Genomic DNA, 57671 nt, shown 5'->3' with positions numbered 1-57671 from the left:
AAACGCATATCACAAGGGCTGCAAATCGCTAGTTTGAACAGGCGAGAAGACGACTCTGGAGAGAACACAGAACTTGGTAGTTCGTTGCGTACTAACTGTAGCGCTTGGCGGATTGGACCAAACAACTGACGAGCACGTTGAGTCGGTTGAATACCACGACCTTGACGCATGAATAGTTCGTCGTTAAACATCACTTTTAGACGAGCAACAGCGTTACTTACAGCAGGCTGAGACATACCCAGATTGTGAGCTGCACGTGTAATGTTTTGCTCTTGCATAACTGCATCAAATACAGTCAAAAGATTTAAGTCGACTCCACGAAGTGTGCTTTCCATTCTGTAGCTTGCAATAGCACTCATTGCGTCTTTCTTATCTAACATTCAAGTTGCCTCTTGTCGGTTCGACAGCGTTAAATTGGTAATGGTATGAGAATAGATAACCACTAATTCTTATATTTATCAGACCGATGTTTTTCGGATTGACATTACTATTAACCAATGCATCTCGAGCTACCAACAAGATTGATAAAGAATAATTTTATTTTACCTTAATGATTAAACAACATCTAAAAATCAATTATTTATAGAGTTATAAAAAAACATAAAATGCGTCACTTATGAGTTTAATTTCGACTTATTTAGCTGTTCTATCGTTTGGTTACATTTGTTACAATTTATTGAACTCGTGAATTGTTCAACCGGTCAATTCAGAAATAGCACTTATGAGTTAGGTGAGCGATGCATAACTTGGAAAGTCGACCTTGTCCCAAAGTTGCTTTCTTAAATCATCTTGATTAGACCAATTCCCTGCTAATACCCACTCAACGAGTGCACTTGCCACGTCTGGATAGGTGACCACTTCGGCCTGTTTTTCACTGAGCCAAGCGCGCAAGATAGCCGCATCTAAAAAGGTCATGGTTTGAGCTAACCCAAGGGCCTCTAGCGTCGCCACATTGCTCTGTTGTTCGAACTGTCCTTCGAGTGGTTTGAGAAGCAATTTCTTCCCCAAAGTTAGGGCTTCAGATGGCAATTCAAAGCCGCCATTTGCGACCACACCAGAGCACTGATTGAGGTCGAATTGAAAGCCCGCATGACTCAGTGGTTTGAACTCAATATTTTCAACTCGGCTATGCTCAATCACATCCGGGTGGTAACAGACAAAGTTTTGCGAAATGAACTTCATCAGCAGCTCTGAGATCGACTCAAGATCCTCAAATGGCAAATAGACCAACGTAAAGTCTTGTGCTGTTTTGGTTTGTTGCTCACCAACCAGCGTGTGAACGATAGGCGGCAAAATCGGCTGTTCAAAGTGATACCAGTGCAAGCCAATAGAGTGCTCGGTTGGGGCGAAATGTTGAATCACTGAATGTTCAATCCAGTTGCCCCCTTCTTTGGGTACATCATAACGAAACGCATTCTGGTGGCTTATCCCAATGCATGGCACACCTTGTCTCTTAGCCGCCCATGCAGTGACAGGCTCAAAATCATTAATCACTAAGTCATAAGGCGTAAGATCGATCTGGTTAATCTCACGGAGAAATCGCCAGATGTTGTTCTTCATGAATGTTTTGCCGTATTTAACCTGCCCCTGCTCGCTGTAAAAAGTTAAGCCGCTGCGGGTCTGATAGTTGCCAAACGCTTCCATCGAAAAGTATTTGCTCTCATCTCGCCCAGAGAACAGAAAATCGACATCAATATTTTGCTGACGAAAAGCGACGGCCATTGCTCTCGCTCGAGCGATGTGCCCATTTCCTGTGCCTTGTACGCCATATAAAATTTTCATGCATGTTCCTTTAAATTTACCACTTAAGCTCGGCAGTGGTTGCCAACAAAATAATTACAGGATGAAGCTGATAGCTAGGCTGGTACAAGCGATGCCCAAGGCTGCGCCAATCAGTACGTCCGTTAAAAAGTGCACACCGAGCAGGATTCGAGAGCCTGCAATCGCAGTTGCCCACACCAAGCTAAAGAGGTACAAGCTCGGATAGAAATGCCCGATTAGGGTCGCCATAACAAAAGCAGCAGCGGAATGCCCTGAAGGCAGACTGTATTTATCGGATGGCACAATATGAGAGTGAAGTAGTGAAGAGAATTCAGCTGGTCGACGGCGCTTGAGGGTATTTTTAGCAAACCAGTAAATAGGCAGTTCGATTGCGAAGGCGGTTAAGCCCACCAAAAGAAAGTCTCGACCGGTGTTGCTATCGACCAGCAGTGCAATCAAGGCAATCAAAACATAAAGGTGTCCATCTCCAGTATGAGACACCGCTTTACTGAGCGTTGCATGTTGCCCGCCATAGCGGTTGTTTAAACAGAAAACAGAAAATGCCACATCCCAGCGGACAATAGGTTCGATAGTACGCATACGATCTCCTTAACAATCCTTATTCAGTTAAGGCTCAAGTTATGCTCCTGAAATGACAGTTAAGTGACGTTTTGAATGAACTAAAATGAAATTTCCCATGCTTGATAGACAGGTCAATGGATCAAGTCAGGATGGCGATAGATGCAACCGATAAAAATAAAGCGACCCAAGGCCGCTTTATTCTTCTATGTTTTTACTTCTTAGTATAAGTAAGCAAACGCTACTTCTATCGTGTTAATGGTTATAGCGTTCGCTAATGATAATAGTGCTCGCTAATGATAATAGCGCTAAAGGCTATAGCACTAAAAGTTATAGCGCTAATGGCTCGTGCTTTTTCACCAAACCGAAATCCGCCAATATCGCGTAGGCCGCTGGGATCATAAACAATACTAATAAGGTCGAGGCAAATATGCCGAATACGATCGAAATAACCAGTGGCTGGATAACCTGAGCCTGTAAGCTGGTTTCCGTCAACAGCGGTAGCAAACCTGCCGCAGTCGTCATTGAGGTCAAGAATACCGCTCGGAAACGCTCGCGACTGGCTTTCACCACCGAGTCATGCACGCTATCTCCCTCATCGACATGGTGACGAATGTACTGCACCAACAAGATGGAATCATTAACCACAATTCCGGCAAGCGACACAAAGCCCATCATGCTTGGCATACTCAAAGAATGGCCAAGTATCCAGTGACCAACGACCACCCCAATAAAAGCGAGTGGAATCGCTAACATCACGACCACAGGCTCTAAGTAGCTTCGGAATTGATAACTAAGAATCGCAAACACGCCGAATAAGCCGAGCAAGAATCCTTTGCCCATCGAAGCGCCCGTCTTGGCTGCATCCTTGGCCTCCCCTTCGAAATCAAAGCGTAAACCCGGGTACTTCTGAATAAGTTTGGCGGCTTCATCTTTTTGGAACTGAGCCAAAATCGCGGATGAACTCGCTTTCTTATTATCAATATCACCAAAAATACTGATGGTTCTCAGCCCATCAATACGCTGAATTCGCACGTAGTTACGCTGGAAATCTAATGTCGCCAACGTTGCTAGCGGGATCTGACTGCCATCTGCGGTAATGATTGGGAAGTTAGCTAGCTGCTGTATGTCGCCCGCTTGCTCCTTATCAAGACGCACCTCTATCGTGATATTTTCAACGCCGATTTGAATCTCATCCGCCGTTTGCCCAAAGAAAGCCGCTCGTAACTGAGACGCAATCATCTGCCCATTCACATTGTAGGTTTCGGCTCCAGGGCGCAGCTTAACCAAAATCTCTTCTTTACCCATGCGCATATCATCAAGCACGCCGTGCACCCCATCGAACTGATTAAGGTACTCCTGAATATCCAAAGAAGCGGATTTCAATGCGCTCAGGTCATCGTGTTTGGCGCGGATTTCAATAGCACGACCGCCCGGCCCCATAGTCGGTTGCTTGAACACCAATGAAATAGGATCCGCTAAATCGCCAATATCCTCTCGCCACGCATCAATGAAATCATCGATAACCGTATTACGACTCTCTGCTCCGCGTAAATCTAAGCGCACTGTGGCTAAGTGCGGGCCGGATTCATTGGCATCGGCGTTAGCATTGAATTGGCTAGTTATGTGCTCGACCAGTGTATTGCCTTCTTCAACCTCTTCGCTCCATTGCTTGTTCAAACGCTCAGCAGACGCGACAATTTTGTCGACCACTTTCTCGGTTTGAGACAGTGATGCGCCCGGCGGAAGAATGATACGCGCCTCGGCAATATCACCATCCAGCTCTGGGAAAGGTTGAAACTTAACAACACCACCAGCAATCAAGGCGACCGAAAGTAACAACAGCGTAATCACTCCGCCCATAAAGGCATAACGGAAGGTCACGACTTTCTCAACCATGTTCATCAAAGTGGTATTACGAAAGTTCTCGAATTTCTCAAGTAACACAACCTTAAAACGCAGCGCTGGCTTGTCATTCTTTTCTTTATGTAATGAATGAGATAGGTGATTAGGTAGAATCAAGAAGGCTTCAATCAAGCTCAACGACAGCACCAAAATCAAGACTTGAGGAACGGCCTTAAGCACCGCGCCCATCTCACCATCAAGAAACAGTAAGCTACCGAAAATACACACCGTGGTTAGGAAAGAAGACAACACTCCGGGAAGCACTTTCTTAACGCCGTTGTACACCGCATCATCGACGCTTTGTCCCCTATCTAAGTGGGAGGCTATCGATTCGGCTATCACGATGGCGTCATCCATCATAATACCGATTGCCATTAACAACCCGACCAGCGACATAATGTTGATCGACAAACCAAGGTTGGCCATTAAGAACAAGCCACCAAGGAAGGCCACTGGCAACCCTGCCGCCACCCAAAATGAATAACGTAAGCTGAAGAACAGCCACATGGTGGCGAACACCAGCACAATACCTTGCCAGCCATTGCTCACCATCATGGTTAGACGATCCCAAAGCACAGATGAGAGATCGTTGGTCATTTGTAGTGTCACGCCATCAGGAGCAATCGCGCTTTGATCTTCAACGAATCGTGTTACGTTCTCTTTGATTCGCAGCGCATCGTCTTCTTTGTTCTTACTGATCTTAAGCAGCGCTGAAGGCTTGCCATCAAATAGCACCTTTTGCTCATCAAGCTCAAAGCGGTCGGTTATTTTGGCTATGTCTCTCAAACGAATCACCGAGCCATTAGGCGCAGATCCAACCACGATGCTTTCCAGCTCAACAGGCGTAACTCGTCTCTCGTCGAAACGAATCAGAAAGTTTTTGTCTGGTGTTTCAACGTTACCACTCGGCAGTTTTACATTCTGTCGACCAATTTGATCCGCGATATCACCGACACTCAAACCCAACTGACGAATAGCTTGGGTATCCAGTTCCACTCGATATTGATGATCCGAGAAGCCGCTAACCTCGACCAAAGATACATCGTAATCAAGCTTCATGGTGCGCTTAAGATCTTCCGCGTAGGCCTTAAGTTCTGGCCACGACGTTTCGGCTGTTATAGCGATATCGACAACCGGTTCATTCCAATCTAGCTCTTGAACAACAGGCGATTCAATCTCAGTTGGGAAGTCATTGATCGAGTTGATCTGGGTTTGCACGTCCACCAGCATTCGGCCGATGTCCGCTTTTTCATTTAACTTGAGAATTAAACGGGCGCTGCCTTCGATCGCTTCACATTGAGTCTCTTCAATGTTGGCTAAGCCGTCTACTGCATCTTCCATTCGTACACACAAGCTCTCTTCCACTTCTTGTGGAGAGGCGCCGGGATAGACAATCGCAGCCATAATGTAAGGCGGATCGTAAGCGGGGAAGGTTTCACGTTTGATGGTTGATAGTGAGCTTAGACCCAAGATCAACAACCCAAGCATCAACAAGTTTGCTGCTGTTGGGTGCCGAGAGAAAAATTTGATCATGACGCACTCTCCTGAGTATCTGACTCAAGCTCGGCCTCTTCAGAGTTCGACTCTCTCAGTAACATGCCTTCGATTGCTGGCAGGACATCATTGAGAACCAGTTTATCTCCAGTTTGTAGCTCTCCACTTACAACCACTTGATTGTCTCTACGATAAAGCACTTCAACATTGACCACTTGCAAACGCTGATTGTCATCCATCAGGTAAACCTTATCACCATGCAGTGCTCGCTCTGGAACCACCCAACTTAGATTCGCGACACCCTCAATCTCAGCTTTGACAAACATACCGTTAACCAAAGGCGTTGCGCTGTCTGGTTGTAATTGTGAGTAGTCTTGAGCGATCTCGAGAATAATCCCCGCCGTCGCTTGGTTTTCATCAACTGTTTCGCTGATTCTTGCCACCTTCGCTGGCCAACTGAGGTTCAGGTTGCCGCTGTTAAGTTGAATGCTTGCTTTGATTGGCGCTTCATAAGGATTAGGGATTCCTGCAGCATCGCGAGGAAATTGGTTAAAGCTGGAGGCTAAAGTTTGCATATCGTGAATAGAAAGTTGCGCCTCTACTTCCATGACATTAATCCCGTGAGCAATAAACATCTCCTGCTGAAGGTTAACTACTTGATTTTGTTCGATATCAACCTGAGCAATTCGCATCGCTCTTGGCAAAGTGATCGTGGTCTTATCGAGAGAGCGCTGCGCCTCTTTTACCTTAGACACGTTGACCTTAATCACCGCTTCCGCAACACGCTTTTCATCTGGCATCAACGCGATTTGGTTCGCGATATCTAATACCAACTTCTGCTGAGACAATGCGCTTTGTTGTTGCAGGTCGACATCCGATTGAGAGGTGAGCCCTTTCTTACGCAGATCCTGTTTACGTTGTAGCTCTTTATTGCTGATCACCAAACGATTCTTTTCGATCTTAAGAGTCTGATTAAGGTTGTCTTCTTCTTGATTCAATTTCGCTAATGAGGTTTGGCTTGATTTTAGATCCGCCTCTGCTTGTATCAGTTTCAATTCGTAATCCAATGGATCAACCTTGAGCACGACCGTTCCTGCAGGGATCACCTGGCCTTTTTCAAGATCTGGATGTCGATACACGATCTGTCCTGTCACCTCAGCAATCGCTTTCCATTCAACTTTAGGCACCACTTTGCCAAAGCCGACCGCTAACGGCGCTATCAGTTGTTGTTCTAGGCTCACAGTATCAACTAAGCGAGCCCTATCACCCGCAGGTTTGGTTGGAAGATCCGGCTTCAAGTTAATCGCGGCGACAAGGCCAATCACACCAACCGCAAGTGCTGGAAAGAAGAGTAGTTTTTTATTTATTTTCATTATCTTTGGTCCTGCACGGAAGAAGGGCTCGGCGCGTTGATAAAGCCTTCAGTCATCAGTTGAATGTTGTGTTCGATTAAACGATTAAGAAATTCTTCATTAATTTCAATCCCATGGATTGCCAATAAAGGCGGCGGAGCGATGAAAGGAAACACCATCAAGCTTACATACGAAACACGGCACAATTTTGGATCCATGTTCTGTTTTAAGATGCCTTGTTCAACCAGCTTTTCAAAAATGACATCTTGGGCTGGCTTTGCAACATCGAGGAAAACCTTTTCGAGCAACTCTCTTTGCACTTCAGAGGGAGGCATATTCATCACTTGGGCTATCAAGCGAGGAAACTTCGGCACCTTGACCATCTCTTTGTAGTAAGTCCTCATTAAATCAAGAAAGTTCTCATGACTGCTTTCTTCAACCAACCTCTGCATCTGCAATTGCATCGGTCGTAGCGTTTCACGCAGCATCGCTTCAAACAGCCCGGCCTTACTACCAAAGTAATAGCGGATCATCGCTATATTCACACCCGCACGCTCAGCAATCAGGCGCGTCGAGACCTTGTCGTATGCTTGAACGACAAACAGATCACGAGCATGCTCAATCAATAACTGTCGAACATCTAAGTTTTTTTGAGGTCGCCCCGCTTTTCGTGCCGTCATGGCAAAAATCCATCTCTATAATTAATCATCTGATTAATTATAGAGATAAACAGGTGTAACAGTAGAAGATTAATTACTCACTATTTAATCAAGTGATTAATTAATTTGGTCACGCTTGTGATTTTTTTGGTGAATCGTTCCATCAAAAAGATTTACTACAAAGTTTTAACCTACACATAAGCCAAACGATAAACTAACCCCCCAATACAAAACCACCAATCAGATGATTTAGCCAATAACGCAACACAAAACAGCACAAGTCAAACCAAAACGTCGCCAATGCACGCTGATATTGGATTTTCTTGTTTGACGCTCAGAATAAATTGCGGTAAATATGGTGTTAACAGTTTATTTACGGATATTTGTGTAATGATTTTTTCTTCTTCTCGACTGCTGAAACTTCTCCTTATCGTGAACCAATCGCGCGGGTAAGTTGTGGGTCAAGAACTACACAAATATTAAAACCCGCGCTGAGCGGGTTTTTTTGTAACTGGCACTTTTAAAAGAACATCATTCTTAATAATAATTTGGATAGCAATCGATTCATTATCGATATAAGGAAGCACCCATGAACGATCAAGTGATAATTTTTGACACGACCTTACGTGATGGCGAGCAAGCGTTGGCAGCAAGCCTTACGGTAAAAGAGAAATTACAGATCGCTTATGCACTTGAACGACTGGGTGTAGATGTTATTGAAGCGGGTTTCCCTGTGTCATCGCCAGGCGATTTCGAATCAGTACAAACCATCGCAAAAAATATTAAAGATAGCCGTATCTGTGCGCTTTCTCGTGCAGTTGCAAAAGATATCGATGCCGCTGCAGAAGCGCTAAAAGTGGCTGAGCAGTTCCGTATTCATACCTTCATTTCTACATCGACGGTTCACGTTCAAGACAAATTACGCCGCAGCTACGACGATGTTGTCGAGATGGCAGTGAAAGCGGTAAAGCATGCGCGCAACTACACTGACGATGTTGAGTTCTCTTGTGAAGATGCCGGTCGTACACCTATCGACAACCTATGTCGCATGGTTGAAGCGGCAATCAACGCGGGCGCGAAAACCATCAACATTCCAGACACAGTGGGCTACACAGTACCTAACGAGTTTGGTGGCATTATCAAAACGCTATTTGATCGCGTTCCAAACATCGACCAAGCAATCATCTCTGTTCACTGTCACGATGACTTGGGTATGTCGGTTGCTAACTCAATTGCTGCGGTACAAGCCGGTGCTCGTCAAGTTGAAGGTACTATTAACGGTATCGGTGAGCGTGCGGGCAACTGTTCTTTAGAAGAAATCGCAATGATCATCAAAACTCGCCAAGAGTTACTAGGTGTTCATACTGGTTTGAATCATCAAGAGATTCACCGTACCAGTAAATTGGTTAGCCAGCTTTGCCATATGCCAATTCAAGACAACAAAGCAATCGTTGGTGCTAACGCGTTCAGCCACTCTTCAGGTATCCACCAAGATGGCATGCTTAAGAACAAGAACACTTACGAGATCATGACACCTGAGTCTATTGGCTTGAAAAACAAAGCATTGAACCTAACAAGCCGCAGTGGTCGTGCAGCCGTTAAGAGCCACATGGACGCAATGGGCTACAAAGACAATGAGTACAACCTAGATTCATTGTACGAAGACTTTTTGAAACTGGCTGACCGTAAAGGCCAAGTATTCGATTACGACCTAGAAGCACTAATGCACTTCGCAAATCTACGTGACGAAGATGACTTCTATAAACTTAACTACCTAAGCGTACAATCTGGTAGTGTTATGTCTACCACTAGCATCAAGCTGCAATGTGGTGATGAAGAGAAATGCGAAGCGGCTGTCGGTAACGGACCTGTTGATGCTTTATACCAATGTATCTACCGCTTAACGGGTTACGAAATTGCATTGGATAAATTCGACCTTACCGCGAAAGGTGAAGGCGAAGATGGCTTAGGCCAAGCTGATATTATTGCTAACTATAAAGGCCGTAAGTACCACGGTACGGGCGTTTCAACGGATATCGTTGAGGCCTCTGGTCAGGCGCTACTGCACGTTATTAATAGCATTCAACGCGCAGACACCATTGCTGAAATGAAACAGCAAAGAATCGCAACAGTTTAAACACCCAATAACAGAGCCCTAGAGCCGATGTTATTGGCTTTAGGGACAAAATTTAAAACGAGCGAAAGAGCTCAGTAACAAGAATTAAAGGATTAACATGACTGATAAATCATACAAGATTGCCGTACTACCTGGTGATGGCATTGGCCCAGAAGTAATGCAGCAAGCACACAAAGTGCTAGACGCGATTGAAAAGAAGCATGCGATTAGCTTTTCTCGTGAAGAGTATGATGTTGGTGGTATCGCAATTGATAACCACGGCTGTCCACTTCCAGAAGCGACAGTAACAGGCTGTGAAGAATCTGACGCAGTACTATTTGGCTCGGTTGGCGGCCCTAAGTGGGAACACCTTCCACCAAACGATCAACCAGAGCGTGGTGCCCTACTTCCTCTCCGTAAACACTTCCAACTGTTCTGTAACCTACGTCCTGCACAAATCCACAAAGGTCTAGAGTCTTTCTCGCCTTTGCGTGCTGACATTTCAGGTAACGGCTTCGACATCGTTGTAGTTCGTGAGCTAACAGGCGGCATCTACTTCGGCCAACCTAAAGGTCGTGAAGGCGAAGGCGCAACTGAGAAAGCTTTTGATACAGAGGTTTACCACCGCTACGAAATCGAACGTATTGCAAAGATTGCGTTTGAATCGGCACGCCTACGTAACAAAAACGTTTACTCAATCGATAAAGCGAACGTTCTACAGAGCTCTATCCTATGGCGTGAAGTCGTTGAAGAGATCGCAAAAGATTACCCAGATGTAACGCTAAACCACATGTACATCGACAACGCGACCATGCAGCTAATCAAAGACCCATCTCAGTTTGACGTAATGCTATGTTCAAACATCTTTGGTGACATCATCTCTGATGAGTGCGCAATGATCACTGGCTCTATGGGTATGCTTCCTTCTGCAAGTTTAAATGAAAGCAACTTCGGCCTATACGAACCAGCAGGTGGCAGCGCACCAGATATCGCAGGTAAGAACATCGCAAACCCAGTCGCGCAAATCCTTTCTGCAGCCCTAATGCTTCGTTACAGCCTAGGCGAAGAAGCGGCAGCACAAGACATCGAAGCAGCGGTTTCTAAAGCACTTTCTGCAGGCGAGCTAACGGCAGACCTTGCTGGCAAAAACCAAGCGCTGACTACCTCTGAAATGGGTGACAAGATCGCTGAGTACATCTTAGCTTCATAAGCTAAAGGCTCCGATTAGAAGCAAGTACATAAGAATAATATCAAGCCAAGTCAGCGTAAACCGCATGACTTGGCTCGAAACAAACACTGGGACTGATGCTCCCAAGGAAGAAAAGCTATGTCGACAAACCAGCACGCAAAAACCTTATACGAAAAAGTTTATGACGCTCACGTTGCGGTTGCAGCGAAGGGCGAAACACCAATTCTTTATATCGATCGTCACTTAGTCCACGAAGTAACGTCGCCACAAGCCTTTGATGGCCTACGTGAAAAAGGCCGTAAAGTTCGCCAAGTAGGCAAAACTTTTGCGACCATGGATCACAACGTATCGACACAAACTAAAGACATCAACGCTTCTGGTGAGATGGCTCGTATCCAAATGGAAACGCTATCGAAGAACTGTGAAGAGTTTGGTGTCACGCTTTACGATCTAAACCACAAATACCAAGGTATTGTGCACGTAATGGGTCCTGAGCTAGGTATTACGCTACCGGGCATGACCATCGTATGTGGTGACTCGCACACGGCTACACACGGTGCATTTGGTTCACTAGCATTTGGTATCGGTACTTCAGAAGTGGAACACGTTCTAGCTACGCAAACGCTAAAACAAGCTCGCGCTAAAACCATGAAGATCGAAGTAAAAGGCAAGGTTACTCCTGGCATCACTGCAAAAGACATCGTGCTAGCGATCATCGGTAAAACAACGGCTGCTGGCGGTACTGGCTACGTAGTTGAATTCTGTGGTGAGGCAATTACCGACCTTACGATGGAAGGTCGTATGACGGTATGTAACATGGCAATCGAGCTTGGCGCTAAAGCAGGCTTAATCGCTCCAGATGCAACGACATACGAGTACATCAAAGGTCGCAAGTTCTCTCCAGAAGGCGAAGACCTAGAAGCAGCAATCGAATACTGGGATACGTTAAAAACCGATGCTGATGCAGAATTCGATGCAGTTGTTACATTAGAAGCGGCAGACATCAAACCACAAGTCACTTGGGGGACCAACCCAGGTCAGGTTATCTCAGTAGACACACCAATCCCTGCACCAGAAAGCTTCGCAGACCCTGTAGAAAAAGCATCAGCTGAAAAAGCGCTGGCTTACATGGGTCTTGAAGCCGGTAAATCTCTATCTGATTACAACGTAGATAAAGTGTTCGTGGGTTCTTGTACTAACTCTCGTATCGAAGACATGCGTGCAGCAGCAGCGGTAGCGAAAGGCCGTCAAGTAGCGAAACATGTTCAAGCGCTTATCGTTCCGGGTTCAGAGCAAGTTAAAGCACAAGCTGAGGCTGAAGGCCTAGATAAGATCTTCATCGAAGCAGGCTTTGAATGGCGTTTACCGGGTTGCTCTATGTGTCTTGCGATGAACAACGACCGTCTAGGTCCACAAGAGCGCTGTGCTTCTACATCAAACCGTAACTTTGAAGGTCGCCAAGGCCGTGATGGTCGTACGCACCTAGTTAGCCCAGCAATGGCAGCCGCAGCGGCTATCGCTGGTCACTTTGTCGATATTCGTGAACTTTAATTAGAGGATTTAACATGTCAGGTTTTCAACAACACACCGGATTAGTCGTTCCTCTAGATACGGCCAACATCGATACTGATGCGATCATTCCAAAGCAGTTTCTACAGAAAGTAAACCGCATCGGTTTTGGTAAGCACTTGTTCCACGATTGGCGCTTCCTAGACGATGCAGGCCAACAGTCAAACCCTGAGTTTGTAATGAACGAAGCTCGCTACCAAGGCGCTTCAATTCTTTTAGCTCGTGAAAACTTCGGTTGTGGTTCATCTCGTGAACACGCACCTTGGGCGCTTGCCGATTACGGTATCCAAGTAATGATCGCACCAAGCTTTGCCGACATTTTCTACGGTAACTCGATCAACAACCAAATGGTGCCAGTTCGATTGACTGAGCAAGAAGTGGATGAGCTATTCCAATTCGTTGAAGCGAATGAAGGTGCAGAAATTACGGTTGATCTAGAAGCAATGAAAGTCAGCGCGAACGGCAAAGAGTACTCGTTTGAAATTGATGAGTTCCGTCGTCACTGCTTACTGAATGGTTTAGATAATATCGGCCTTACACTTCAACATGCCGATAAGATCTCAGAGTTTGAAGCTAAGATTCCTAGCTTCCTAAAATAATGAGACGTTTCTGAATAAATCTAAAGGTTGGCCAAGTGCCAACCTTTTTTATTTGGCTAAGCTTTTAACTTAACTTCATATGTTTATTTAAATGAAGGGCAATGAAAGAAAATGGTAAGCCTTAAGGTCTTAGTAGTCAGTCATCAGGAGAATGCCATGAAACAACTACTTTTTATTGTCAGCCTACTTTTCTCAACCTTAGCTTGGTCTGCGCCTAAGTCCGATCTTTGGCCATACTGGAACCAAAGCGACGAAACCAAACTAGAACAGGTATCTCATCAAGATTGGCAGCAATTCCTCGATAGCTACTTGGTTAAACAGGGGCAAAATACGTTAGTTCGCTATAAAGCAGTGAACACTGCCGATAAGACCAAACTTAAACAATACATCAAGCAACTCGAACAGGTGAATCCGCTCGACTATTCAAAAGCGGAGCAGTATGCCTATTGGGTTAACCTATACAACGCCGTGACTGTCGATTTGATTCTTGATGCCTACCCGATCAAATCCATAACTAAACTTGGCGGACTATTTAGTTTCGGTCCGTGGGGAGATGATGTGGTAGTCGTTAATGGGAAATCACTGACGCTCAATGACATTGAACACCGAATCCTAAGACCAATTTGGCAAGATCCTCGCACGCATTATGCAGTGAACTGTGCCAGCCTAGGTTGCCCTAACTTACAACCTGACGCTTTTACCTCTAAAAATACTGAAGCCTTGCTAGAGCAAGCTGCAACTGAGTTTGTAAGCAGTGACAAAGGCGTGATGGTTACAAACAATAAGCTTCAACTATCATCGATTTACGAATGGTTTGCTGTGGATTTTGGTACGAAGAAACAGCTTATTCAGCACTTAGAACAATATCGAATTGAAGCAGTAACCAATACTCAAAACATCAGTTATGAATACGATTGGTCGCTCAACCAAGCAAACTAGCTCTAACGCGAAAGTTAATCACTAAAGCTAAACAAAAAAAGAGGCTAGAGGTTTTATTAACCACTAGCCTCTTATCAATTCTTTGACCGTATATCAACAATTAAAAGCTTGAGTCTGGTTGCTGTAAGAACTCAACTTCCTCAGGAGTCGAAGTTCGACCTAGTACTTCATTGCGGTGTGGGTAACGACCAAAACGCTCAATGATCACCTTGTGCTTAAACTCAAAATCAAGGTTATTCTCTAGCCCTGTCTGGGAAAAAAGCAGCACCGCTTGTTCATGCATCAGCAAAGATTCGCTGTGCATATAAGGCATGTAGAGGAAGCTTTTCTGTTGTTGATTGAGTTGGTGATCAAAGCCACCCGCTACCGCCTCTTGGGCTAGAGCCAACGCCATCGGATCAGCAGAAAATGCTGTCGGACTTTTTCTACCAATATTTCGAGAAAACTGATCAAGTACGATAATCTCAGCCAATCGTCCTTGCGCAGTTTGGCGCCACTCAAATAGCTCGCCTTGAATGGCTGCTTTATGCAATTCAGAAAATCGAGACTCTATCAAAGTGTCAATCTCGGCGCCGCCAGTAAACCAATCTTTAGGCGTCAACTCATCGAACCAAAACTCTAGAACATCCTGATACGTTACCGTCATATAATTCCCTTTAATAAAAAACCGAGTAACTTTGTTATTACTCGGTTTAGTGTTCAATTACTTAAAACCTTTTACTTTCTTTATCAGGTCATAAGCATTCTGAATTTCTTGCGATTTCTCTTTCGCAACATTCATCATCTCAGGCGGTAAGCCCTTCGCCATCAGTTTATCTGGGTGATGTTCATTCATCAGCTTGCGGTAGGCTTTCTTCACCTCTTTACCGTCAGCACTTTCACTCACACCAAGAACCTTATATGCGTCGCCAAGTTGGTTCTGTTGCGAAGCCTGTTGCCAACCTGATGATTGCCCATGACCCTGATGGCCACCAAAGCTTCCACCTTGCTGTTGGAAACGGAACGCAGCTTCTTGCATCTGCAAGCGGCGTTCTAGTTGTGCTGCCGAAAACCCAAGCCCTTGCGCTATTTTATGCAGAACTTGACGTTCACTCGGGTGCAAACTTCCATCCGCAAATGCGGCAGATACCTGAAGCTCTAGAAAGAACTGCAGAAGATCAAAACGACCACCCGATGAGATTTTAACTCGCTCAAGTACGTCGTTCAGAGGGAAGTCGCTCTCTTTGCCGTCACGGAATGCATCTTGCGCTGCTTTACGCTGTTCGCCATGCAGGTTCATACGCTTCATCATGGTAGAAGCGAGTTGAATCTCTTCTGGCGTTACCTGCCCTTTCGCTTTAGCAACGTGCCCCATAACCGCAAAAGCGGATTTAAAAAACTCGTTCTGTCTTTCTGCTTGGCTTGGACCTCGACCAAAACCAAAACCAGAGCTATTGAAGCCTGATTGGTTCAATCCGCGAGCTTTATCGAATTGGTGTCCTAAAAACAGACCAAAAACTAAACCGAGTGGCCCTCCAAATAAAAAGCCAAAAAACGCGCCCAAAATTTTGCCAAATATTTGCATTATGTGTTCTCTATCTATGAATTTTATCTGAGTAATGCTGTCTGATGATGCTGAATGCTATTATTTCCTTTATCATAAGGAAAATGCTTTATTAATTGGATTGATACTAGATCAACCCTTCATCTAGTGACACAGGATAGTTCAACTTCATGCAATCTTTTTCCCGCACCTTGTTAGCCGCGTCTATAAGTACGGCGTTATACGTGTCGACAACTCAAGCTGAAACAATCACCGATAGTAGTGTGCAGGAAATGCCCTCTATAGATCAATGCTTGATCGAGCCCGCTGCAGAAAACGAGACACAGCTACCCGCTCACGTTGAGTCAGATCGCTTAGAAGCTATCAATGGTGACAAGGCTATATATTCAGGTGACGTAAGAGTGACGCAAGGGAACAAGACCATCCTTGCTGATAACGTAACCCTACACCAACAAGAAAATATCGTTGTAGCTGAAGGCAACGTAAACTTTAGTGACGGTCAAATCAAGTCTGTATCAGACAGAGCAACCAACAATCTGACTACCGATGAGATGACGTTAGAAAATACCGATTACGAATTTCTCTGCGAACCAGGTCGCGGAGATGCTGTTTATATCGCAAAAACAGGTAAAGCGGTTTATGAGATTGAAGATGGCTCGATTACCTCTTGCCCGATTGGCGATAATGCTTGGCGTCTAAGAGCATCGAGCATCAGTGTCGACCAAGACGAAGAACAAGCCACTTTTTATAATCCACGTTTTGAAATCCAAAGTGTTCCCGTCTTTTACTTACCTTACTTAACAGTACCGGTGGGTGATACACGTAAAACCGGTTTCTTGTACCCAACAGTTTCGTATGGTTCAAGCGATGGTTTTGAAGCTGAAATTCCTGTTTATTGGAACTTAGCACCAGACTACGATTTGGAAACTACCTTCAAGTACATGCAAGAGCGTGGCACTCAACTCAACAGTAAATTCAGATATTTAAGCGATTTTGGTTCCGGTAGTATCGAGTCTGAATATTTACCAGACGATCAAAAGTACACTGATCTAGGCGATCGTTGGGGTTTCCAACTAGAACATTCAGGAATATTCCAACAATCTTGGTTATTCGAAATTGATTACTCTAAAGTCAGTGATATTGACTACTTTTCGGACATGAGCTCAAATATCGGTAACCGTGAAGATGGACAACTGCTTCAAGAAGGGCAAGCAACATACCGTTCTCAAAATTGGGATGCGTCTGTACTTGTTCGAGACTTCCAAGTTCTTACCACCAGCAATAACTTGCCTTATCGTCTAATGCCACAACTCGAGTACAATTACTATGCTCCAGAGGTAATGGATTACCTAGATTTTGACTTAATCAGTCATATATCAATGTTCGATACCGACGCATCAGGCAAACCATCAGCCACTCGTGTTCACGTTGAACCTGGTATTACAATCCCAGTAGGTAACACTTGGGGTACTTGGACAACAGAAGCTCGACTACTTGGTACTTACTATCAACAAGACCTTGATGGCGTTGATACCGGCGCAGGCTCTGATTATGAAGGCTTGGAAGAATCAGTAAGTCGAGTTATTCCAGAGTTTAGAAGCCACGCAGGTATCGTTCTTGAACGTGATACAAAAATTGTGGGCAATTACACTCAAACACTCGAACCTCAAGTTCAGTACCTGTATGTTCCTGAAGAGGATCAAAGCGAAATTGGTCTTTACGATACAACGCTGTTACAGACTGATTACTATGGCTTATTCAGAAGCCGCAAATACAGTGGTGTAGACCGCATTGCGTCAGCAAATCAAATTAGCTATGGCGCATCATCTCGCTTTTTTGATGATGAGTACCGAGAGCGCTTAAACATATCTTTTGGTCAAATTTTCTATTTTGATAAAGATACAAAGCAAACTTTAGGCAACGAAGACTCCGCTGACAAAACTAATTATTCATCTTGGGCTATTGAAATGGACTTCAACTACGATGATTACCTTTTCTACCATGGCGGTGTGCAATACGACATTGATTCATCTTCGATGCAACTTGCTAACAGTACCATTGAGTACCGTTTTGCCGGCGGCTATATACAAACCAACTACCGCTATGTAACAGAAGAGTACATAAATGAAACTGTAGATTTTGACGTATCATCCATAACTAGAGATGGTATCTCACAAGCAGGCTTACTTGGTGCTTACCAGATTTCGCGGAAGTGGAATGCCAGTGCTCAATATTTCTATGATTTAACCACACAAGAAAATCTAGAATGGTTGGCTCGCTTGAACTATAAATCGGATTGTTGGTATATCGGATTTACGTATAGTAACCAGCTGACAAATAACATTAGTGATCCAAATGTCACGCCTGAATATGAAAATAACTTTGGTGTGAATTTCGGTATTATCGGCTTTGGTACTAACTTAGGCTCTGATTCAGGCGCTGTTGGGGATAGCAGTTCTGATAACTCATTGAGCTACGGTCGCCCATTCTTCTTAAACAACTAATTTTCTTTACTGATAAGAAATCAGTAAATTTAAAGGATTACACATGACATTGTGGAAACGCACATTAATTGCTATCGCAGCGACTTGTACTTTATCAACAAGCTTTGCAGCGCCAGTCGAGCTAGACAGCGTAAAAGTTATCGTTAACGAAGGCGTTATCTTACAAAGCGACATCGATGCCTCGATGAAGACGCTGCGCGCAAACGCTAAGAAAAGCGGGCAAACATTGCCATCGCAAGATGTGCTCAATGAGCAAGTACTAGAAAAACTGATCATCGATACTATTCAAACTCAAGAAGCAGAACGTATCGGTGTTCGTATTGATGATGCTCGACTTGATCAAGCAATTGAAGGTATCGCTAAAGACAACAACCAAACGGTAGAACAACTTACCGCATCGGTTGCTGAAGAAGGCCTTAGCTACAATGCATTTCGAGAGCAAGTAAGAAAAGAAATTGCGGCAAGTGAGGCTCGCAATGCTCTAGTTCGCCGTCGTATTAACATCCTTCCTGCAGAGGTCGATAACCTAGCGGATATCTTAGCGCAAGAGACTAACGCAACCGTTCAATACAAGATTGGACACATTCAACTTCGCTTCAATGATGACCAAACCAAAGAAGAGCTAGAAGCCCAAGCTAAAGAACTTGTCGAAGAACTGAACTCAGGCAAAGATTTCAGCACCATGGCATATACTTACTCTAAGGGTCCTAAAGCGCTGCAAGGTGGTGATTGGGGTTGGATGCGTAAAGAAGAGATGCCAACCATTTTTGCTGACCAGATCAAAATGCAAAATAAAGGCAGCATCATCGGTCCTTTCCGTAGCGGTGTAGGTTTCCACATTCTAAAAATTGAAGATGTGAAAGGCTTAGAAACCGTAGCAGTAACGGAAGTGAATGCTCGTCATATCTTGATTAAGCCAACCGTAATCTTGAGTGACGATGGCGCGAAAGAACAACTTGAAGAGATCACGCGCCGCGTAAACACAGGTGAAGCGAGCTTTGGCGACCTTGCACAGCAATACAGCCAAGATCCAGGTTCTGCAGTACAAGATGGTGAGCTAGGCTACCAAACACCAGATTTGTATGTACCAGAATTCAAACACCAAGTAGAAACGCTACCAGAAGGCAAAATCAGTGCGCCATTCAAAACCGTACACGGTTGGCACATTGTTGAAGTACTAGACCGTCGCGAAGTCGACCGTACCGATTCAGCTTTGAAAAACAAAGCTTACCAAATTCTATTTAACCGTAAATTCAACGAAGAAGCTGGTGCTTGGCTACAAGAAGTAAGAGCAAGTGCCTTTGTTGAGATGGTTGAGGACGACCAAGATGACAACAACTAAACGTGTTGTCATAACCGCAGGTGAACCAGCAGGGATAGGCCCAGATTTAACTTTGGCTCTATCTCAAGAAAGTTGGCCTCATCAACTCGTGGTTTGTGCTGATAAAACACTGCTATCCGAGCGAGCTAAAATTCTTGGTATCGAAGTCGATCTTCTGGACTACGATGCAAATGCAGCTAAGCAACCGCAACGCGCTGGCACACTGGTAGTGAAACACGTTCCACTTGCTGAAACGGCAGTTGCAGGTCAACTCAATGAGGCTAATGGTCATTACGTATTAAATACTTTAGAAACCGCAGCAATTGGCTGTATGAATGATGAATTTGATGCTATTGTCACCGGCCCCGTTCACAAGGGTGTAATTAACCGAGCTGGCGTTGCTTTTAGCGGCCATACCGAGTTCTTTGCAGAGAAGTCCAATACACCACTGGTGGTGATGATGTTGGCAACTGAAGGGCTGCGTGTTGCGCTAGTAACAACGCACATCCCACTAGCTTATGTATCTCAAGCTGTGACCGAAGACAGATTAGAGCAAATTATTGCTATTCTAAATAAAGACTTGGTTGAAAAATTTGCTATTGAGAAACCAACTATCTATGTGTGTGGCTTGAATCCACATGCTGGTGAAGATGGTTGTTTAGGGCGTGAAGAGATTGAAACTATCACCCCGACGCTAGAAAAAATTCGCCAAAAAGATGGCATCAATTTAGTTGGCCCATTGCCAGCAGACACCATCTTTAATGAAAAATATTTGCAAGATGCAGATGCTGTTTTAGGTATGTATCACGACCAAGTACTCCCGGTATTGAAATACAAAGGGTTTGGTCGCTCAGTGAACATCACGCTTGGCTTACCGTTTATTCGCACATCAGTCGACCACGGTACCGCCTTAGACTTGGCAGGGAAAGGCCAAGCCGATACAGGGAGCTTTAGAACAGCGCTCACGCACGCCATTGAATTAGTAGAGAAAAAGCAATGAGAAATGATGTCCACTTAGGGCACAAAGCGCGTAAACGTTTTGGTCAAAACTTCCTTAACGATCCATACATTATTGATGGCATCGTATCGAGTATTAACCCACTACCAGGTCAAAACTTGGTAGAGATCGGTCCTGGTCTAGGCGCAATTACTGAGCCTGTGGGTAAGCTTGTCGATAAATTTACTGTTATCGAATTGGATAGAGACCTTGCAGAACGTCTTCGTAACCATCCAGATCTTGCGGACAAGCTAACGATCCGTGAAGGCGATGCGATGAAGTTCGATTTCCAAGAACTGGTTAAGCCAAACAATAAGCTACGCATCTTTGGTAACTTGCCATATAACATCTCTACACCATTGATGTTCCACCTTTTTGAATTCCATAAAGACGTGCAAGACATGCACTTTATGCTTCAAAAAGAAGTGGTTAACCGTCTAGCTGCTGGCCCTGGCAGTAAAGCTTACGGTCGTCTTACTGTAATGGCTCAATACTACTGTAAAGTAACGCCTGTGTTAGAAGTTCCACCAACGGCCTTCGTTCCGCCACCGAAAGTAGACTCAGCAGTCGTGCGCCTACAGCCATACGAAGTGCTGCCTTATCCGGCAAAAGATCTGAAATGGCTAGATCGCGTATGTCGTGAAGGCTTTAACCAACGTCGTAAAACAGTTCGTAACTGCTACAAGAGCTTAATCGATAAGGAAGTGCTTGAAGAGCTAGGTATCAACCCAAGCATGCGTCCTGAGAACTTAACGCTCGAGCAGTTTGTCGACATGGCAAACTGGTTGTACGACAGTCATAACGCTGACAAATAAATAAAAAAGGCTCCTACACTTCGGTTAGGAGCCTTTTTTATGTAATACTTTAATTACATTAAGTATATCAACAACAAAAGGTGCGAATATGGATATATCTACGCCTTGTATCAAATGCCAGGTTCACTCTAAGTACATAGAAGAACAATCTGAGCCAACGAAGAATCGTTATGTCTTCGCCTACATTATTACCATCAAAAATCTAAGTAAAACAACGGTGCAACTTATGTCTCGCCGCTGGTTAATTACCGACTCTAACGGCAAGCAGCTCACCATTGAGGGTGATGGTGTAGTTGGCCAACAACCCGTGATTGAAGCCAACGACGAGTACACCTACACAAGTGGTACGGTCATCGAAACCCCTGTTGGCGTTATGCAAGGTCACTATGTGATGACCGATAACAAGGGCATTGATTTTATTACCGAAGTTGACCCATTCAGACTCGCAATCCCTAATATTCTTAATTAGCCGTACATCCGTATCTACAGGAAACTATTGTGTCGAATTACATTGTCGGAGACATCCAAGGGTGCTTCGACGAACTTCAAGGACTACTTGAAAAAATTAACTTTGATAAACACCAAGATACTTTATGGGTCGCCGGAGACTTAGTTGCTCGAGGCCCTAAATCATTGGAGACGTTACGCTTTATTCGTAACCTTGGTGACGCAGCTAAGGTTGTATTAGGCAACCACGACTTACATCTTCTGGCGGTGTCCTTAGGACTATTTCCAGCGAAACCAAAAGATAAGACTCAAGCGATTCTTGATGCTGAAGATCGTGAACTGCTAATCGAATGGTTAAGACAACAGCCTTTGCTTCAAGAACACCCAGAGTTCGTGATGTGCCATGCGGGTATCTCACCGCAGTGGAATCTAGAAAGAGCACGTGTTGAAAATCGAGAGATCGTATCCTTGTTAAAGTCCGATAAATGGCAATGGCTAATCGAAAACATGTACAGCAACGCGCCTGATTTATGGCATCAGGATTTACATGATATTGAGCGCTATCGCTATGCGATCAATAGCCTGACAAGAATGCGTTTCTGTTTTGAAGATGGCCGTCTCGACATGGCATGTAAGCTACCACCGAATGAGATTACCGATGAACCATTAGTGCCATGGTTTGACCTTCCGCAACGCATAAAGCTCGATAAAACCGTTGTTTTTGGACACTGGGCTGCGCTTGAAGGCTATAACGGAAAAGACGTAATTGGACTTGATACTGGATGCGTCTGGGGAGGTGAATTGACAATTCTTCGCTGGGAAGATAAACAGTTTTTCACTCAGAAAGCGCTATAAAGATACGAGAAACTTGCGCTACCTTGGTAGGGTAACGCAAGCATTTTTCAGAGACTAGCTATTGATAACCACAGTTAACGCTCGAGAATCACAAACTCCATGTTGTGTTTGTTTTTCTCGTCAGCTTGATAGCTCTCGTTAAAGCTCTGCTTCCAACCTTCACCCCAGTCAGGAAATTGTGTATCTCCATCGACGGCGAAATCGATGTAAGTCAGATACAACTTGTCCGCTTTAGGTAAGCAGCTCTCATAAATAGAGCCGCCACCAATGATCATCACCTCTTCAACATCACTGAGTAGCTCTAGAGCCTGTTCAATAGAAGTTACCGTCGTTACACCTTCAATCTTTAAACTCTCATCACGGCTGATTACGACATTCAACCGACCCGGCAAAGGGCGTCCAATAGAATCGTAGGTCTTACGTCCCATCACAACTGGTTTACCCATAGTCGAGCGCTTGAACCATGCGAAATCCGCAGGCAAGTGCCAAGGCATCTGATTATCTTTACCTATTACACGGTTATTGGCCATTGCTGCAATCATACTGATGATCATAAATCGAAAGTCCTGTCCCTAAAAAGAAAATTAACGCTAAACGATAGGTCTACGGCGATAGAATAACAGCCCTGGCACAGCTAAGCCAACCGCCAACCCTGCGATAATGAACATCGATTTTAAAAAGTTCTCCATCAACATTGCCAACAACTCAGGCGTGTAGCCTGCCCTGTTAATCTCCACCATCGCAATCATCGCCTTGAAGGCGAACACACCTGGCACCATAGGAATTAGAGCTGCAACCGTAAACACCTTCGGATGTGCTAACAGTTTATGTGACCAATGAACCCCTATCATACCAACCACGGTTGCGGCGAAGAACGTCGCCCATTCGATTGGAATACCAAAGTGCATCATCAGATACCGGCTACCATGACCGATAGAACCACCGAGTGCACAATAAATTAAAGCACGTTGCGGAACGTTAAACACCAATGCAAACCCAACCGCAGGAATAGCGGCGAAAAACATATCGTTGAGCAGACCTAAAAACAGTTCGAAAATACTCATTAGCTTGCCCACCCCCAAACATCTGATAGACTCATCGCCGCGACAATGCCCAAGCTCGTCGCCAGAGTTAATAAGCTGGCCATGGTAAAGCGCGCTAACCCCATATTAATATGGCCTTTAAGCATATCAGCGACGGAGTTAATCAGAGGAAAACCAGGTACTAACATTAATACAGATGAAGCCATCACGATCGTGGGTTGGCCGCCAATATTGTAAAGTACGGCTTGAGCTGAAATGGTCGTGGTAACGAATGCTGTGATAGCAAAGTTTAATAGCGGATTGAAATGGCGGTGCCCAATCTCTTGCCTGACGATCATACCGCAAGCTGAAGCAATAAAAGTCATCATGAAGACTTGCCAGTCTCCGCCCGCAAGGTGGCTAAAAGAGGCGCACGACAACCCTATCATCACAACCACTAACCAACGGTTGTAGCGCTCGGGGCTGATGTTTTGAATCTTTTTATACGCCAAATCATAATCGAGAATTCCCTTCTCCATCATGATGCAAATGCGTTGAATGTCGGTGATAACCTGCATGTTAATGCCACGATCAGCACAACTTCGAGTAGTGGTAATACAGTGATCATCCATTACGGTAGTTACAACAAGCGCATTGGCTGACAGTGCGACTTCAACCTCATTCACCCCACAAGCAATACCGATGCGACGCATGATATCGCCGACCAGTGTGCTCTCTGCCCCGTGCGCCAATAACATTTGTCCTGATTGAGCGACGAGTCTTGAGATCGCTCTTTGCTTTGATGCCATGATTTCCTTCCCATAGGCGTTAATTATCTAAAGATAAATTTTGCATAAAAAACAGTAAGACGTCATGATTTAGATACAAAAAAACCGCAATTTTCATTGCGGTTTAATAAAACTATCAGTGTACTTGTAAGAAGCGACCGATGCGTTATGAGAAACTAAGAGGATTAGTCACGAACATAGATAACATGGCCGTCATCCTCTTCGTCATCCCAATCGTCCCAATCGTCGTCATCTTCAGTAACGACATTCTTACCGCTCATCGCATCTTTATGGTAGTCATCCCACATAAAGTCTACTTTTTCTTCTTCTTCAACTTCTACAACTTCACGAGGTAGGTTTTCCATAAACTCACCTAGTTTGAAGCAAAGATCTTTGGTGCCGATTTTATTCACAGCAGAGATCTTGAAGTACTCGCCTTCCCAGCCCAAAGCATCGATGATTTCTTGAATCTTTTCGTCTGCTTCGTCTTCTGGCATTAGGTCAACTTTATTGAACACTAACCAGCGAGGTTTTTGTGAAACTTTTTCACTGTATTGCTCAAGCTCATCGATGATCGTTAGTGCATTCTGAATAGGATCAGATTGATCGATCGGCATAATGTCGATCATATGCAGAAGAACACGACAACGCTCAAGGTGCTTAAGGAATCGGATACCAAGGCCAGCGCCATCAGCTGCGCCTTCGATTAGTCCTGGGATATCGGCAACAACGAAGCTCTTTTCAGGGACAACACTTACCACACCCAAGCTTGGGATCAAAGTAGTGAACGGGTAATCAGCCACTTTTGGTTTCGCAGCAGATACTGAACGAATAAAAGTAGATTTACCTGCGTTTGGTAGGCCAAGCATACCAACGTCAGCTAATAGAAGAAGCTCTAAACGCAGTTCACGAACTTCGCCTTTAGTACCCATTGTCTTTTGACGAGGAGCGCGGTTAACAGACGATTTAAAACGCGTGTTACCAAGACCGTGCCAACCACCTTTACCAACCATTACTTTCTTGCCGTGTTCAGCAACTTCAGCAACGATTTCGTTGGTGTGGATATCAACTGCACGCGTACCAACTGGTACTTTCAGCGTAATGTCTTTACCACGTTTACCAGTACAGTTACCGCCGCGACCATTCTCGCCACGCTCTGCATTGTAAAAACGTTGGAAACGGTAATCGATCAGTGTGTTTAAGTTCTCATCCGCTTGGATGTAAACATCACCGCCGTCACCACCGTCGCCGCCATCAGGACCACCTTTAGCGACGAATTTTTCGCGCCAAAAGCTAACTGTACCATTACCGCCATCACCGGCTTCTATTTTTACTACCGCTTCATCAACGAATTTCATTTTTTAACTCCGCACTTACGTTGCGTTACCACTCATCAAGGAGTGATATAAATTCTAGCAGATCCGTGTTTAGATCGATCACCTAAGATCTAGGCCGACCTGCAACCAAGGAACAAATAAGGAGAGGTTCTTTGCTTCTTATTTCTTAAAAACAAACGGCTTCTTAAAAACTAATCTGTTTATCAAAAAATAAAACGGCTTCTCAAAACCAAAACAAGAGCGTCTGCTTTTTTATTCTTGCTATAAATAAAAAACCCTGCCGAATCGGCAGGGCTTTTGAATTCAGCTTGAAAGCTAATAAAATAATCTAGTTAAAGATTAAATTACTCAGCTTCGATGCTTACAAACTTACGGTTTTTAGGACCTTTAACAGCAAATTTCACTTTACCTTCAGTAAGAGCGAAAAGAGTGTGGTCTTTACCGATGCCAACGTTTGTGCCAGCGTGGAACTTAGTACCACGTTGACGAACGATGATGTTACCTGCAAGAACAGATTCACCACCAAAACGCTTAACACCAAGACGTTTGCTTTCTGAATCGCGGCCGTTATTAGTAGAACCGCCAGCTTTTTTATGTGCCATTGTTAAACTCTCCTAATACTTAAGCGTTAATGCCAGTGATTTTCACTTCAGTGAACCACTGACGGTGACCAGCTTGCTTACGCGAGTGCTTACGACGACGGAACTTAACGATTTTTACTTTATCGCCACGACCGTGTTGTACTACTTCTGCAGTAACCTTGCCACCTTCAACAAGAGGTGCACCAACAGCGATTTCTTCGCCGTTAGCAACAAGAAGAACTTTATCAAATTCAACAGTTGCACCAGTTTCAACGTCTAATTTCTCTAAACGAAGTGTTTGACCTTCGCTTACTCGGTGTTGTTTGCCACCAGATTGGAAAACAGCGTACATATTTTACTCCGCTTTTTCCGCACAGCCTATGGTTGTTAATTGTACAACTCGGGTGTGCGCTAAACTAATCAATAGGGCGCAGATTCTACGGGAATCATGGCGCTATGACAAGCCATATTTTTAAAAAATTGGCGAAAACCTGTTCGCCAAAGAAAAGTGCGGCAATCATGCCCTTTAGCGATGTATTAATCAACGTTTTTTAGTGTATTATTCAACAATTAAATACAACGTATAAGCCTTACAGGGTCTAACTTCAGCCGGATGAACAATGGATTTTAAAGCTATCCAAACGCTTACTGCCAATGATATGGCAAAAGTGAATGAAACAATTCAAGCCCAACTTAATTCTGACGTAAGTTTAATCAACCAGCTTGGTTTTTATATCGTTAGCGGTGGTGGCAAACGCCTACGCCCTTTGCTTGCTCTTTTATCTGCTCGCGCACTTGGTTATCAAGGTGAAGCTCATATCACCTCTGCAGCCTTTATCGAGTTTATTCACACCGCAACCCTGCTTCACGACGATGTTGTCGATGAATCAGACATGAGACGCGGTAAAGCGACGGCCAATGCCGCTTTTGGTAATGCCGCTAGCGTTTTGGTGGGTGACTTTATCTACACACGCTCATTCCAAATGATGACAACGCTAGGATCTTTAAAGATCCTTGAGCTAATGAGTGAAGCGGTAAACGTGATTGCCGAGGGTGAAGTTCAACAATTAATGAACTGCAATAACCCAGACACCACAGAAGAAAGCTACATGCAGGTGATCTACTCTAAGACTGCTCGTTTGTTCGAAGCTGCGACCCAAATCGGTGCGATTCTTACTGAGTCATCACCAGAGATCGAAACAGCAATGCAGAACTATGGTAAATACCTAGGCACCGCTTTCCAACTGATTGACGATGTGATGGATTACACTGCAGATGGTAAAGAGATGGGTAAAAACGTTGGTGACGATCTAGCCGAAGGCAAACCAACACTGCCTCTACTTTACGCAATGCATAATGGCTCTCCTGAACAAGCAAGCATGATTCGTGAAGCGATTGAGAAAGCGAACGGCATGGAACGTCTTGACGATATTATGGCTGTAATGAAAGAGACAGGCTCTTTAGAGTACACAACAAATAAAGCCTACGAAGAGGCCGATAAAGCCATCGCTGAGCTTTCTGTACTTCCTGACTCAGAATATAAGCAAGCGCTAACCACGCTCGCACACTTAGCTGTTAAACGCAGTAAGTAAGCAGGTTAATAGACAACTCGCGTCTAGCTTCTAGCTTCTAGCTTCTAGCTTCTAGCTTCTATATAAATAACAAAAAGAGCCTCAGGGCTCTTTTTTTTGGTTTTCAACAAATATTTGTAGGTGAGCCAAATTCAATATCGACTGGCTTCTAATGATAACGGCAGTTGTGCTTCAATCTCTTCAAGCTCTTCCATTGGCACCGCGTACTGCTCATGCCCGTTGTAAGTCTCTACTAGCGCGTACTGCTCTTGCTCATCAATTACCAATACTTTTCCTAAGTGCCCCAAATATTCGACATTCATACCCTTCTGAACAGTAGCCATAACATTTACCTTCACATTAATTGTAAAGCTAAATACGAGTAGCTTGAACTTCAGGATCAAAAAAGCCGATCATAATGACCGGCCCTTATTAATTAGCTTAAGTCTGAGTTAAATAGCGTTTCGCTTATTTAGCGAATTCAACACCAATCTCGATGTCACCATTTAGCGTTTCAAGCATGCTATCTAAAGCGTTACGTTCGAAGTCACTTAGCTCACCGTAGCTAAGGATCGCTTCAGCGCCCTCTTTGCCTAGTTTAACTGGCTGTGCGAAGAATGGAGCGTGCTCGCCTTCACCTTCAACGTATGCACATTCAATCACGTTTTCTTCACCTTGAAGTGCTTTAACTAGTGCAAGACCGAAACGACAAGCCGCTTGACCCATAGACAGTGTCGCACTGCCGCCGCCAGCTTTAGCTTCTACTACTTCAGTACCTGCATTTTGGATGCGAGTCGTTAGCGCTGCAATTTCTTCATCAGTGAACTCTACGCCTTCAACTTGAGAAAGTAGAGGAAGAATCGTTACGCCTGAGTGACCACCGATAACAGGAACACGGATGTCGCCTGGATCTTTGTCTTTTAGTTCAGCAACGAACGTTTCAGAACGAATCACATCAAGAGTCGTAATACCGAATAGACGACGCTTGTCGTAAACGCCCGCTTTCTTCAGTACTTCAGCCGCGATTGGCACTGTTGTGTTTACTGGGTTAGTAATGATACCAACACAAGCAGTCGGACAAGTAACTGCGATTTTCTCTGCAAGAGACTTAACAATGCCAGCGTTCACATTGAAAAGATCCGCACGATCCATACCAGGCTTACGAGCAACACCCGCTGAAATAAGTACAACATCCGCACCTTCTAGTGCTGGTGTTGGATCTTCACCCGCGTAACCTTTGATCGAAACAGGCGTTGGGATATGGCTAAGATCGGCAGCAACACCCGGTGTTACCGGAGCGATGTCGTAAAGTGCAAGATCTGAACCAGCAGGTAGGCGGTTCTTAAGTAGTAGGGCTAGGGCTTGACCGATGCCACCAGCGGCACCAATAACAGCTACTTTCATTGTTATTCTCCTTGAGAGCTTTCTCTTATAGATTCTTTGTAGGGTAATTCTTGAGCTAAATCTAAGTTAAAAAACTATATTAATCACAAAGTGATTACAATCAATTAACGCTAGCTTTGCGACTTCGCGCAAGTCAATAAAACCGTGCTACACAGCAAGTTCGCATTATGGCGATAATCGACTGAAATAACAAAATAAGTCGTCGCAAATAACACATTATTCCATTAAATATTTACAGTGATATGACTAACAAATTACAGGGATGTTTTGGCTAAAATTGAATATGTATGCGAGAATATGCAAACATCTTTGTTAATGAATAAGAATGACATATGCGCAATACAGAAAAGCAAGACAACTTAGTTCGTGCATTTAAAGCCTTACTAAAAGAAGAACGTTTTGGCTCACAAGGCGAAATTGTTGATGCTCTAAAACACGAAGGTTTTGAAAGCATCAACCAGTCTAAAGTCTCGCGTATGTTAACCAAGTTTGGTGCCGTTCGAACTCGTAACGCAAAAATGGAGATGGTTTACTGTCTTCCTGCTGAGCTAGGTGTTCCGACCGTTTCTAGCTCTTTACGAGAATTAGTACTAGATATTGACCACAACAATGCATTGGTGGTGATACACACAGGTCCTGGTGCGGCGCAGCTGATTGCTCGTTTATTAGACTCACTAGGTAAGTCGGAAGGTATACTGGGCGTAGTCGCAGGTGATGACACTATCTTCATTACTCCAACGTTATCGGTTACCACTAAGCAACTGTTTGATTCAGTGTGCGAACTGTTTGAATACGCTGGATAATTGATCTCTGTTTCATAACTATCAGCCTTATTAATGGATCACGAGCATCTATTCGCTTCGTGATCCAAATCACATCCTCGAATATCCATACCTCCCTTCCAAAATCACACTAAACTATTGATTTTAAAAAACTCAGTAGTAAATCAAACACGAGATCCAGACATCATTTGTTAGATTTTTCAGCTATATCTTTTAACATTCGAGTAATTTTCTGCCAATTTTTGATATTATTCAGCCACTTTTTCATCACATGGATTGAAAAAGGTGCCGTTTCCAAATAGGAAACTCCTGAAGCAACTACACTTGTTTCAGGGTTAATAATGAATAAAGGAAGGGAAATTCATGGCATTTACCAAACTTATTAAAGTTGGTGCTATTGCAGCTGCTGTAATGGGCGCTGGCGCTGTTAACGCTCAAGAGTTCATCACGATTGGTACTGGTTCAGTTACGGGTGTTTACTACCCAACTGGTGGTGCGATTTGTAAGCTAGTGAACAAGGGCCGCAAAGACCACAACATTCGTTGTTCTGTAGAGTCTACTGGTGGTTCAATCTACAACGTTAACACCATCCGTGCTGGTGAACTAGATTTCGGTGTTGTTCAATCGGACTGGCAATACCACGGCTACAACGGTACAAGTAAGTTCAAAGATCAGGGCGAATACAAGAAACTTCGCGCGATGTTCTCTCTACATACAGAACCGTTCAACATCATCGCTCGTACTGATGCTGGCATCAACAATGTGTCTGACCTAGCAGGTAAGCGTGTAAACATTGGTAACCCAGGTTCTGGTGACCGTGCAACGATGGGTGTTGTAATGGACGCTATGGGCTGGACTAACGACAGCTTCAAGCTTGCTTCTGAACTTAAAGGTTCTGAGCGTTCACAAGCACTTTGTGATAACAAGATAGATGCATTCATCTACATGGTTGGTCACCCGAACGGATCAATCAAAGAAGCAACAACGTCTTGTGATGCAAAACTGGTTTCAGCAACAGGTCCACAGATCGACAAGATCGTAGCTGAAAACCCATACTACGCTTACAGCACAGTTCCTGCTGGTATGTACCGTGGTACTGACGCTGACGTAAACAGCTTCGGTGTTGCAGCTACTATGGTAACAACTTCAGACGTTTCTGAAGAAGTTGCATACAACGTTGCTAAGGCAGTATTTGAAAACTTTGACACTTTCAAACGCCTACACCCAGCATTTGCTAACCTGAAAAAAGAAGACATGGTTAAAGCGGGTATCTCTATCCCTCTTCACCCAGGCGCAGCAAAATACTACAAAGAAGTGGGCCTTCTAAAGTAACTCTACTTTAAGCCTACTACACCAATAAGGAGGCTAGCCCTCCTTATTGGCTTTTCACGTTTTATAAAAATAATTTAAGTGAAAAGAACAGCCCTTTAAGTTTCTCCAATTTGGCGGACTTACCTTCGTATCAAGCCTAAGACAAAGACGAGCAAAAAACGCATTTCCCTATCCATTCACTACACTAGATAGGAAAGAAATAACGTCTCGTTGTTCGTAAGAAAGGCAGACCATCAATAATAAGGATAAAGTACATGACGCAGACAACATCACCGTCTCCAGATGTGCAAGAAATGGTGGCACAATCAGATACTGGTGCGCGTAGCCCTCGTGGTATCCAAGGCCGTATTTTATGGTTTGTGCCTCTATGTTGGTCACTGTTCCAACTTTGGTATGCATCTCCGCTGCCGTTCATTTTTAACTTCGCAATTTTAAACGACACTGAAGCTCGAGCAATTCACCTTACGTTTGCTATTTTCCTAGCCTTTACCGCTTATCCAGCCATGAAGAATTCGCCTAGGGATCGCATCCCCGCAGTCGATTGGATATTAGCGCTTGTAGGTAGCTTTTCAGCTTCTTATATCTATATTTTCTATACTGAACTCGCTGAGCGATCGGGCGCACCAACAACATTCGATATTGTTGCGGCTGTATTCGGTATGGTTTTACTGCTTGAAGCAACACGACGCGCTTTGGGTCCACCTCTTATGGTTGTGGCAGCAGTATTCCTACTTTATACCTTTGGCGGCCCTCACATGCCGGACGTTATTGCCCACAAAGGTGCGAGCCTGAACAAGGCAATGTCGCATCTGTGGCTAACAACTGAAGGTGTATTCGGTGTGGCACTTGGCGTATCAACGTCATTCGTATTCTTGTTTGTACTGTTTGGTGCAATGCTAGAACGTGCTGGCGCCGGTGCTTACTTTATTAAAGTTGCATTCTCACTGCTTGGTCACATGAAAGGCGGCCCAGCGAAAGCAGCCGTTGTCGCATCAGGTCTGTCTGGTTTGGTATCAGGTTCATCTATCGCGAACGTGGTAACCACGGGTACCTTTACTATCCCGCTAATGAAGCGTGTTGGTTTCCCGGGCACTAAAGCAGGCGCAGTAGAAGTCGCGGCTTCAACCAATGGTCAATTAACACCACCTATCATGGGTGCAGCAGCCTTCTTGATGGTTGAGTATGTGGGCATTTCGTATGTAGAAGTAATCAAAGCCGCGCTACTGCCCGCTCTGATCTCTTACATCGCTCTGATTTACATTGTTCATCTAGAAGCATGTAAAGCAGGTATGACTGGCCTACCTCGTCGCCACACACCAACTATCGTACAAAGCTTACTGTCTTTCACGGGTACCATTTTAGGTCTGTGTGTTATCAGTGCCGCAGTTTACTACGGTGTCGGTTGGACGAAAGATGTCTTTGGCGATGCTGCAACACCAATCGTAACGGTGGCTCTATTAGTCGCTTATGTCGCTCTGGTTCGTGTATCAGCAAAATACGCATCTGAAGGCGGCATGGAAATCGATGCGGATCTCAAAGAAGTTCCGGATCCAGGTCCAACAATTAAGTCTGGCCTGCACTTCCTATTGCCTATCGTGGTGCTTGTTTGGTGTTTAACAGTTGAACGTTTCTCTCCAGGTCTGTCGGCATTCTGGGCGACCGTGTTCATGATCTTCATTCTGATCACTCAGCGTCCGTTAATGACTCTGATGAACAAATCAGACGATCTTGCAGAGCAAACTAAAGCTGGCTTCGTTGATCTCGCAGAGAGCTTGGTTTCAGGCGCACGTAACATGATTGGTATCGGTGTCGCGACAGCGGCTGCAGGTACGGTTGTAGGCGTGGTGACTCTAACGGGTATCGGTCTAGTAATGACGGACTTCGTTGAGTTTATCTCAGGCGGTAGCATCATTCTTATGTTGCTATTCACTGCAGTAATCAGCTTGATCTTAGGTATGGGCTTGCCAACCACAGCAAACTACATCGTTGTATCAACGCTGATGGCTCCGGTAATCGTGACCCTAGGCGCTGCGCACGGCTTGATCATTCCATTGATTGCGGTTCACTTATTCGTGTTCTACTTCGGTATTCTTGCGGATGATACACCTCCGGTAGGTCTCGCGGCGTTTGCAGCAGCGGCAATTGCGAAATCAGATCCGATTCGTACTGGTATCCAAGGCTTCACCTATGATATCCGTACCGCAATTCTACCTTTCATGTTCATCTTCAATACTCAACTACTACTGATGGGCATTGATTCTTGGTGGCACTTAGCACTAACGATTTTCTCATCTGTGACTGCGGTACTTATCTTCGCAGCTGCAACACAAGGTTGGTGGTTCACCAAGAACAAGTGGTGGGAAACGGTGCTGCTTATTGCATTAACCTTCACTTTCTTCCGCCCTGGCTTCTGGTGGGACATGATTTACCCAGAGAAAGTTCTTTCACCTGGAGTTGAGATTGCTCAAATCACGGAAAAGCTGGATGTGGGACAATCACTTGAACTTAGAGTGGGTGGCGAAAACTTAGAAGGTGACTATTCTGAAAAGACAGTTCGCCTGCCGTTTGAAGATTCTGCGACCTCAAGTGAAGATCGTATTGCCTCTATGGGTCTAATGCTGACTGAATCAGAAGGCAAGATGATTGTTGATATGGTTGAGTTCGGTAGCCCAGCAGAAGCGGCTGGTATTGATTTCGATTGGGAAATCAAATCCGTTATCCAAGATGCAGATCGACCAATGAAAGAGTGGGTATTCTTACCAGCTCTGATCATTTTGATTGGTTTAGCGATGAACCAAAGAAGACGTGCTCGTAAGGATGAGATTAGCGCGTAATGGATAAGGCTGAGTAGTGCTTAGCGCTATTTGGCTTTATTACATGGAAAGGATAATTACAGTGCTAAGTGAAAGCTTAGCGCTGATTAAAAAGAGACGAATACATGTATAAACAAATCCTTGTTCCTGTTGATCTTAATGACAAAGGCTTTTCTGATAAGGCAGTCGAACTGGCGGTATGGCACGCAAAACACAGCAATGCTGAAATCCACATTCTGAACGTACTACCAGGCATTCACATGTCGATGGTGGCGTCTTACTTCCCGAAAGATGCAGCGAACCAAATGAAGCTTGATGTTAAAAATCAGCTGAAAGAGTTTGCCGACAAACACATCGACGATGAAGTGGTTTACAAAGTTCATGTTGCTGAGGGTAAAACCTACGCGACGATTCTTGATTACGCAGAAAAGCTTGGCGCCGACCTTATCGTGATGCCTAGCCATAAGCGTTCAAAAATCGACAAAGTGGTACTTGGCTCGGTTGCAAGCAAAGTAGTACAGAACTCACCAATCAATGTATTGGTGGTTAAACCGCAAGGTTAAGTCATTTAATCGACACACAATCTAAAAAGGTTGGCCTACAGGCCAACCTTTTTTGTTTTGCGTTCGCACCATTTAATTCTTTAATCAACTCACTAAGTTCTGCGGATTACCCTCAACAAACCCATCAATATTATCGATTAAGATATCAGACAGTTTTTGAATTGAACTGTCACTGCCCCACGCCACATGTGGAGTGAGTAATAAGTTCGGTAAGTGGCTATTAGCCAATAGTGGATTTGAGTTGTCGGCTGGCTCTTGTGTAAACACATCCATACCTGCGCCTGCAATCTCATGTTTTTTCAAAGCCTCAACTAGGGCTTGTTCATCTACTAGACCTCCGCGCCCGGCATTAATTAATACCGCGCTCGATTTCATCATTGTGAGCTCTCGCTCTGAAATCAGATTTTGGGTCGCTTCAGTCAATGGACAATGCAAGCTGATCGCATCGGCTTGCTGCAACACTGTATCAAAAGGCAGATACCCCTCTCGACAAGACTCCGCCCCTTTTCGCTCAGCAAAAATCACCTTCATACCTATCGCTTTAGCCAGTATCGCAGTCGCTTGGCCTAAGCTGCCACTACCGATTAAGCCCAATGTGCTGCCAGCCATATCTTGAATCGGATGTGTAAAAAAACAGAACTGCTTGTCCTTTTGCCACTCCCCGACTTCAATGTCTTGATGATAACCAACAAGGTTTCGTTTTAGCGTAAACAGCATAGCAATCACATGTTCAGGAACCGATTGAGTCGCATAACCTTGTACGTTTGTCACTGCAATGTTTTTAGATTTGCAGTATTCCACATCGACATTATTGACACCGGTCGCTGAAACCGCGATCAACTTGAGTTTTTTCGCACCAGCGAGATTCGACTCATTGAGCACTACCTTGTTAGTGATCACCACATCAGCTTCTTCAACTCGCTCTGATACTTGCTCAGGAGCTGTGAAATCATACTCTACCCATTCATGCTCAAAGCTCAGAGGCTTTAAATGAATTTGAGATGGGATAGTCGCTCTATCGAGAAACACAACATTCAGCGTTGGCATTCTTCTTCCTTGGTTAGATCTATGAATCAGTCCATTCTAAGCTTTTAGCTTACTGTAGTCTGGAAGCTCAAGCGCAATTTCAAAGTGCTGTTCGATTTGTGGCGATGCTTGAGGATAAAAGTCACAGGGAACAAAGGCTTTAAACAATTGATTATTCGCTGGATGATAAAAGCTCAGCTCACACGCATGCAAAGCCAACCTATCACTGTATTCAAATGCTTCTGATGTTGCGTAAAACTCATCGCCCACAATCGGTGCGCCTATTTCCATGCAATGCACTCTCAATTGGTGAGAACGCCCGGTAATTGGCAGTAACTTAAGTAAAGTCGTTTGGAGTTCTTGCTGTTCTACCACATAACGAGTCTGTGATGATTTACCATCCTCGAAACACACTTTTTGCTTCGGCCGGTTTGGCCAATCGCAAATAAGAGGGAGGTCAATCAAACCTTCTGCTTCTTCTACTGAACCCCATACTCGGGCGTAATAGAGTTTGTGTGTCAGTCGATATTGAAATTGCTTCTTCAAATGACGCTCAGCTTGTTTGTGTTTAGCGAGCAGCATCAAGCCTGAGGTCGACATGTCCAATCGATGAACGACTTGAATCTCTGGAAATTCGACAACTAACCGACTCCACATGCTGTCGTAATGCTCAGGTAACCTACCCGGAACAGAAAGCAGGCCTGCAGGCTTGTTCACCACAAGAATATCGTCATCTTGATAAACAATATCAATCCACGGTTCACGCGGTGGTGTGTACTGTTCTAACGCCATTGAAGCCTCTTAATTGCTAGTGAATAAATAATTTACGGTTGATTCGTTTATAAATAAATACAACTTTCAACATTTTCGTACATAAAAGTTGACGACTTTACAAAACATGGTATTGATAGGGTAACGGATAATAAGAAGTCAGCATCAAAGGAAAAACGATGGACAGTACGGTTAAAACCACCAACACAAAAACACCAACCTCAGCTCCCCTATCAAGTTTAATTAAGTCTCTTGGCCCAGGCGTTATGATGGCCGCAGCGGCTGTAGGTGGTTCTCACTTAGTCGCCTCAACCAAGGCGGGTGCGATTTATGGTTGGCAGCTTGCCGCTCTCATTATCCTCGTTAACGTATTTAAATATCCATTCTTCAGAGCCGGCATCCAATACACGCTAGGAACGGGTCAAAGCTTGGTGGAAGGTTACTCTAACCTAGGCCGCCCATACCTTGTGATCTTTTCGATCTTGAGTGCCATATCTGCGGTCGTGAATACCGCTGCCCTGCTATTATTCAGTGCAAGCCTACTCAGTTACTTTGTTCCTTTCGATTTAGCCACTAGCACCTTGTGCATGATCGTTTTAGCGACCTGTTTGATCATTCTGTTTGCTGGCCATTATCGTGCTCTAGATACACTATCTAAAGCGATCATGGCGATCTTAACCATCACAACCTTAGCTGCAGTCGCCATTGCTATCGGCTCTCCAGTCGAACCTGATGCTGCTTTTGTTCCACCGTCGCCTTGGTCATTGGCTGCTATTGGTTTTATCGTGGTGACCATGGGTTGGATGCCTGCGCCTATCGAAATATCAAGCATCACCTCTATGTGGCTAAAAAGCCAAAAAGAGAAGCAGGAAGTGACCGCACAATCAGCGCTGTTCGACTTTAACGTTGGCTACATTGGTACGGCGCTGCTTGCTTTAGTATTCGTTGCGTTAGGCGCGCTAGTACTTCACGGTTCGGGAGTTGAACTGTCTCGCTCCGGTGTTGGCTTTACTCATCAATTGGTCGGCATCTACGCTTCGACAATTGGTGAATGGTCTCGCCCGTTAATCGCTCTTATCGCTTTCTTCTGTATCTTTGGTAGCACCATTACCGTTATCGATGGCTACTCACGCGTGCTTGCTGAATCACAACGTCTATTATTCAAAAAAGATTCAAGCCCAAGAATGCTGCAAGGCTGGATAATCATTGTCTCTATCGCGGCACTCGCGATTGTGATGTTCTTTAGCGCAGCACTGATGCCTATGCTCGATTTCGCAATGGTACTCGCGTTTGCAACAACGCCATTCTTCGCTCTGCTTAATTTCATCTTGGTCAACAAAGCTAAGCTTCCAGAAGCGCTAGCCATTGGCAGCAAACTAAAATGGTTGTCTGTAGCAGGTCTTGTTTACCTATTTGGTTTCCTAGCGGTATTTGTTTGGTGGAAGTGGTTAATGTAACCAGCTACTTGAATTGTTAATTAAGCTACAGATACAAATAAGGCCTTCATAATGAAGGCCTTATTTCGTTGAAGCATTTCGCTAATTCAAAACTAGTTGTGAGAAACCACAATCAAGCGTAATGAATCTAGCTGAACCTGAGCTTTGCTGATGTAACCGGTCAGTTCATTGATTTGAGCTTCGATTACCTCTAGCTCTTCATCACGAATATTAGGATTCACGGCTTTAAGCGCTTGTAGACGCTCTAATTCACCGTTCAGGTTAGTCTGCATATCTCGTTGAGCTTGTTCACGCACTTCTTCCACTTTAGGAAGTACGTGCGTCTCACCCGCTTCGATTAGCTTGTGAATTTCACCTTGTACCGAGTTAACTAGCTTGCTCGCTAGGTGACGGTTTACAGGGCTTAATTGACGGTTAAAGCTGTCGAACTCAACCTGAGCTGATAAGTCATTACCACGGCCATCCATCATCAAACGAATTGGCGTCTTAGGCAAGAACTGGCTGATACCGCTGCGTTTCGGCGCTTGCGCATCCACAAGGTAAACCAGCTCAAGCAGGATAGTACCCACTGGCAGCGCTTTGTTTTTCAGTAGTGATACCGCTGATGCACCAACACCTTCACTCAGTAGCAGATCGATACCGCCCTGAATCATTGGGTGTTCCCAGCTAATGAAGTTCATGTCTTCACGAGAAAGCGCAGTATCACGATCAAACGTGATGGTTGCGCCTTCGTATGGTAAGCCTGGGTAGCTTGGCACCATCATGTGCTCAGACGGCGTTACAACCAGAGCATTCTCACCCTTGTCGTCTTGGTTCAAGCCAATCGTATCGAACAGGCTTAGTGCAAACGTTACTAGGTTAGTGTCGCCGTCAGTCGAGGCAATCTTCTCTGCAATTTCATGCGCTTTGTCGCCGCCGTTTGAGTGCATTTCTAATAGGCGATCACGGCCTTTTTCTAGATCTGATTTCAGGCTTTGATTTAGCTTGGCAGACTCTTCAATCACTTCATCAAGTTGCTCAGTGTTACCAGAAGCCAGCATCTCGATAAGAACATCTGAGTACTTATCGTAAACCGTGCGACCCGTTGGACAAGTTTCCGCAAATGCATTCAGACCTTCATCGAACCAACGCGCAAGGATCGCCTGTGATGTGCCTTTTAGGTAAGGAACATGAATGTCGATATCACGCAGCTGACCGATACGGTCCAAACGGCCAATACGTTGCTCAAGCAAGTCTGGGTTGAATGGAAGATCGAACATCACAAGTTGGTTAGCGAACTGGAAGTTACGACCTTCAGAGCCGATTTCACTACAGATAAGAACCTGAGCGCCGCCCTCTTCTTGAGCAAAGTAAGCCGCAGCTTTATCACGCTCTAGAATCGACATGCCTTCGTGGAATACGGTTGCACGCACACCTTCACGCTCACGCAGTGCTTGCTCTAATTGAAGAGCCGTACTTGCACGAGAGGCGATCACTAGGATTTTCTCGCTGCGCTTGTCTTGGATCTTTTCAATCAACCAGTTAACACGTGAGTCGAACTGCCACCAGCTTGAATCTTCACCTTCAAACTCTTGGAAGATCTCTTCTGGATACAGCATCTTCATTGCACGAGCTTCGGGAGCCATTTTGCCACCGATCATGCCAGATACACGCATTGAGGTTGTGTACTGCGTTGGAATCTCCATCGGCAGTAGGTTTACATTACGCTTAGGGAAGCCTTTGATTGCAGCACGTGTGTTTCTGAAAAGAACACGGCCAGTACCATGGCGATCCATAAGGTTATCAATCAATTCTTGGCGAGCTAACGCTTGCTCTTCTTCGCTGCTATCACCTTCGATAACGCGGAATAGAGGCTCAACATCTTGCTCAGAAAGCAGTTCCGTAATCTGGTTCTTCGCGCTGTTTTCAAGCTTCACTCCAGAGAACAGAGCCGTTACTGCATCAGCAACCGGTGCGTATTGGTCTTCTTCTTCAACGAATGCTTCGTAATCGTAGAAGCGATCAGGATCAAGCAGACGCAGACGTGCAAAGTGGCTCTCACGACCAAGCTGTTCAGGCGTTGCTGTTAGTAGTAGCACACCAGACGTATTTTCCGCTAAGCCTTCAACCACTTGGTATTCACGGCTTGGTTTGTCTTGGCTCCACTCAAGGTGGTGCGCTTCATCGACAACCAACAAGTCCCACTCGCCTTCAAGAGCTTGCTCGTAGCGCTTGCGGCTCTTACGTAGGAAGTCCAAAGAACACAAAACGTATTGCTGGGTATCAAATGGGTTGTCTGATTCAGCAAACGCTTCGATACAACGCTCTTCGTCAAAGATAGAGAAGTGCAGATTGAAACGACGCATCATCTCTACTAACCATTGATGTTGTAGAGTTTCAGGAACCACAATAAGAATACGTTCAGCACGGCCAGACAGCACCTGTTGGTGGATGATCATGCCCGCTTCGATGGTTTTACCTAGGCCAACTTCATCGGCCAGTAAAACACGCGGAGCGTGACGACGACCCACTTCATGAGCGATGTATAGCTGATGAGGGATTAAGCCAGCACGCATACCACACAAGCCACGCATAGGGCTCTTGTGTTGTTGGTACTGGTTGCTCAGCGCGCGGTAACGCAACACAAAGTTATCCATACGATCGATTTGACCCGCGTACAGTTTATCTTGTGGCTTGTTAAATCGGATCTGGTTGCTTAAGAAGATTTCACGCAGAGTGACTTCTGTTTCTTGGGTATCTTCGCGAGTACCTAAGTAGGTTAGCAGCCCTTTGTCTTCGATAACTTCTTCGACAGACAGAGACCAACCTTCTTGGCATTCGATGACATCGCCTACATTAAACGTTACTCGGGTTACGGGAGCATCAGTACGTGCATAAACACGGTTTTCTTCTGACGCTGCAAACATTAGTGTCACTGTGCGAGCATCCATTGCTACAACGGTACCTAAACCTAAATCGCTCTCCGTATCGCTTATCCAGCGTTGCCCCAAAGCAAATGTCATGAATCGACTACCTCAATCTTATAGTTGGAATTTGGTCTTCTTAACTGCAGTTTCAAACAAGAACGTTATCGCTCCTGAACTAAAAATATAGCCAAAAATGTCTAGTTTGCAGCCACTTTTTAAGTGCGCTCTCAATAATAAATATCTCGAGAAAATGGTGCAGAAAAAGGTCGCTAATCTTACTCGATGCTGTGATTTAGGTCACGCCTAAAGGAGATGATTTCATGCTTTTTTTCTGTTTTCGCCAGTGCAATCAAACTGTCAAAAATTCATGGTTAATCTATAGGTAGCAGATTGCTGCTCTCAAACGAATACACCATATTCACTCGTAACGATATGGTGCTGTTCCTCTAGATGAAGTTTAGGTGAGTAGTTGACTATCACCAGAATCAGATACTAATCTTTATATGAGCTTTATCTACGTTCAATGAATGCAAGGCAAGCCGCACGTCGGCAAGGAGATGCTATGGGCGAGACCAACCGGAAGCTATTTGTTTTAGACACCAATATCCTACTTCACGAACCCTTCGCTATATTTTCTTTCCAAGAGCACGATGTCGTTATCCCCATGACAGTGCTAGAAGAACTCGACAGAATCAAAGACAGTAAAAGAGACGTTGCTCGAGATGCGAGAATTGCGATTCGAACGCTCGAAGACCTGTTCAGGGAAGCCACACCAGACCAAATATCGGAAGGCATCCCTTTTTCTAAAGACATAAATGCATCTGGCAGTATTTCAATACTCGCTGACTACGAACTTCAAGAAAGCATCAAAGCCTTTGCCGATGACAAGGCGGGCGATAACCGAATCCTCAACGCTGTCCTCTATCTTCAAAATAAACGCGCACCACGCGAAGTGGTTCTCATCACCAAAGACATCAATATGCGTTTACGAGCAAAAGGCGCCGGTGTACGTTTTGTTGAAGACTATCAAACTGACCAACTGATTGATGATATCCAATACCTCACCAAAGGCTTCCAACAACTGGAAGGCTCATTTTGGGATGGTATCGATAATGTCGAGAGCAGAAGTTTAGGCGGCAAGACGCTGCACACCTTAGCAAGAGCGCCGTTCGAGCCAACCTTCCTCAACCAATATGTGATTGACGAAGAAAGTGACTTTGCCGCTCGAGTCGAGGAGATTGAGCCGGAAAGCATTACCCTGAGAGACCTCAGCCGCGAAAGATTGATGAATCGCAGAGCATGGGACATCACACCAAAGAACGTCTATCAAGGCATGGCGATTGATGCGCTGCTCGACCCTGATATTGATCTTGTGATTCTCACTGGCGCCGCAGGTAGTGGTAAGACGGGTGTCAAGTTCGAAAAATCTACCAAATTCGTTCAGACCTTGAAGCAAAAAGAGGGCTGTGGATTTAAGGCTGTTAATGAGTCTTATGATTGTCTTCAAGCTGAGAAGGTGGCTGCATGAGTAAAGTTTTAAGTGATGATGTGAAGCGAGTCTACGTACTTGACACTAATGTGTTGCTACATGACCCAATGGCAGTTTATGCATTTGAAGAGCACCGTATTGTTATTCCAATGACTGTTCTTGAAGAATTAGATCGTATAAAGGACAGCAAAAAAGACGTAGCGCGGGATGCCCGTGTTGTAATTAAAACCATTGAGCATTTAGTTGACGGTGCAAGCCCTGAGGATGTGCAAGCTGGGATTTTGATTGAACATAAAGGACCAAGCCCTGATGGAACTCTATCTATATTTGCAGATTATATAGAACTAAACGGAAGAACAGGCTCCGATTGGATGCCTTTAGATAGTCCAGATAATTTCATTATCAATAGTGCCTTGTGTCTACAGCGAATGCATGAATCACAAGAAGTTGTGTTGGTAACGAAAGATATAAATATGCGCATTAAAGCCAGAAGTGCTGGCTTGAAACATGTAGAAGACTATCGAAAAGATAAAATAGTTGAAGACATAGAACTATTATCAAAAGGTTATCAGCGCTTTGATGGTGACTTCTGGCAGCAAATTACAGATGTAAAAACAGTTGTAGAGTATGGTCGAACTTACCATGATATTCCGTGCCAGCAGTTAGGTGATTTATACGTTAACCAGTATTTGTTAGATGAAGATTCAGACTTTGCTGCTAGGGTTGTCGGGAGGGATGGCGATCATTATCGATTACTAGATCTCGGTAAGGAAAGGTTATTGCACAAGAATGCTTGGGGGGTCCATGCAAAAAACGTCTATCAAGGGATAGCTCTCCATGCACTTCTCGACCCTAAAATTGATCTAGTTATCTTAAATGGCCCTGCAGGATCGGGGAAAACCTACTTAGCCCTAGCCAGTGCTTTGGATCAGTCGGTCGAGCGAGGGATCGTGGATAAGGTGATCGTAACCCGATCAACCCCAGAGATTGCAGAGTCCATTGGTTTCTTGCCGGGTACAGAAGAAGAGAAGATGTTGCCTTGGTTAGGTGCGGTAACTGACACGATGGAAAGCTTGCATAAGGGGGACGCTCTACCAAATGAAAGTCTCCAGTATATTGTTGATAAGGCGAACATTCAGTTCAAATCTTTAAACTTTATGCGTGGCCGTTCGATTCAGCATGCATTCGTTCTTGTCGATGAGGCACAAAACTTAACTGCAGCACAACTCAAAACCATCATCACTCGTTGTGGTGAGGGTACCAAGCTTGTTATATCCGGTAACCTTTCACAAATTGATAGTAATTATCTGTCTCCTGTTACCTCTGGCCTCACCTATGTCATTGAGAAGTTTAAGAACTACGAAGGTAGTGCCAACATATATCTCAATGGTGTTGTTCGCTCTCGTCTAGCGGAATTTGCTGAGGAAAATATGTGATTTAACTCTAAGGGCGCCGGAATCAGGCTTGTTCCGGCGGCCAATTGCAGATCCGGTGAAGTTCATGTTCGTAACTAGACAATGATACTGCAGGTTGAGCGGTTTATGGCTGAGTTCTTTGCAAAACCAGCCTTCGATCCATTTTCATCAAGTTATTATGAAATAAACAATCATCATCAATGAATGATTGATTTCACAATCGTGAGTTCCAATCGTGAGTTCTAAGTGTGAAACACACAATTGGACATAAATGTATCAGTGACTTTGCTAAATTAGGTTTTTTAGGATTACTTTGAGTAAGGTAATTCCATGCCGTCACAATTGGGCTTGATGGCTTTGAAAATCGTTTGGTTATTTACTTGGCACAGGGTTCCATCAAGTTATATTGGTATCATTCGTACGGTTTAGCGTAAATGATCTAATATCAAGTCTACCTTTGTTCTTGCAACTGGAATAACCCGACTCACTCTGCTCAGTGACACTAGAGTATTTCGACCCTCACGTTGGACTTGGGTTATCAAACCCACATTGACGATAAAACTGCGATGTACCCGCAAAAATTGCTCAGTGCTCAACTCTTTTTCAAAGTTCGTCATGGTTTCTTCTGTGACGATCGTCTGTAGCTGAAACTTTCTCTGTCCCGAGGCTGTTAGGTTAACTTGTTGGTAGCGGCCGATACTCTCTATGTAGCTGATATCGCTCTCGGTGAGCCTGTAGGTTGTCTTGCCATCATTGACTAGAATTTCCTGTTCCACAGCAGGTGATACCAGAGGTGGGAGGGCTTTAATCTTTTCAAGGCAGCGCTCAAGTCTGGTTTGGCGAACGGGTTTTAGTAGGTAATCCACGACTTTGGTTTCAAATGCGCTTAGAGCGTGCTCTGAATAGGCGGTCACATACACCAAGTGATAAGGGATATGCTCGGTAGCCTTTGCCACCATAAAGCCATCCAACCCAGGCATTTCAATGTCCATAAACACGATGTCTGGCATCCGTTGGCATATCGCTTCAATGCCTTTTTGTGGGTCGTTGTAGCTACCAATAACGTCAATCTCTTCAAACGCCGCAAGGCTACGTTTTAAAGCTTGAGTCGCTGCGGGCTCATCATCTATTAATAAGACTCGGTCCATCGGTTTCTCCTTAAAAAACATGACGGATGGTGATTTGCGCGCAGCTGGTACCATCGGCAAAGTTCATTGAAAAACTGGCGTCGTCGTATTCTAAATTCAAGGTATCGCTAATATTGCGATGACCACTGCCAGCTGTAAACTGAGGCGTGTTGGTCTCCGGCCAACTGTTACAAACGGTAATGTAAAGCTCTCCCTCGGTGTAGCGGGTTTTTATATCGAGGTGAATGCGCTTAATGGTCTTGCTAAGTGCATGCTTTATGACGTTTTCGACTAAAGGCATGATGAGCATAGGCGGGATTTTCAGCGTTTGACTCTCCTTGCCAATATCGATGGAGAAATACAATCGCTCGGTAAAGCGCGCTTTTTGAATGGCTAGATAATGCTCGATCAGTTCCACCTCATCACTGAGCAAAATTCGCTTTTTGTCTGAGATAGCGATAGTGCCTCGGAGCAAGTCACTGAGTTCAAAAATAAGCTCCTGAGCGAGTTCGGGACGTTCTGGGATCTCGCTGTGTAGCAGGTTCAGTGTGTTGAATAGAAAGTGCGGATTGGTCTGAATGCGCAGTAGAGAAATCTCAGACTCTTTTAATGACATCTCCAGCTCTAACGCTTTTTGTTTCAGCTGCCAACTGTGAACAACCATAGTGTAGATGGTCACTTGCAGTAATAGGTTCAAATGAGTAAGCAGCTTTAGCCGGACTAGCTGAAAGACGGTCACAGTATCAAACGTCTGCGCCACCGGCAGACCGCCGGAGGTAAAGGCAATGGCTAATGAAGCCAAAACCAAGTTTATCAAGATTTGATATGGCAGCCTGTGGCGATAATTAGCGCCAAATTTGGCGTCAAATAGTCGTCGGAATAGCCAAAATAGTGCACATATTGAAAAGATGCCTGTGAGGGCACGAAAGGCCTTGTCCAAGGAGAGTGGCTTATCCAACGCAATCATCACGTAGTACAGTGATGAGTAGAGAATCACAGAGTTGATGAGCGGCCATACAACCAGCAACAGCAAATCCTGTCGTGAGAACGACAACTTGGATAACAGTGACTTTGAGAACAAAGTTTTTAGAATAGGAGACTTCAAAATAGACGCTCTAGGAACAAGGTGCTGACAGTATAAGTGAAGCGACGCTATCTGTTGACCAACTCATAACCGAAATAGACCCAATCGTACATTTTACCATTTTTCGCCACGCTCAACTCATTACTATGGCTAGAAATGAAGTTGTAATGGTTAACAAAATGAAAGTGTCACACAGTTATAAAAATGGATTGACTACCTTGATCGTCGCGCTGAGCCTATTTGGGTGTAGCAAAGATGAGGTACCACAAGCTAAGTCTGCGCCAATTAAACCGGTCAAGACGCTGGTCGTTAGTCATAAACAGTATCAAGTACGGCATTTTACCGGGGTTCTTGAAGCGAATAAGATCATCGACATGAACTTTCGAATCCAAGGTGAGTTAACAGACCTTCCTATCAAATCGGGTCAAAAAGTAGAAAAAGGACAGTTACTGGCGCAACTAGATAGTAGCCAACAGCTTATTAACAGAAAATCGAGTAAGGCTTCTTTAAAACAAGCGAAAGCAGAGTACGAACGAGCACTGTCACTTATCAATAAAAAGGCAATTAGCCAGGCGAACTTGGATGCGCTGGAATCGCAATATATTTCAGCCCAAGCCGCATTTGAGCGAAGCGTAAAGGATGTTGAGTATACCTCTTTACTCGCTCCCTTCTCTGGCATCGTAAGTCAGCGCTATATTGACAACTTCTCGAAAGTTACCTCGTCGACCAAAATCCTCACGTTGCAGGATGTTGAACAATACAAAATCACCATTACGGTGCCGCAATCGCAGTTTGTGAAAATTCAAACCGCAGACGCCGTGAAGCTAAGCGCAGAAATCGAAGGATTTTCACAGTCATTCCCCCTTAAAGTTGATGAGCTTAGTGTCAGCCAGCAAAGCAGCCAGCAGCTACACGTTACCTTAGTGTTGCAACCTCCATCTGAGCGCCGATTGTTTACAGGGACGTCAGTCAAAGTGAAAGCCGAAGCGTTTGGTGTCAGCAATGGGATGGTACTACCTAGTCATACCGTGCTTAGCGATGGTGATGAGCATTATGTTTTTGTGGTACATCCAACAAGCAACGTGTTAGAGAAACGCATTGTGCGCGTTGACGGCGTCAGTGAGCAAGGCATCAACATTGTCGATGGATTATCGGAAGGTGAGCGCGTTGTCGTCGCCGGAGTGAGCCAAGTTCATGACGGTCAGCAGGTAAGAGTGGAGACGAAATAATGTCGATGACTGCCTTTTCTCTAAACAACAGCCGCATCACGCTGCTCGTTATTGCGGTGTTGACGTTTTTGGGTATCCAAGCTTACAACACCATCCCAGAAGCGTACGATCCTGGCTTTACCATTCGAAATGCTCAGGTCATTACTCAGTTTCCTGGTGCCAGTCCAAAGAGGGTTGAAGATCTAGTGACGGATCCGCTTGAAAAAGCGGTGCTAGAGCTTGCAGAATTGGACTTTGTTAAGAGCCAATCTAAAAATGGTGTGTCGATACTCACCGTCGCCATCAAAGAGGACTACTCTGAGCTACAACCTATTTGGGATAAATTGCGTCGTAAGATAGACCGCGTTGCGAGCACATTACCAGAAGGTGTTTCAGCACCTGTTGTTAACGATGAGTTTGGCGATGTATATGGCATCGTGCTGGCTATTCACGGTGAAGGTTTTACTTATCGTGAACTAAAACAAACAGCAGAAGACCTTCGTAGTGGACTGTTTTTGCTTGACGATGTGGCTAAGGTTGACCTTCATGGCGTACAGCAAGAGCAAATCAAACTTAAATTCGATGCCAATGCGTTAGCGGCCTATGACTTAACACCCAATCAGCTCGCGGATATTTTGTCGAAACAGAATATTGTCTTGAGTGGTGGCAGTGTTGTTTTTGGTCAGGAGCGCTTACCGATTGAGCCGAGTGGTAACTACAACACGCCGGATGAGATCAAAGGTACCTTGGTAACGTTACCCAGTAGCGGTAAGACTGTGAGGCTGGACAGTCTAGTCACCATTGAATCGGGATACGAGTTTCCTATCAACAATCCAGTCTACTTCAATGGAAAGCCGTCCGTGAACGTTGCGATTGCTATGGTTGAAACCGGCAATAATGTGCGTTTGGGCGAACAAGTCGACGCTTATGTAGACCAGTTCACTCGTCAGTTACCGATTGGCTTGGAGATCAGCAAGGTCAATTTTGCGCCTAAGGAAGTAGAAGACAAGGTTAATCAGTTTGTCTCGAGTCTAGTGCAGTCAATGACAGTAGTTGGCTTGGTCATGTTTATCTTTTTAGGCTGGCGAACAGGGTTGATTGTGTCTCTACTGGTGCCTATCAGTATGCTACTGAGCATTTTGGTGATGTCTAAAATTGGGGTTGGTCTGGATCAGATCTCTCTTGCCGCGCTTATTATTGCACTCGGTATGTTGGTCGATAATGGCATTGTGATGTCGGAAAATATTCTGGTTCGCATTAACCAAGGAGTAAGTAAGAAAGCGGCAGCGATTGAGAGTGCCAATGAGCTTAAACTTCCTTTATTAACGTCATCCTTAACCACGTCCGCCGCTTTCTTGCCGATCTTCTTGGCAAAGTCGACTATGGGGGAGTATACGGGCGCATTGTTTGTGGTTGTGACCATAACGCTCTTGGCCTCTTGGCTGTTGAGCTTGGTGATGATCCCATTGCTTTGTGTACTGCTTTTAAAGCCTACCAAACAGGTAAAGGAAGAGTCATCTAGCCAACTCGCGTGGTATGCGAAATTACTGACCAAGCTTATCCGTTTTCGCTGGTTGACGGTTGTGGCGATGCTGTTGGCTACGGTGTTCGCTTTTCAAGCGATGAAGTGGTTACCGAATATCTTCTTCCCGCCATCAGAGCGAACCTTTTTCAAAATGGAAGTGACGATGCCAATGGGCACCTCCATTGAGCATAACCAAGCCATGGTCGCTGACATTGAGCAGTATTTACTTACCTTGCAAGCTAAGAGCGCTTCGGATGCTAAAACGAGCGATAACTTGGGTATCAAAAACCAAGGAATAAAAAACTGGTCTGTGTATGTTGGCTATGGCGGCCCACGCTATATTTTGCCGCACAGCTCTCGAACGTCGAGCCCAGAATACTCATTCTGGGTCATCAACACCCACGACTATCGTGATAATCCGGCACTGATGCAACGTATCGAGTCTTACATCAGCGAGAATCATCCAGACGCCATCGCGACCACAAGGCTTATCGAAAATGGTGCGGCGATTCTGAATCCGGTTGAAATTCGATTAAATGGTTTGGATCAGGATAAGGTCTTTGCGATTACTCAAGAGATCAAGGCGAAATTGGCCAGCATAGATGGCCTCAAGGATGTGAGTGACGATTGGGGACAAAAAACCAAAACCATCCGTATTGTTATTGATCAACAAAAAGCCGCGCTCGCAGGCGTGAATAACCGAGACATTGCACTTAGTTTGCAAACGTCACTGGTTGGCAAAAACTTGAGTGAGTTTCGTGACGGAATCTTGAGTATCCCTATCGTGCTTTCTAATGAAGAGCGTGAAGAACTTAATGTTGAGCAAATCTTGGCGCTGCCAATCTATACTCCTGCAGGAAGCGTGACGCTCGCGCACATTGCCGACGTCGATATCGTATGGCAAAACGCCAAGATCTATCGTCGCAATAGTTACAAATCGGTCACCATTGGTGCTCAGTTGGAGCCCGGCTATACCGCGAGTGAAGGACTGAATGCGATTTTACCTTGGCTCGAGGTAGAGTCTCAAACTTGGCCAAACAGCGTGTTTTTTGAGATTGGCGGTGAAGAAGAGAAGTCGAAAAAGTCGACGGGTAGTATCAGTGAAAATCTGCCACTGGCGCTGTTTGTCATTATTGGTTTGCTGGTGGCGCAATTTAACTCATTTAGAAAGCCCATCATCATCCTTTCAACGATTCCAATCGCGTTTGTTGGGGTGGTGGCAGGTCTACATATTGGTAATAGTTTCTTTGGCTTTATGACGTTCTTGGGCGTGATATCGCTGGCGGGGATCGTGATTAATAACGCCATTGTTTTACTAGAGCAAGTAGACATAGAGATGGCCTCTGGTAAGCGAGCGATTGATGCGTTGATTGCAGCGGGTAAGAGGCGTATGAAACCGATACTTCTCACTACCTTGACGACGGTACTGGGCATGATACCGCTGCTAATTACAGGTGGAGCGATGTGGCAGACGATGGCGATTGCCATTATCGCTGGGCTTATTTTCTCTACTTTACTGACGCTGATATTTGTTCCTGTACTGTACAGCATCTTCTATCGAGTAGAGGTTTAACACAACTCTCAGTTGGTTAAAGAATAAAGGGGGGAGTCAGTTCCCCTTTTTAAAAGAGATTAAATAAACAAGGGTTTCAAAATGAAAATACTAGTCACACTTTTTTTTACCTTATGGTCGATGACGACGTTTGCCAATTCGACCTTGATTGAAGGTCTATGGCTGGCGGAAAACAAATCCACACAAGTTGAAATTAGCCAAATTGAACCGGGGCGTTGGCAGGGAGTCGTGACAAGCTCTCCCTCAAAACCGGAGTTGGAAGGCACGCAATTATTGTCGGCCATAGTAGAAGTACCAGATGGTTATGAAGGAAAAGTGTACGCGATTAAGAAAGCGAAACACTATGATGCCGAGATCAAGCCTGTGGATAGCACATTGCAAATAGAGGTCACGGCCGGATTTTTCTCGAAAACCATGATTTGGACACGAATTGAATAAAATCGTCGTTGCGATACGTATCAGTTGGGGGCATGGAAGCCATATAACTGGCAAGGTGCAGTGACGTTCAATGATCTGTTCTAGAACGGACATTTCATACCAGATTTGTAGCCATTCGTTCCCTATATGCTTACCCGAAGGTGAGGCTAGGTTAGAGTAGCTAACACATTGAACAGTAATACATTGGATATAGGATGAGATCACTCATTTGGATGGGACTTTTGGTAACACTGACAGCGTGCAGCGTAGCACCAGAGAGTTCCAAGAGCAATGACTTTAAATATCAATCGACGAATAACCCAGCCTCATGGCGCTATGTATGGATACCGAAAAAATACGTTGATGAGGGGGCATTAAAAGACAAATTTTCTACGTATTCTAGTTTTTATGTTGCCCCAACGAGATTGGAAGTTGAAGGCTCTGAGTTTGACGAGCTTCAGCTGAGAGCTTTTTCTAATTACCTCGAGTTGGAGGCAAAAGATACTCTAGGTGCCTATAAATTACCCACGTCTGCTCCCGAGTATCATAGTCAAAAGAGTGGCTTAACAGTGCAGTTTGCTCTGAGTAATGTATCGACACCAAACTCGATATTGGCGACAACCAGCACGGTAATACCAATCGGGTTAGCGATTTCATATGCGTCTAAGCTTACTACAGGGGAGCATACTAACGTTACCAACGCCAGAATCGAAGTGCTGATAAGTGATAGTAAAACTGGTGAGCCCCTGTTTTCTGCAATTGATATCGTTGCAGGTGATAAAAGTTTTGACAATATCCTCGATCCAGAAGAAGAAATTCGCAAGATACTAAGGTTATGGGTTGTTAAGCTGGAGCAGACGTTATTGAACCAAGATCCTGTTGACACTCAATAAAGGAAGGTCGAAATGAGTTCTGTTTTTAAATCTATTTTCCCTAAAGTCATTGATAACCGCTATCAGGGTGCAAAGCTCAGCCAGTATTTGTTTTACTTGCTGACGGCTGTCACGTTATGGCGTAGTCAGCATCACTTACTGGCCGCAGATGGCGGTGCGCAAAGTATTGCAACTATCCCGCTAGACACGTTTAGCTCTGGGGCTGCGTCCACCATTATTGGTGTCTTTGCTTTGTGGGGGTTATCGCAGTTGCTGATAGCGTTTATCTATCTATTAGTGTCTGTTCGTTACCGAAGTTTAATTCCACTGATGTACATCATCATGATTGTCGAGTACGCAGGAAGGTTACTGATTGGCATGTATAAGCCAGTGGTGACTGCTGAGGATGCGCCAGGAGCGTTGATTAATTTGCCAATGGTAATTGTGTGCTCTATCGCGTTGTTGGGCTCTATTTACAAAAAAAGCAAGTGAAACATATCGATTGACAATAAAAAGCGACGTACCGTAGCTAGAATTTGAAATAATGGCGGAGAAAAGGCTGGCCATTCATTAGATTCTAACATTAGAAAATGTTAGTCAATCTGATCCCACTTATTTAGTAAAGAGTAACTACTCTAAGTAACTTTGGGGCACTTTCGAGTTAGAAAGTGCCACGGGTAAAAATTCAATCCGAGAAGCTTTTGGACAGAAATCATTTAGACTATTTACTTAAATCGGGAGTCACCGGATTAGTTCAGGTATCTAAAACTCCAAGGTCTCACCATCAGCAGGAATAAGGACTTTATCTGACAAACCGTTTTTATCAATTGCTTCTTTAAGAATTGGTCGAGTCACTGCACAGTGATTGAGTGCCTCCATATGGTTCGCAACCACCTTATTAGGGGAAAGGCGAATAAACTCCATGACCTCATCAATAGACATCAATAACGGTTGACCAACATCCATACGAGCACGGCCTGCTGCCACCACTGTGATGTCGGGTTTTAACTCATTCAAAGCTCGTCTTACATCATCGGTTAGAACCGTATCTCCGCTAATATAGATAGAGGGTTCATTGGGAAGCTCTAAGAAAAATCCGACGCCATTTGCCATTAGCTTATGAATCCAACCATGACCGTGTAAAGCAGGAACCGCAGTTAGTTTTCCGCCTAAAAAGTCGATAGTTTGCCAGTCTTCAATTCCCCAATTTACCGTTAAGTCGTATTTTTCTAGGTAAGCCTTATCTTTGGCTGGTGTCGCAACTGGGATATTACGACTTGTTAAAAACGTCTCACCTGCCGGATCTAGGTGATCTCCATGTTGTAATGCCTTGATACCAAGTGTTTGACTGTGAGTAATGAAGGTATGAGTAACCTTGTTTAGTAGCTCATCGGCATTACTTGGCATCTCAACCGTTGGATTTTTCGCGGCCTTAGCCTTAATGACTGAAAACGGAGGCATAGAGCCTTTTTTCCCCAACATAGGATCAATAAGGATAAATGTTTCGCCAGATTCAATGAGAAAAGTTGCGCTACGTAGGTGGTGGATCTTCATAATGCCTCTCTAAACTCACTAACAAGTCATGTTCTCTATACGATTTAGTATGCTACTTTCCGACTTCTTATGATACTGTCTTGAAAGTCAACGTTCGCGCAAATCGAGACACTCATGAACAAATCAAGCGAGTTAATTAAAATTACTATGATAGCCTTTGAAGGCATCAGTGCTTTTCATCTCTCTGTGCCCTGTCTGGTGTTTCGAGATATCTTTTTCGGTCAGCCGGTTCGGTTTAACTTGAGGATCTGTAGCGAAAACAGCTTGCGGTTTGAAACAAGCTCTGGATTTGGTGTGGTGGTCGATAGCGATCTAAGTGCTACCCAAGAAGCCGATATTATAATTATTCCAAGCTGGCCAAATGACCTGCCAGAGCCAAGTGAGCGACTTCTAGAGGCGTTAATAGATCATCATGATAAAGGGAAGTTGCTGGTAGGGCTCTGCCTTGGTTCTTATGTTCTCGCGTGTGCTGGCGTTCTCGATGGCAAACGAGCCACAAGCCACTGGGCATTTACCGAACAATTTCAGCAGCAATTTCCTAAGGTGAATTTTGACCCAAACCCTCTATTTGTTGAACATGAGACTATCATCACCTCTGCTGGAGTAGCAGCTTCACTCGATTGCTGTCTGCACATAGTGCGCCGTTTGTGTGGTAGTGAGCTTGCGAATGATCTCGCTCGTAAGATGGTGACTGCACCATCTCGTAATGGTGGGCAGCAACAATACATACCAGCACCAGTCAACATAAAACCCCTCACAGAGACAAGTATTAACCTTGTGATTGAGCAGGTTGAGCAGAGTCTCAATCAGTCTCATTCACTAGATGAACTCGCTGAGCGCTGTGCGATAAGTAAACGTACCTTTACACGCCAGTTTAAATCCACCTATGGTTGTACATTTGGTGAATGGCTGCAAAATCGACGTTTGGTGTTTAGCCAACGTCTATTAGAAACCACGAAACTATCGATACCTCAAATTGCAGAGCAAGCGGGTTTTGGCTCTGACAGTGTATTTAGAAAGCACTTTAAATCTGCTTTTCATGTATCGCCGGTTCAGTGGCGCACGACTTTCAAGCAATAGAACTCATTTCATTGAGGGCATTTTTGCGTTACATGCTACCGCCAGCATACCTTTGGGCAGAAATGAGTTTCGGAAAAGTAAACATTAGCAAATCATGAATAACTACAGGTATGGCAAAGAGGAAAAAGTTTCAACGGTGTCTCCAATTGCTTTATTGAAATACTAGTACCTGATCCCGTACTGGAATCAGGTGATTGTTATGAGAGACAAAAGACAAGACATGACCCTATTGTTTCTAATGCTGAGTCACAAGCAGTTTTTTTCCATGCTCGATTAATCATTATCAGCATTACTGATAACTTAAGCGCGTTGCAGCAAATCGGTTAAGTAAAGTGTGCATGATGTAACACAGTAATAAAGTCGCTACGATGGCAACCAAAATACTGCTAATACGGTAAAGTGCACTATATATCAGATCGCTACCTGGGGTGAGGTATTGGCCAAATAAAATCCCCAGCGTGGTCATCGCTCCAAAGCCAACCCCAGCGCCGACGTTTTCTTTAACATGAACTTGGCTAAATAGCATTAATCCGAACCATAAAACCGGCACTACTAAGATAAGCAGCCCCGACCAATCATAGAGAAACAACTGGGCTAACACACCGAATGTCACTCCAAGAAAGGTACCTATCGCACGTTTAAGGGCATAATTTAATACCCCAGTAAAATGCATCGGATAAAGTAATAAAATTGTGGCAGCTTGCGCCGACATAGAGTCTTGCAGATTAAATATCTGGAACACGACAAAAGATGCTGTGGCGATAGTTGCCCCCAGTAATACTTCATGTCGCATTCGATTTACTGATTTTGCTGGTGGTTTTTGCAATTTTCTGGGTTCAACATCAGGGATTAACGAGACCATGATATAGGCGATAATGATTGCCAGTATTGTGGCGCCGAGATTAGCGCCGATGAGACCGTTTAGATCAGTATCAGGGTAACTGGCAAAATTAAGCATGATGCTCAGATTAAGTAAACTATTGGCACCATAAAGAAAAAAACTGCCGCGGGTCATGGCGGTAAAAAAGCCAACAAACACCCCAAAAATAATCAGGGTCATTAAGACTGGATGGCCACCAAATAAACCACCGATAACGCCTACCACTAATCCAGCTGTGACAGAAGACGCCAACACCTGCCGCGCGACATGGGCGGTGAACACAGGTGCTAGCCCTAGCAATACCATAGGGGTAACAGTATAAAACACCCCGTTACTAAAGCCGAACAGTTTGCACACAGTAAAGCCAATCGTGCCAGCAGTGGCAATACGTAGACATTGACGTAAATCATTGGCTGTCATGGGATTAAATCTTAGTAACATGATTGTTGCCTTGTGTCGCTGTAATATATTTAAAATAGCGCATCTATCAAATGTATGATGTTAATAGATATAGTGCAGCATACTGATGGCTTTAATCTGCCCATGAGCTAATAAGTTCAGCAAACTATTTTCTGGCATTATCTGCACCGTCGCCCGTGCCCCCGTTGGCAATGTTCTCATGACTTCGTCATTATCTAATTGTAAATGCAATCTCATTCTTTGGGCGTCACGGACCCAGCGATCAGATTGTTGCGGAGTCGCTAAACTGCCATTGGCATCGAACTGTCCGGCGCTAACCCCAGCATCAATACTGCTGACGTGGGCGCGATATAAACGGCCTGGTTCACCGTCAAACGCAACAAGGGCTTTAGATGAAATTGAGACATCTCGTAATGCCTTTTCTCTAAAATCAGCAATAATATCCACATCATCAGAAACAAGAGCCAGCAGTGGCTGGCCAATGGCCGCAAAGCCGCCGACCATGATTTGCAAGTTAGTAACTGTGCCGTCTTGATCCGCATGAACTTGGGTATAAGACAGGTTTAATTTGGCTTGGGCTAAGCGATTTTCGGCCTGACGTACTTTTAAGTTATTGTTACCGTAAACACCGCGGCTCACTTCTAATTGCTTTAAACGGGCTTGGGTTGCCAGCAAATTTGCTTCAGCCGCAGCGGCATCGCTGTCAGCTTGATCGCGTTGCTGTTGGGATACGCCATTAGTTTTGTACAGTGCATCAAGACGCTTTGCTTCGCTGCGTTTTTGTTGTGATGTGGTTTGGCTGGCATTGACATCAGCTTGCGCCGCTAACAAAGAGGCATCTAGCTCAGCGTTATCTTGCTGGACTTGCTCTAAAGCCAACTGCGCTTCATCTACCGCTAACTTATACGGTCTAGGATCTACTTCAAACAGTAATTCACCCTTGCTAACAACTTGGTTATTAGTGACAGCAATAGTTTTAATGCGGCCATTAACTTGTGGGGTAACCTTAGTCACAACCCGAGTTGCCATAGCCTGCGGCGTTAATGGCATAGTCGCATCAGCAAACATAAAGTAACCAAATACCAGCATAAAGCCTGCTAAGGCAATTTTTGTTAGCCGCGAAAATTGTTGATCTGGTGTCATATTTGTATTCACTTACTTGTCTGTCATTTTAGCTAATTTGGTTAACGCATTATTACCAATCAGATTAATTACTCTTTCAAACTCAGTAAGTTCTTCAGCGTTTATGCCTAAGAGCAATTGGCTACGGATATTGATAATTGTTACTTCAACTTTCGTTATTAAATCGAGTCCAGCAGGAGTCAAATTGACAAGTCTGGCGCGTTTATCATGGGGGCAACAGTGGCGTTCAATGAGCCCTTGCTGTTCTAATTGGGCTAAGGTGCGCATTAAAGAGGCCAGTTCAATTTCTAAGGCATTGGCTAATACTTTTTGACTGAGGTTGTCGCCTAATCGCCACAGTTTCCATAAGGCTGTCCAGCGTGGGTAAGTTAACTCTAAAGGGGCAAGTTCAATGTCAACAGCGGTGCGCCATAAGCGATGCAGACGCCCCAATTGTTCTGCCAGTGATAGCTCTTTCATATGGTCGAATTCTTTTTGCATCATGGTTCCCATTTACTTAGCGTGCTAACTATTATACTTGGTTAGCACGCTAAGTAAATTGTTTTATACTATCAAAATCGCCTCATAAGCCTAAATCCCCTTAAAGTAATGAAAAAAAAGAATAAAAATGGAAGTGAAATAGGACATCCGATCTTTTACCAATAAATTTTAACCCAGCCAACCCAATCGCTGAGCCAGAAACACAGTAGATGACAAAAAATATTAGCTAACGCGCCCATTCAGTCACAAAATAAACGGAAGCGGAATTTTAAAGAAAAATATGTAGGATTTTTGAGATTTACAGGTGGCGTTGTTGAACAATTCCTCCCTAAGAGCGTAGTAACCCCAAGGGCTGCGAGCAATTAAGCCACTTCATTTCTTACGGGCATACCTAACAACGGGGGGGG

At 44.6% G+C, this 57671-nt stretch carries 49 protein-coding genes and 1 pseudogene (1 of these 50 running past the window's edge); 25 read left to right on the top strand and 25 right to left on the bottom strand.

The window, feature by feature from the left end; all coding sequences use genetic code 11:
• The 6 genes from leuO to AB4585_RS05800 form a co-directional block, all read right to left on the bottom strand.
• On the bottom strand, positions 1-380 hold the beginning of the coding sequence (leuO, locus tag AB4585_RS05825; RefSeq protein ID WP_017061397.1) for a transcriptional regulator LeuO. The gene continues 580 nt to the left of window position 1, outside the view; the window shows 380 of its 960 coding nt (coding positions 1-380); the start codon lies at positions 378-380; the stop codon falls past the left edge of the window.
• Between the two features lie 346 nt (positions 381-726).
• A complete protein-coding gene (locus AB4585_RS05820; RefSeq protein ID WP_017068817.1) occupies positions 727-1782 on the bottom strand; it encodes an MJ1255/VC2487 family glycosyltransferase in 1056 nt (351 codons plus the stop codon).
• A 54-nt stretch (positions 1783-1836) separates the two neighbouring features.
• A complete protein-coding gene (locus AB4585_RS05815; RefSeq protein ID WP_017062930.1) occupies positions 1837-2361 on the bottom strand; it encodes a phosphatase PAP2 family protein in 525 nt (174 codons plus the stop codon).
• A 309-nt stretch (positions 2362-2670) separates the two neighbouring features.
• A complete protein-coding gene (locus AB4585_RS05810; protein WP_372169420.1) occupies positions 2671-5778 on the bottom strand; it encodes an efflux RND transporter permease subunit in 3108 nt (1035 codons plus the stop codon).
• Positions 5775-7112: an efflux RND transporter periplasmic adaptor subunit gene (locus AB4585_RS05805; RefSeq protein WP_050053092.1), complete on the bottom strand. Its 1338-nt coding sequence runs from the start codon at positions 7110-7112 to the stop codon at positions 5775-5777. The genes AB4585_RS05810 and AB4585_RS05805 overlap by 4 nt, the downstream gene beginning before the upstream one ends.
• Positions 7112-7771 (bottom strand): TetR/AcrR family transcriptional regulator, encoded by a 660-nt coding sequence (locus AB4585_RS05800; protein WP_136973941.1) that lies wholly within the window; start codon positions 7769-7771, stop codon positions 7112-7114. Before AB4585_RS05800 ends, AB4585_RS05805 begins: the two co-directional genes overlap by 1 nt.
• 568 nt (positions 7772-8339) lie before the next feature.
• Between AB4585_RS05800 and leuA the strand changes: the two genes are divergently transcribed.
• The 5 genes from leuA (at position 8340) to AB4585_RS05775 (ending at position 14162) form a co-directional block, all read left to right on the top strand.
• Positions 8340-9887, top strand: coding sequence for a 2-isopropylmalate synthase (gene leuA / locus AB4585_RS05795; RefSeq protein WP_017061391.1), 1548 nt, complete (start codon positions 8340-8342; stop codon positions 9885-9887).
• 97 nt (positions 9888-9984) lie between these two features.
• Positions 9985-11076 (top strand): 3-isopropylmalate dehydrogenase, encoded by a 1092-nt coding sequence (gene leuB, locus AB4585_RS05790; RefSeq protein ID WP_017061390.1) that lies wholly within the window; start codon positions 9985-9987, stop codon positions 11074-11076.
• Between the two features lie 117 nt (positions 11077-11193).
• On the top strand, positions 11194-12606 hold the full coding sequence (gene leuC / locus AB4585_RS05785) for a 3-isopropylmalate dehydratase large subunit (protein WP_017062936.1): 1413 nt from the start codon (positions 11194-11196) through the stop codon (positions 12604-12606).
• A 14-nt stretch (positions 12607-12620) separates the two neighbouring features.
• Positions 12621-13223 carry a 3-isopropylmalate dehydratase small subunit gene (gene leuD / locus AB4585_RS05780; protein WP_371724393.1) on the top strand — a complete coding sequence of 201 codons (603 nt, stop codon included), beginning with the start codon at positions 12621-12623 and terminating at the stop codon, positions 13221-13223.
• Between the two features lie 156 nt (positions 13224-13379).
• Positions 13380-14162: a DUF547 domain-containing protein gene (locus AB4585_RS05775; RefSeq protein WP_137001752.1), complete on the top strand. Its 783-nt coding sequence runs from the start codon at positions 13380-13382 to the stop codon at positions 14160-14162.
• 100 nt (positions 14163-14262) lie between these two features.
• On the opposite strand, the gene AB4585_RS05770 is transcribed toward AB4585_RS05775, so the two are convergent.
• Positions 14263-14808: a DUF924 family protein gene (locus AB4585_RS05770; protein WP_372169419.1), complete on the bottom strand. Its 546-nt coding sequence runs from the start codon at positions 14806-14808 to the stop codon at positions 14263-14265.
• A gap of 57 nt (positions 14809-14865) precedes the next feature.
• Positions 14866-15726: a co-chaperone DjlA gene (gene djlA, locus AB4585_RS05765; RefSeq protein ID WP_372169418.1), complete on the bottom strand. Its 861-nt coding sequence runs from the start codon at positions 15724-15726 to the stop codon at positions 14866-14868.
• A gap of 149 nt (positions 15727-15875) precedes the next feature.
• On the opposite strand from djlA, the gene lptD reads away from it, so the two are divergent.
• The 6 genes from lptD (at position 15876) to AB4585_RS05735 (ending at position 22644) form a co-directional block, all read left to right on the top strand.
• Positions 15876-18209: an LPS assembly protein LptD gene (lptD, locus tag AB4585_RS05760; RefSeq protein WP_372169417.1), complete on the top strand. Its 2334-nt coding sequence runs from the start codon at positions 15876-15878 to the stop codon at positions 18207-18209.
• A 43-nt stretch (positions 18210-18252) separates the two neighbouring features.
• On the top strand, positions 18253-19551 hold the full coding sequence (surA, locus tag AB4585_RS05755) for a peptidylprolyl isomerase SurA (protein WP_017062940.1): 1299 nt from the start codon (positions 18253-18255) through the stop codon (positions 19549-19551).
• A complete protein-coding gene (gene pdxA / locus AB4585_RS05750) occupies positions 19538-20530 on the top strand; it encodes a 4-hydroxythreonine-4-phosphate dehydrogenase PdxA (RefSeq protein ID WP_372155061.1) in 993 nt (330 codons plus the stop codon). Before surA ends, pdxA begins: the two co-directional genes overlap by 14 nt.
• Positions 20527-21342, top strand: coding sequence for a 16S rRNA (adenine(1518)-N(6)/adenine(1519)-N(6))-dimethyltransferase RsmA (gene rsmA / locus AB4585_RS05745; RefSeq protein WP_017062942.1), 816 nt, complete (start codon positions 20527-20529; stop codon positions 21340-21342). Before pdxA ends, rsmA begins: the two co-directional genes overlap by 4 nt.
• Before the next feature lie 88 nt (positions 21343-21430).
• Positions 21431-21811 carry a Co2+/Mg2+ efflux protein ApaG gene (apaG, locus tag AB4585_RS05740; protein ID WP_004735899.1) on the top strand — a complete coding sequence of 127 codons (381 nt, stop codon included), beginning with the start codon at positions 21431-21433 and terminating at the stop codon, positions 21809-21811.
• A gap of 29 nt (positions 21812-21840) precedes the next feature.
• Entirely contained in the window at positions 21841-22644 is an 804-nt protein-coding gene (locus AB4585_RS05735) for a symmetrical bis(5'-nucleosyl)-tetraphosphatase (RefSeq protein WP_017062943.1), read from the top strand.
• 74 nt (positions 22645-22718) lie between these two features.
• Here AB4585_RS05735 and folA read toward each other — a convergent pair whose 3' ends face one another.
• From folA to rplU, 6 genes are all read right to left on the bottom strand, one after another.
• Positions 22719-23198 (bottom strand): type 3 dihydrofolate reductase, encoded by a 480-nt coding sequence (folA, locus tag AB4585_RS05730; protein WP_172380432.1) that lies wholly within the window; start codon positions 23196-23198, stop codon positions 22719-22721.
• 36 nt (positions 23199-23234) lie between these two features.
• Positions 23235-23708, bottom strand: a complete 474-nt coding sequence (locus tag AB4585_RS05725; protein ID WP_017062945.1) for a threonine/serine exporter family protein — start codon at positions 23706-23708, stop codon at positions 23235-23237.
• A complete protein-coding gene (locus tag AB4585_RS05720) occupies positions 23708-24475 on the bottom strand; it encodes a threonine/serine exporter ThrE family protein (RefSeq protein WP_017061378.1) in 768 nt (255 codons plus the stop codon). The genes AB4585_RS05725 and AB4585_RS05720 overlap by 1 nt, the downstream gene beginning before the upstream one ends.
• Before the next feature lie 164 nt (positions 24476-24639).
• Positions 24640-25812, bottom strand: a complete 1173-nt coding sequence (gene cgtA / locus AB4585_RS05715) for an Obg family GTPase CgtA (protein WP_017061377.1) — start codon at positions 25810-25812, stop codon at positions 24640-24642.
• A 323-nt stretch (positions 25813-26135) separates the two neighbouring features.
• The gene (gene rpmA, locus AB4585_RS05710) at positions 26136-26393 is read right to left on the bottom strand and encodes a 50S ribosomal protein L27 (protein WP_004735905.1); all 258 of its coding nucleotides are present in this window, start codon (positions 26391-26393) and stop codon (positions 26136-26138) included.
• 19 nt (positions 26394-26412) lie between these two features.
• Complete coding sequence (rplU, locus tag AB4585_RS05705; RefSeq protein WP_004740823.1) at positions 26413-26724, bottom strand: 50S ribosomal protein L21; 312 nt, start codon at positions 26722-26724, stop codon at positions 26413-26415.
• Positions 26725-26992: 268 nt separating this feature from the next.
• On the opposite strand from rplU, the gene ispB reads away from it, so the two are divergent.
• Positions 26993-27964 carry an octaprenyl diphosphate synthase gene (gene ispB, locus AB4585_RS05700; RefSeq protein ID WP_017061376.1) on the top strand — a complete coding sequence of 324 codons (972 nt, stop codon included), beginning with the start codon at positions 26993-26995 and terminating at the stop codon, positions 27962-27964.
• A 131-nt stretch (positions 27965-28095) separates the two neighbouring features.
• Here the strand turns inward: ispB and AB4585_RS05695 are convergent, their stop codons facing one another.
• Positions 28096-28287, bottom strand: a complete 192-nt coding sequence (locus AB4585_RS05695; protein ID WP_017061375.1) for a hypothetical protein — start codon at positions 28285-28287, stop codon at positions 28096-28098.
• 124 nt (positions 28288-28411) lie between these two features.
• On the bottom strand, positions 28412-29347 hold the full coding sequence (gene mdh, locus AB4585_RS05690; protein ID WP_009847834.1) for a malate dehydrogenase: 936 nt from the start codon (positions 29345-29347) through the stop codon (positions 28412-28414).
• A gap of 332 nt (positions 29348-29679) precedes the next feature.
• Here mdh and argR point away from each other — a divergent pair, with 332 nt between their 5' ends.
• The 4 genes from argR to AB4585_RS05670 all read left to right on the top strand — a co-directional run bounded on the left by argR (position 29680) and on the right by AB4585_RS05670 (position 34837).
• Positions 29680-30150, top strand: coding sequence for a transcriptional regulator ArgR (gene argR / locus AB4585_RS05685; RefSeq protein ID WP_004740827.1), 471 nt, complete (start codon positions 29680-29682; stop codon positions 30148-30150).
• A 342-nt stretch (positions 30151-30492) separates the two neighbouring features.
• On the top strand, positions 30493-31461 hold the full coding sequence (locus tag AB4585_RS05680) for a TAXI family TRAP transporter solute-binding subunit (protein WP_017061374.1): 969 nt from the start codon (positions 30493-30495) through the stop codon (positions 31459-31461).
• Positions 31462-31715: 254 nt separating this feature from the next.
• The gene (locus tag AB4585_RS05675; protein ID WP_065584689.1) at positions 31716-34295 is read left to right on the top strand and encodes a TRAP transporter permease; all 2580 of its coding nucleotides are present in this window, start codon (positions 31716-31718) and stop codon (positions 34293-34295) included.
• Between the two features lie 104 nt (positions 34296-34399).
• Positions 34400-34837, top strand: coding sequence for a universal stress protein (locus AB4585_RS05670; RefSeq protein ID WP_004740830.1), 438 nt, complete (start codon positions 34400-34402; stop codon positions 34835-34837).
• Between the two features lie 84 nt (positions 34838-34921).
• Here the strand turns inward: AB4585_RS05670 and AB4585_RS05665 are convergent, their stop codons facing one another.
• Together AB4585_RS05665 and rluA are read right to left on the bottom strand one after the other, a co-directional pair.
• Positions 34922-35884: a D-2-hydroxyacid dehydrogenase gene (locus AB4585_RS05665; protein ID WP_372169416.1), complete on the bottom strand. Its 963-nt coding sequence runs from the start codon at positions 35882-35884 to the stop codon at positions 34922-34924.
• A gap of 36 nt (positions 35885-35920) precedes the next feature.
• Entirely contained in the window at positions 35921-36655 is a 735-nt protein-coding gene (gene rluA, locus AB4585_RS05660) for a bifunctional tRNA pseudouridine(32) synthase/23S rRNA pseudouridine(746) synthase RluA (protein WP_136973949.1), read from the bottom strand.
• Between the two features lie 158 nt (positions 36656-36813).
• Here rluA and AB4585_RS05655 point away from each other — a divergent pair, with 158 nt between their 5' ends.
• Complete coding sequence (locus tag AB4585_RS05655; protein WP_065584686.1) at positions 36814-38091, top strand: NRAMP family divalent metal transporter; 1278 nt, start codon at positions 36814-36816, stop codon at positions 38089-38091.
• A gap of 92 nt (positions 38092-38183) precedes the next feature.
• Here AB4585_RS05655 and rapA read toward each other — a convergent pair whose 3' ends face one another.
• The gene (gene rapA / locus AB4585_RS05650; RefSeq protein WP_017062952.1) at positions 38184-41093 is read right to left on the bottom strand and encodes an RNA polymerase-associated protein RapA; all 2910 of its coding nucleotides are present in this window, start codon (positions 41091-41093) and stop codon (positions 38184-38186) included.
• 466 nt (positions 41094-41559) lie between these two features.
• On the opposite strand from rapA, the pseudogene AB4585_RS05645 reads away from it, so the two are divergent.
• A pseudogene (locus tag AB4585_RS05645) lies at positions 41560-42456 on the top strand (PIN domain-containing protein); the annotation flags it as partial.
• 65 nt (positions 42457-42521) lie between these two features.
• Positions 42522-43922, top strand: a complete 1401-nt coding sequence (locus AB4585_RS05640) for a PhoH family protein (RefSeq protein WP_017068799.1) — start codon at positions 42522-42524, stop codon at positions 43920-43922.
• A 404-nt stretch (positions 43923-44326) separates the two neighbouring features.
• On the opposite strand, the gene AB4585_RS05635 is transcribed toward AB4585_RS05640, so the two are convergent.
• Together AB4585_RS05635 and AB4585_RS05630 are read right to left on the bottom strand one after the other, a co-directional pair.
• Positions 44327-45049 carry a LytR/AlgR family response regulator transcription factor gene (locus AB4585_RS05635; protein WP_372155067.1) on the bottom strand — a complete coding sequence of 241 codons (723 nt, stop codon included), beginning with the start codon at positions 45047-45049 and terminating at the stop codon, positions 44327-44329.
• A gap of 10 nt (positions 45050-45059) precedes the next feature.
• A complete protein-coding gene (locus tag AB4585_RS05630) occupies positions 45060-46055 on the bottom strand; it encodes a sensor histidine kinase (protein WP_372155069.1) in 996 nt (331 codons plus the stop codon).
• Positions 46056-46279: 224 nt separating this feature from the next.
• On the opposite strand from AB4585_RS05630, the gene AB4585_RS05625 reads away from it, so the two are divergent.
• The 5 genes from AB4585_RS05625 to AB4585_RS05605 all read left to right on the top strand — a co-directional run bounded on the left by AB4585_RS05625 (position 46280) and on the right by AB4585_RS05605 (position 52199).
• The gene (locus tag AB4585_RS05625) at positions 46280-47341 is read left to right on the top strand and encodes an efflux RND transporter periplasmic adaptor subunit (RefSeq protein ID WP_372169415.1); all 1062 of its coding nucleotides are present in this window, start codon (positions 46280-46282) and stop codon (positions 47339-47341) included.
• Positions 47341-50418: an efflux RND transporter permease subunit gene (locus AB4585_RS05620; protein WP_372155073.1), complete on the top strand. Its 3078-nt coding sequence runs from the start codon at positions 47341-47343 to the stop codon at positions 50416-50418. The genes AB4585_RS05625 and AB4585_RS05620 overlap by 1 nt, the downstream gene beginning before the upstream one ends.
• A gap of 81 nt (positions 50419-50499) precedes the next feature.
• Positions 50500-50856, top strand: a complete 357-nt coding sequence (locus AB4585_RS05615; protein ID WP_372155075.1) for a DUF2147 domain-containing protein — start codon at positions 50500-50502, stop codon at positions 50854-50856.
• A 194-nt stretch (positions 50857-51050) separates the two neighbouring features.
• Positions 51051-51728, top strand: a complete 678-nt coding sequence (locus AB4585_RS05610; protein ID WP_372155077.1) for a DUF3313 family protein — start codon at positions 51051-51053, stop codon at positions 51726-51728.
• A gap of 12 nt (positions 51729-51740) precedes the next feature.
• Positions 51741-52199: a hypothetical protein gene (locus AB4585_RS05605; protein WP_372169414.1), complete on the top strand. Its 459-nt coding sequence runs from the start codon at positions 51741-51743 to the stop codon at positions 52197-52199.
• A 270-nt stretch (positions 52200-52469) separates the two neighbouring features.
• Here the strand turns inward: AB4585_RS05605 and AB4585_RS05600 are convergent, their stop codons facing one another.
• Entirely contained in the window at positions 52470-53261 is a 792-nt protein-coding gene (locus AB4585_RS05600; protein WP_372169413.1) for an MBL fold metallo-hydrolase, read from the bottom strand.
• Positions 53262-53375: 114 nt separating this feature from the next.
• Here AB4585_RS05600 and AB4585_RS05595 point away from each other — a divergent pair, with 114 nt between their 5' ends.
• On the top strand, positions 53376-54341 hold the full coding sequence (locus AB4585_RS05595) for a GlxA family transcriptional regulator (protein ID WP_372124137.1): 966 nt from the start codon (positions 53376-53378) through the stop codon (positions 54339-54341).
• Between the two features lie 289 nt (positions 54342-54630).
• On the opposite strand, the gene AB4585_RS05590 is transcribed toward AB4585_RS05595, so the two are convergent.
• The 3 genes from AB4585_RS05590 to slyA are packed head-to-tail and all read right to left on the bottom strand — an operon-like array spanning position 54631 to position 57264.
• Entirely contained in the window at positions 54631-55662 is a 1032-nt protein-coding gene (locus tag AB4585_RS05590; protein WP_017059067.1) for a DUF2955 domain-containing protein, read from the bottom strand.
• A gap of 60 nt (positions 55663-55722) precedes the next feature.
• Positions 55723-56784 (bottom strand): HlyD family secretion protein, encoded by a 1062-nt coding sequence (locus tag AB4585_RS05585; RefSeq protein WP_017059068.1) that lies wholly within the window; start codon positions 56782-56784, stop codon positions 55723-55725.
• 12 nt (positions 56785-56796) lie between these two features.
• The gene (gene slyA / locus AB4585_RS05580) at positions 56797-57264 is read right to left on the bottom strand and encodes a transcriptional regulator SlyA (RefSeq protein ID WP_017059069.1); all 468 of its coding nucleotides are present in this window, start codon (positions 57262-57264) and stop codon (positions 56797-56799) included.
• Between the last annotated feature and the right edge of the window lie 407 nt (positions 57265-57671).

Source organism: Vibrio sp. 10N.222.49.C9, assembly GCF_041474985.1.
GTDB lineage: Bacteria > Pseudomonadota > Gammaproteobacteria > Enterobacterales > Vibrionaceae > Vibrio > Vibrio crassostreae_C.
The sequence above is the reverse complement of the archived record's forward strand: the minus strand, read 5'-3'. Positions and strand labels throughout refer to the sequence as shown.

Excerpts from the sequence above, each read along its gene's own strand:
- AB4585_RS05820 (WP_017068817.1), bottom strand. The coding sequence starts at position 1,782 with ATGAAAATTTTATATGGCGTACAAGGCACAGGAAATGGGCACATCGCT.
- AB4585_RS05815 (WP_017062930.1), bottom strand. The coding sequence starts at position 2,361 with ATGCGTACTATCGAACCTATTGTCCGCTGGGATGTGGCATTTTCTGTT.
- AB4585_RS05810 (WP_372169420.1), bottom strand. The coding sequence starts at position 5,778 with ATGATCAAATTTTTCTCTCGGCACCCAACAGCAGCAAACTTGTTGATG.
- AB4585_RS05805 (WP_050053092.1), bottom strand. The coding sequence starts at position 7,112 with ATGAAAATAAATAAAAAACTACTCTTCTTTCCAGCACTTGCGGTTGGT.
- AB4585_RS05800 (WP_136973941.1), bottom strand. The coding sequence starts at position 7,771 with ATGACGGCACGAAAAGCGGGGCGACCTCAAAAAAACTTAGATGTTCGA.
- leuA (WP_017061391.1), top strand. The coding sequence starts at position 8,340 with ATGAACGATCAAGTGATAATTTTTGACACGACCTTACGTGATGGCGAG.
- leuB (WP_017061390.1), top strand. The coding sequence starts at position 9,985 with ATGACTGATAAATCATACAAGATTGCCGTACTACCTGGTGATGGCATT.
- leuC (WP_017062936.1), top strand. The coding sequence starts at position 11,194 with ATGTCGACAAACCAGCACGCAAAAACCTTATACGAAAAAGTTTATGAC.
- leuD (WP_371724393.1), top strand. The coding sequence starts at position 12,621 with ATGTCAGGTTTTCAACAACACACCGGATTAGTCGTTCCTCTAGATACG.
- AB4585_RS05775 (WP_137001752.1), top strand. The coding sequence starts at position 13,380 with ATGAAACAACTACTTTTTATTGTCAGCCTACTTTTCTCAACCTTAGCT.
- AB4585_RS05770 (WP_372169419.1), bottom strand. The coding sequence starts at position 14,808 with ATGACGGTAACGTATCAGGATGTTCTAGAGTTTTGGTTCGATGAGTTG.
- djlA (WP_372169418.1), bottom strand. The coding sequence starts at position 15,726 with ATGCAAATATTTGGCAAAATTTTGGGCGCGTTTTTTGGCTTTTTATTT.
- lptD (WP_372169417.1), top strand. The coding sequence starts at position 15,876 with ATGCAATCTTTTTCCCGCACCTTGTTAGCCGCGTCTATAAGTACGGCG.
- surA (WP_017062940.1), top strand. The coding sequence starts at position 18,253 with ATGACATTGTGGAAACGCACATTAATTGCTATCGCAGCGACTTGTACT.
- pdxA (WP_372155061.1), top strand. The coding sequence starts at position 19,538 with ATGACAACAACTAAACGTGTTGTCATAACCGCAGGTGAACCAGCAGGG.
- rsmA (WP_017062942.1), top strand. The coding sequence starts at position 20,527 with ATGAGAAATGATGTCCACTTAGGGCACAAAGCGCGTAAACGTTTTGGT.
- apaG (WP_004735899.1), top strand. The coding sequence starts at position 21,431 with ATGGATATATCTACGCCTTGTATCAAATGCCAGGTTCACTCTAAGTAC.
- folA (WP_172380432.1), bottom strand. The coding sequence starts at position 23,198 with ATGATCATCAGTATGATTGCAGCAATGGCCAATAACCGTGTAATAGGT.
- AB4585_RS05725 (WP_017062945.1), bottom strand. The coding sequence starts at position 23,708 with ATGAGTATTTTCGAACTGTTTTTAGGTCTGCTCAACGATATGTTTTTC.
- AB4585_RS05720 (WP_017061378.1), bottom strand. The coding sequence starts at position 24,475 with ATGGCATCAAAGCAAAGAGCGATCTCAAGACTCGTCGCTCAATCAGGA.
- cgtA (WP_017061377.1), bottom strand. The coding sequence starts at position 25,812 with ATGAAATTCGTTGATGAAGCGGTAGTAAAAATAGAAGCCGGTGATGGC.
- rpmA (WP_004735905.1), bottom strand. The coding sequence starts at position 26,393 with ATGGCACATAAAAAAGCTGGCGGTTCTACTAATAACGGCCGCGATTCA.
- rplU (WP_004740823.1), bottom strand. The coding sequence starts at position 26,724 with ATGTACGCTGTTTTCCAATCTGGTGGCAAACAACACCGAGTAAGCGAA.
- ispB (WP_017061376.1), top strand. The coding sequence starts at position 26,993 with ATGGATTTTAAAGCTATCCAAACGCTTACTGCCAATGATATGGCAAAA.
- AB4585_RS05695 (WP_017061375.1), bottom strand. The coding sequence starts at position 28,287 with ATGGCTACTGTTCAGAAGGGTATGAATGTCGAATATTTGGGGCACTTA.
- mdh (WP_009847834.1), bottom strand. The coding sequence starts at position 29,347 with ATGAAAGTAGCTGTTATTGGTGCCGCTGGTGGCATCGGTCAAGCCCTA.
- argR (WP_004740827.1), top strand. The coding sequence starts at position 29,680 with ATGCGCAATACAGAAAAGCAAGACAACTTAGTTCGTGCATTTAAAGCC.
- AB4585_RS05680 (WP_017061374.1), top strand. The coding sequence starts at position 30,493 with ATGGCATTTACCAAACTTATTAAAGTTGGTGCTATTGCAGCTGCTGTA.
- AB4585_RS05675 (WP_065584689.1), top strand. The coding sequence starts at position 31,716 with ATGACGCAGACAACATCACCGTCTCCAGATGTGCAAGAAATGGTGGCA.
- AB4585_RS05670 (WP_004740830.1), top strand. The coding sequence starts at position 34,400 with ATGTATAAACAAATCCTTGTTCCTGTTGATCTTAATGACAAAGGCTTT.
- AB4585_RS05665 (WP_372169416.1), bottom strand. The coding sequence starts at position 35,884 with ATGCCAACGCTGAATGTTGTGTTTCTCGATAGAGCGACTATCCCATCT.
- rluA (WP_136973949.1), bottom strand. The coding sequence starts at position 36,655 with ATGGCGTTAGAACAGTACACACCACCGCGTGAACCGTGGATTGATATT.
- AB4585_RS05655 (WP_065584686.1), top strand. The coding sequence starts at position 36,814 with ATGGACAGTACGGTTAAAACCACCAACACAAAAACACCAACCTCAGCT.
- rapA (WP_017062952.1), bottom strand. The coding sequence starts at position 41,093 with ATGACATTTGCTTTGGGGCAACGCTGGATAAGCGATACGGAGAGCGAT.
- AB4585_RS05640 (WP_017068799.1), top strand. The coding sequence starts at position 42,522 with ATGAGTAAAGTTTTAAGTGATGATGTGAAGCGAGTCTACGTACTTGAC.
- AB4585_RS05635 (WP_372155067.1), bottom strand. The coding sequence starts at position 45,049 with ATGGACCGAGTCTTATTAATAGATGATGAGCCCGCAGCGACTCAAGCT.
- AB4585_RS05625 (WP_372169415.1), top strand. The coding sequence starts at position 46,280 with ATGGTTAACAAAATGAAAGTGTCACACAGTTATAAAAATGGATTGACT.
- AB4585_RS05620 (WP_372155073.1), top strand. The coding sequence starts at position 47,341 with ATGTCGATGACTGCCTTTTCTCTAAACAACAGCCGCATCACGCTGCTC.
- AB4585_RS05615 (WP_372155075.1), top strand. The coding sequence starts at position 50,500 with ATGAAAATACTAGTCACACTTTTTTTTACCTTATGGTCGATGACGACG.
- AB4585_RS05610 (WP_372155077.1), top strand. The coding sequence starts at position 51,051 with ATGAGATCACTCATTTGGATGGGACTTTTGGTAACACTGACAGCGTGC.
- AB4585_RS05605 (WP_372169414.1), top strand. The coding sequence starts at position 51,741 with ATGAGTTCTGTTTTTAAATCTATTTTCCCTAAAGTCATTGATAACCGC.
- AB4585_RS05600 (WP_372169413.1), bottom strand. The coding sequence starts at position 53,261 with ATGAAGATCCACCACCTACGTAGCGCAACTTTTCTCATTGAATCTGGC.
- AB4585_RS05595 (WP_372124137.1), top strand. The coding sequence starts at position 53,376 with ATGAACAAATCAAGCGAGTTAATTAAAATTACTATGATAGCCTTTGAA.
- AB4585_RS05590 (WP_017059067.1), bottom strand. The coding sequence starts at position 55,662 with ATGTTACTAAGATTTAATCCCATGACAGCCAATGATTTACGTCAATGT.
- AB4585_RS05585 (WP_017059068.1), bottom strand. The coding sequence starts at position 56,784 with ATGACACCAGATCAACAATTTTCGCGGCTAACAAAAATTGCCTTAGCA.
- slyA (WP_017059069.1), bottom strand. The coding sequence starts at position 57,264 with ATGCAAAAAGAATTCGACCATATGAAAGAGCTATCACTGGCAGAACAA.